The following is a 46,654-nucleotide window of genomic DNA, read 5'->3' as shown; positions in this document are numbered from 1 at the left end:
GTTTCTTCCGGCGGCAGCAACGGTTTGATCCGTTCCCATTGTTCTTTTGTTAATTCATATCGTTTCATGCCCTTAGCTTCGCATAACTTGCTTTATTGTGCAACTTTTATTTTTCAAACAAGCCCTAATATTTACTGAATAAACCGCCAAGCGGTTTATTCGTGCGGCCACTGCTGCATATTTCATCAAAGTGGGCTCTAAATGGCCCTTTTTGCGTATTTCCGTTGGAGCGCCGTATTGCTCCAACGGAAGATGCAAGGTTTTCTGGCTCATTTGACCGAAAGCCTTGCATTTGAACAAAGCCAATTGCCCTTGGAAGCCTTGGAATTTAAGGCTTTCGGTTTTGTTCAGTACGCATTACTTTATACTGCGGTACAGGAAGGCCATGATCTGGGCACGAGTGCAGTTGCTGGCGGGGGCAAACAGACCGCCGCCGATGCCGCTGCTACGCTGCTAATACCATTCAGCTTGGCCCAAGCAACCGCTTTTGCGTAATAAGCGTCAGCAACCACGCCCCTGAATGTATGCAAGCTTACGTTGGGAAAAGAAAAGCTAAAAACGAAAATGCAGAGGGAGCGTCTCCTGATCGATGGGTGTTCCTGCGTATTCGTCTCCCGCATGTTCCATCATATAGTTAATGACCGCCTGCATCGGATTGGAAATAATTGCGTTTTTGCGGTATGCGCACGCGAAAATGCGATAAGTGCTCCGTTTGTTTTTAATCCGGTAAAAAATGACATTCTCATTGTTACGGTCGGCGTACCAATAGGGAAGGATGGCCAAGCATTCTCCTTGGGCGACTAGGTTAAATCCGCGATCCCAGTTTTTGCAGACAAATATGACATTGGGCATCCAATCAAAGTAGCGGAACAGGTCATAAAAAAATACGGTGTATGCCTTTGCGTCAATTAAAAGAAAAGGCAGACCCTTTACATGACATAAATCCACGAAACCATCATCCATCTGTGTCTGTGCGAGAAGGGCATTTATTTCGTGTTTTTTCGGAACGCCCAAATAAAATTCCTCATGCCTCACAGTGACGTATTCCATGCTCGGATGAGCGTAAATGGCCGGTGTGAAAAGCAGGTCAATGTCTTTCTTAAGCAATGCGGATAAGAGAACTTCCACCGAATCCTCCAGTATGTGAGCATTTACAAGAAAATTGTTCTCCATGTAAGAAAACAATTTGGTGAAATACAAAAGGGTATATCCGGTGGGCCAGCCAATCCGAACATCCTTCACATTAGCGGCGGTCTTCATCTCTTCCAACATGCTTTCATAATTTTCCAGAAGTGCTTTTCCGTGTTCCAGCAGGACTGTGCCTGCAGCTGTTGGAATACAGCGTCCCCGATCACGCTCGTAAAGGGGAAATGTCAGCTCATCCTCGACCCTCTTGATGTATTGCGATAAGGCTGGCTGGCTGGTGTATAAGGCTTCCGCGGCGCTTTGGAAGCTCCCTTCACGGGCGATGGCACGCATATACATAATGGTCTTGATTTCGATAATCGGATGCATAACCTAAGTTTTCCTCCTGTAAAAATCCGGGACGAAATGAATCTTTCCGTTTCAAGCAAGAGCAGGAGGTACCGGTGTTGCGTATCCGCTACTCAAGCACCTCGGGATATTTGAGTCGGCAAACAGAAAGCAGAACCAATTAAGACTCTTTGATGGTTCTTAAAAACTGCCACCCAATATTGTTATATACCACAAAAAGGAGCTTGTGGCAATACGATTTTTTGAAAAACAGTATATAATATAATGTTATGCCTCTCCATTGATAATCCATATTTCACAAAAAACAAAAAATCAGTTATGCTTTTTTATGAAAAAAGGATGTGCAAAAAACATTTGTACACGTGCTAAAGAATAAAAACAAGGATACATCGAGGAGGATTGATGATGAAAAAAATTTACACGACAGCCTGCGGTACAGAGCCATATGACAAAAACTATGGCATCGGCTACAAGGTCGGCCACAGCTCCTGGACGCCCTATCCCCGCGTGGAACGTCTGATGAAGGCGTTCTTTGCAAAACCCTATGACATTGACCTGCAGCGTCTGCGGCTGGTTACTGAGGCTTACAAACAACATGAGGACTGCTCTCGAAAGCTCCAGTGCGCCTACGCGTTCGAGAACGTTCTGGAAAATGTCGATCTTGAGATCTATGACGATGACTTGATCATCGGCGAAATCGCCGCTCCCGGTAAGGCCGCTCCGATTTACCCGGAGTTTTCCGTCAAGTGGATCATCGATGAAGTTCTTCACTATCCCTTCGAGGAACGTCCTCATGATCAGTACTACATGAGAAGCGATGAAGACCGCAGGGAACTGGTGGAACTGTGCAAGTATTGGGAGGGCAAGACGGTATGTGATTATGTCGACTCCCGCTTGGACGAAGCCCAGCGCATCGGATCTCAGTCTGGCGAGAAGATCTTCCAGACCAATCTGTACCATTACGCAGGCGTGGGACACTACACCATAGACTATGTCCGCCTGATGAAGCTGGGATATCCCGGGATCATCCAAGAAGTGGATGAGGCTTATGCCAGACTTACCAAGAAGGACCCCGAGTACGATGAAAAGAGAGACGAGTACGAGGCCTCTTTGATGATGCTCAAGGCAAGCCAGAAATATCTTCTGCGCTATGCAGATCTGGCGGAGAAAAAGGCTAGGGCGGAGGACGACACCAAACGCAAGGGTGAGTTGAAGACGATTGCGGAAAACTGTAGGCAGATTTCTGCCGGTACGCCGCAGACATTCTGGCAGGCACTGCAGCTGTTCTCCGTTGCCACCTCTCTGCTCCAGATTGAGAGCAACGGACACTCCCTCTCCTATGGTCGCATGGATCAGTGGCTGTACCCCTTCTATGAGGCAGACATGAAAAATGGAACGATTACCAAGGATTTTGCCCAGGAGCTTCTGGAGGTCCAGTATGTCCGACTGAACAACCCCACTAAACTTAAGGACAGAGGTACCATCGTTGTGCGGAATGGCCGCAACTGGGGCGGCGAGTGCCTGACCATCGGCGGCGTTGACCGTGCCGGAAACGACGTTACCAACGATCTGACCTTTATGTTCCTGGAGGCTTCCGTTCATACCCGCATGGAGCGCCCCTGGCTGCTGGTGCGCATGCACGAGAAAACCCCGTATGAGCTAAAGGTAAAGACTGTCGAGTGTATCCGTGCCGGCTATGGCCATCCCAAACTCTTCAACGATAAATCGGCGATCCCCAGCATGATGCGGAAGGGCTGCTCCCTAGAAGAGGCCAGAGATTATGCGGTCGTGGGCTGTGTGGAACTTGCCGTGCCCGGTAAGGAATACGGCTGGCACGACGCCGCGTACATTAATACAGCGAAAATGTTGGAAATGGTCATCAACGGCGGCTGCACCTTGGACGGAAAACGCCTGGGTCCCGATACCGGCAGCCTGCTCACTTACAAAAACTTTGATGAGGTCATGGAGAGCGTCGATAAACAGTTTGACTATTGGCTGGATCAGGTGTGCAGCACCATGAATACCGAAGAGCGTGCCCACAGATACCGTAAACCTGTGCCTTATGCCTCCAGTCTGTTTTCCTCTTGTGTGGAGTCCGGCAAAGATCTGAATGAGGGCGGCGCTGTATACAACGGCACCGGGCCGCAGGCCAGCGGTCTGGGAACCTGCGCGGATATCCTCTGCACCATCAAGCAGTTGGTATTCGAAAAAAAGGTATGCGCTGGTGCCGAACTGCTCCAAGCTGTCAAAGATAATTGGGAAGGACATGAGAAACTCTATCAGCTGGTGAACAGTTCTAAAGTCCACCATTATGGAAACGATGACGATTATGCGGATGAGATTTTCAAGGAACTCTTTGAGCGCTTCTGCGAACGCGTTTCCGGACGGAAGAACGCCCGCGGTGGCGAGTTCAGACCGGGTGTCTATTCGGTCAACGCCAATGTCGGCATGGGTATGTTCATGAATGCCTCTCTGGATGGCCGAAAGAAGGGAGAAGCCATCTCGGACAACATGGGCGCTGTGCATACCGACGGCGGTTCTCATGATATCAAAGGCCCCACCGCGCTTGCCAACTCTGTGTGTAAAGTGGATCACAGCCTTGCCACCAACGGAACTCTGATGAATTTCCGCTTCCCCGAAGACGCAGTGGCCGGGGTGCAGGGCAGAGATAACCTGATTAACTTCATTGACGAGTACCTCGAAAGGGGCGGTATGCACATCCAATTTAACATCATGAGCTCCGAGACCATGCGGGCTGCACAGAAACACCCCGAGGACTACAAGGATATGCTGGTTCGAGTTGCCGGCTACAGCGCGTATTTTGTCGAACTGGGCAAACCACTGCAGAAAGACCTGATTCAGCGGACTGAACTGCATTTTTAACCCTCGGAACCGCCGGATTCCAGAACTTATGCTTCCAGGTCAGACGGATCATGAACCAGGTTGACTCAGACAATGTTAATATTTCATAGGAATTATTTGGGAGAAATCGGCCCCGTTTTTCAGAAATAGATGAGTTTACATAGATGGTAATGGCTGTTTATCAGGAAAAACGGGGCAATTCTCTCCGTAAGGCTTCAGCGGACAAAGCCAGCCGCCAGGTATCAGCTCCGGGTGTACACTTGCCGTTGAACGCCTTTATCTAAGGAGACGTGATTATCTATAAAAGGAACTGTTTTCAACATTCAGCGTTTTACTATAAATGATGGACCGGGTCTAAGAACGGAGTTGTTTTTAAAGGGGTGTCCACTCAAATGCAGGTGGTGCAGCAATCCGGAAGGGGCAATGCGTGTCATACAAACGGGGGTATATAGAACAAAATGTATTTCGCGCCGGAAATGTAATGCGTGCGAAGAAGTTTGCCCTCGGGAAGGCGCACTGTATTTTTACCGCGGGAAGATTGCCGCGATAGACCGCAGCAAATGTGTTAATTGTTTTGCCTGTGTAAAAGCGTGCCCCTCAGAGGCTATCAAGCAATGGGGCGTTTCGATGACTGTAGAGGAGTGTATGACGGAGATCCGAAAAGATCGCGGATATTATGACCGCTCCGGAGGCGGCGTTACGGTATCTGGCGGGGAGCCGCTTCTACAAAGCGACTTTGTGGCGGAATTGTTTAAGACCTGTAAGGACGAGGGAATCCAAACCTGTATTGAGTCCACGTTTTTTGCTCCGTGGGAAGAGGTTGAAAAAATACTCCCCTATACCGATGTCATTATTTCAGACCTTAAGCACATGGATACGCAGATCCACTGGAAGTATACAGGCGTGCACAATGAAACGATTTTACGCAATCTGAAACGGCTGACTGATGAAGGTCGAACGCTTATTCTGCGGATTCCTGTGATCCCGGAGGTAAACGATAATATGGAGAATATGGAGGCCACGGCGGAGTTCATCCTCCATGAGCTCCACAACCGAGTCAGCGTTCTTCAGCTTTTAAGTTATATGCGGCTGGGAGAAGAAAAGTATGCCTCGCTTGGAATACCCTACCCGATGGTGGATGTTAAGTTCAATAGAAAATCTTTTCAAAAGTGTGTGAGTGAATTTGCGGATTATTTTAATCGGCAGGGAATTCACTGCACAGTCGGCACAAATGCAAAAGATGAGACGCACGGGTAGACCGCAGCTTGACCGCACAGCCCATCTGTCCGGAAAAAGTATTCGCTGCCAGATGGGTTCGCGGGCGGCGTGGGAAATGCAAAACTATACACTATGCGAAGACAGCCGGATCTGATCCATACCGGCATCTGTTACAGAAAGGAATGTATTTGAGTGAGTGAGACTATGACAGTGGAAGAACTGATTGCCCGTTCCAAGGTGGCTCAGAAAAAATTCGAGTTTGCAACGCAGGAACAGGCTGATGCCGCCGCCCGCGCAGTTTGCAAGGCAGTTTATGACAATGCTGAGATGCTGGGTGCCCTGGCTGTGGAGGACTCCCGCATGGGCAATTTGAAAGATAAGATCGCCAAGTGCCGCAACAAGTCTGCCTTAATCTGGAATGATCTTAAGGACAAAAAGTCCGTGGGTATCATTAACCGCATGGAAGACCGCCGTATGTTGGAAATCGCGAAGCCGATGGGTGTTGTGGCCAGCCTGATTCCCTCCACCAACCCCGTTGTGACACCAATGAGTAATGCGGCATTTGCCCTCAAAACCCGAAACTCTGTGATCTTCTCTCCTCACCCTCGCGCCACCAAATGTGTCAAGTTGCTGACCGAAATGTTCAGGACAGAACTGGCGAAGCTGGATTTCCCTGAGGATTTGGTACTGTGCATTGAGAATGCTACCATTGAAAACAGCGCCAGCCTGATGAGCGGCGCGGATGTTACCGTTGCCACCGGTGGCATGGCCATGGTCAAGGCGGCCTATTCCAGCGGAAAGCCGGCGCTGGGTGTCGGCCAGGGCAATGTGCAGTGCATCGTGGACGACGACGTCGACCTGGCGGAGGCTGCCGAAAAGATCATTACCGGCCGCAGCTTTGACAACGGTCTAATCTGCTTGGGCGAACAGTGCGTTTTCGTGCCCAAGAACAAGTATACCGTCTTTGTTGAGGAAATGAAGAAGCAGGGTGCATTCTATATTGATGCCCCCGAGGCCGTGGATCAGTTGCGTAAGGGGCTGTTCCCGGACGGCGCTTTCAGCCGCGTTGTGGTCGGCCGCAATGCCGCCGGTGTGGCGGAAGGTGCTGGAATCAAGGACGTTCCTGCGGATGCCCGCGTACTGGTCGTGCCGGCAGCGGCTACAGGCTCCGGCGATGTGCTGTGCCGTGAAAAGTTGTGCCCTGTGGTTGCCATAATGGCTTATGACACTTTTGAGCAGGGCGTGGCCATGATGGTAGAGAACTTGGAGCACGAGGGGAAAGGGCACAGCATCTGCGTCCATTCCAATAATCCTGAGCATGTGCAGTATGCTGCGTTGCAGTGTAGCGTTTGCCGCGTGGTTGTCAATCAGCCCTCCGGAACAACCGGCGGCGGCAGCCCCAACAACGGATTTGTTCCCACCACCACTCTGGGATGCGGTTCCTGGGGCAACAACAGCTTCTCAGGCAATCTAAGCTATTTCCACCTGATGAACATCACCCGCGTCGGTTACCCCTGTGAGGAGTCTGTGATGCCCGATATGGATCAGGTCTGGCAGTAATAGTGTCCCGGGTACTGTGTCACGAACGAACGGACGGGATCACTGCCGGCAGCGTCCGGTTTAGATGACATAAATCATAAAAAAGGAATATGCACGATGGAAAGAGTTGCAGCATCTCTGAGAGAAAAGATTATGCCGGCGCAACAGGCGGCGCAGTTCATCAAAAGCCAGATGACTCTCGCAGTCAGTGGCTTTACCAACGTCAGTTACCCCAAGGCCGTCCCCACTGCACTGGTACAGTCCGGTCATGCCAGGGACTTGACACTGATCGTCGGTGCCGCGGTCGGCGATGAGATCGATGGTGCGCTGGTTCGCGCCGGCCTCCTGAAGCGTAGGTATGGCCATCAATCAAACCCGGATCTGCGAAATGCGATCAACGGCGGCTCAGTTTTGTTCAGCGATATCCATATCTCCGAGCTTCCCATGAACATGAATCAGAAAACCGGCCCCAGGATCGATGTCGCCATTGTCGAATGTACCGCAGTGACGGAGGACGGCCTGTATTTCGGTGCTTCTGCCGGTTCTGCCGATGCGGCAGTCAGAAACGCGGATAAGGTGATCGTAGAAGTCAATGAAACCCTTCCCATGGGATTGGTAGGAATGCACGATATCTTTGACGTGGGGTTGCCGCCACATGCAAAAATTATCCCAATTAACAAAGCCAGCGACCGGATTGGTACCCCATATATGCCGTGCTCTCCGGAGAAGATTGCTGCAATCGTCCTGACCAGAGAGCAGGAGCCCGCGCAGAAGTTTAAGGCAATTACCCCCGCCACCCGGAAAATCGGGGAGAATGTTGTCCAGTTTATTCAGAAGGAGATTGCAGAAGGGAGACTTCCCAAGAATCCTGGGCCAATCCAATCCGGTGTTGGTTCTGTCGGGAACGCCGTGCTGGCCAGCCTGGCCTCCAGCGGGTTCCGTGGGCTGAGTATGTACACCGAGGTCATGCAGGACGCGGCATTTGGTCTGCTGGAGACGGGAGTGCTCGATTTTGTCTCCACCAGTTCGGTGGCATTGTGCGAGGACAGTCGGAAGCGGTTTTATGATCATATAGAGGACTTCCGCAGCCGAATCGTCATTCGCCCCAACGAGGTCTCTAACCATCCGGAAGTCATCCGGCGTTTGGGTGTGATCGCGCTCAACACGCCCATCGAGGTGGATTTGTACGGCAATGTCAATTCCACCCACATCATGGGTACCAAGATGATGAATGGATTAGGAGGCAGCGGTGACTTTGCTCGCAGCGGAAGGATCAGCATTTTCGCTACGGAGTCCCTTGCCAAAAACGGCTTGATCTCCTGCATTGTACCTATAGTTTCCCATGTGGACCAGCCGGAGCATGACGTAGCGGTAGTCGTTACAGAACAAGGGATCGCCGACCTGCGCTGGAAGGCCCCGAGAGAGCGGGCGGAACTTCTGATCGAAAACTGTGCGCATCCCGATTATCGCCCCATGCTGCGAAACTATTATGAATGTGCGTGCAAGAATGCAGCGGATAAACACACGCCCCACGACCTGGCAAAGGCATTGTCTTGGCATCAAAGGTTTTTGGACACCGGAACCATGAAAGGTTAACTTTTACGAACATCTGATTAAGTATATGCCAAGCGACTTCCACTATAATAATCAAGGAGGTATGCGCAGTGAAGCGAAGCGCAAAAACAGCACTTCTGATTGCAGGACCAGCGGTTTTCATAGCGGCGACCCTGACCTTGTCCGCTGTGATAGGGCGTTCCGAGGCACAGGCGATCGGACTGCTGCTTTGGATGGTACTTTGGTGGATCACGCGCCCGGTCAATCTGGCAGTTACAGCATTACTTCCGTTTATTGTCAACGCACTGTGTGGAATCGTTCCGATGGAAGCGGTCGTAAAGAACTTTTTCTCTGAAGGTATCATACTTCTTTTTGGAGCCGGATTGGTAACTATGCCTTGGGCAAAAACCGGGCTGGACCGCCGTATTGCGCTGAAACTTCTCTCCATGATTGGATTATCAATGAAGGTTCAAATTGCTGTGTGGTTCGCCCTCAGTGCCCTGTTCTCTACAGTACTCCCCAATATTGTGGTCTGCATCCTGCTGACACAACTGGCGGTTTTGATGCTTCGAACTGTTGGCTGCGAAGATATCTCCAAAAGCAAGGAAGCTGTCCCAATACTTTTGTCCATTTGCTGGGGCGTAGCACTTGGCGGCGTACTTACACCGTTGGGGGGGGCACAGAATATTATTTCCCTTGATATTTATGAGGAGTTCTTTGGTACAGAATTTATGTATCTGGACTGGTTCATTGCTATACTTCCATACTATATCATTGCCTGTCTCTTCCTGCTGCTCTGTATCTATCTGATCCCATCACAGATAAAACGTCTGGATGGAAGCAAAGAGTATTTTCAGCGCAGCTATCAGGAACTTGGCCCTATCAAACGGGATGAAAAAATATGCGCCGTTTTGTTTCTCATCACAATAGTAGTCATATTTGCCCGGCCATGGCTGGCAAAATTATTACCTAGTATGACGCCCGCCTATTGTCTCCTGGCTCTGGGGTGCCTGAATTTTGTACTCCATTCGTCAGACGACCATACCCCATTCATTACATGGCAGGAAGTTCACTCGGGAACGAGTTGGGGGCTTCTGTGTCTGTGCGGTGGCGGTGCGGCTCTCGGCGTTACCATTGCCCAATCCGGAATCACAGATATCGTTTTGGACTGGGCCCAACATATTTCCCTGGATGGAGGTCTTACTACAATCGTTTTCTTGGTGGTCATAACCCGAGTTCTGGCAGAACTTGCAGATTCTCTGGCAGCAGCGGCTATCATGACGCCAATCGCCCTGCAATTTGCCGTAGACGCTGGGTTGAATCCAACTCCATACTTTTTCATTATTATCATGGCATACAGTGAGAACTTTATCCTGCCTCTCAGTCCACGCGCTGTATCGGTCGGATCCGGCCTGGATGCGAAGAAAATGATGTGCTACGGGATACCAATCAGCGCTGCAACTTCCGTTGTTGTGATTCTGATAGGCTATTTCTTGATGCAGTTCTGGCCGCCCTTCAGCTCTCTGCTTTACACAGGCTGAGGGACAAGCTATGCCGGATACATTCCTTCAATAGTGATTTTTGCGCGGAATAAAGGCTTATTTTCAGAAAAAGGAGGTAATGGATCGTCCACGGCATCTCCCCGCTTTTACGTACCAGAGATCGTGATATAGGTGTAAATAGCCCTGGTATGGGACAAATGGCCTTTATATATGCGCTTGAATCGGATAGTGTTGTTTATGTTCGAGTGAAGTAGATATTATATTAGGAGGGAAAAAAGTGGTTTTTGAAAGTAGTTTTATTCTTCTTGGTCTGGTACAGATAGTGGCCTACTTCATTTACGGGTGTGCTGGATTTGGAGCAGTCGTCGTTTCGGCACCATTTGCAACCAGCATTTTAGGGACCACAGTCGGTGTGCCCTTTGGTACACACCTTGTGCTGCCGTTCTCTTATACGATGACCCTCAGAAATATCCGCAGTGTGTCGTGGAAGGATCTGGCCAAAATTTTAATTGCTTGTGCTCCGGGCATCATTTTAGGCCAGTACCTGTTTTATGTCATTAGTCCAAATACGGCAAAGATTGCCATCGGAGCGGCCGTTGTTGTAATTGCTTTGATGCGAATTTACCAGCATATTTTTGTGCCTTATGTACTCAAGCGGACGGAAGAAACCGAGGACGGCACACCGGATACCATGACAAAGAAGATCATGCGTATCGTTTGCCTGGTCATCGGTGGTGTGGTTCATGGTGCATTTAATATTGGTGGGCCCCTGATTACCGTGTACACCCTGTCGGCAGTAAAGGATAAGACGAAGTTCCGCAACACGATGCTAGCTGTGTGGGCTTGCTTGGATACTTGGAATGCAGTTAACCAGTTTATAAATGGGGCCTGGACTCCCAAACTTTGGAGCGCACTGGTAGTCTGCTGGCCCTTCGCCTTGGTCGGTTTCCTTGTCGGTAATAAGCTCTTCAATAAAATTAACCGTGCGCAGTTCCTGAGGATTGTCGACGTAGTTCTGCTCGCAGTTGGTCTTAACACCCTTATCCGCGCTGTCGCGGCTGTGATTTGACCTCCATGATCGAGCTTGATATTTTGGAGACACAGGAAAATCAATTGCGCTTCCATCACTTTGATGGCGAGGAAGCATACCAATTAGGTACCTTCATGGCAGAATACGCAAAAGAGCATGGGATCACAATTGCATTCAGCATTCGGTTAGCCAATGGTTATGTGATTTTCCAGTACGGGCCGGACGGAACCAGTTTCAACAACCAACGGTGGATGGATCGGAAATTTCGCACCGTCTGCAACTGGCAAAAAAGCTCTCTCTACGTTACATATATGTTGGAAAGGAAAGGCCAGTCATTGGAGCACCACGGATTAGATAGCGAAACATATGCCTTATGCGGCGGCGGTTTTCCGATCCGGGTCAACAACTTTGAAGGAATCGTGGGCGTTATCCTTGCATCCCATCTTCACCCTGTTGCCGATCACGGTTTCATTGTCGACTGCCTGAAAGCATACCTTCAAAAACCTGATGTTCCTGGAATAGAAATGTAAGGGCACATATTATTTCAGGGCTTGTCTGAAAAAGGCAGAGATTGTGCTAAACCAACAAGATAGCAATGGAGGCAAGATACACAAAGGCCAGAAAGGAAGCATCCGACTTGTCATATCTGGTGGCGATTCTGCGAAACCACTTGATTTTCTGGAAAAACACTCCACCAGATGGCGTTCCTTATACAGGAACCAGTCTACCGGCCATGGATCGGAAACGTTGCTTTTGGGCGGAATCACATAGCTGGCCCTGTGATCCCAAATATATTCCCGAATCGTCCGGGCGCCATAGGCCCGGTCTGCCAGCACAGCACTCTCGCTAATTCTGACCTTTTTCAGCAGTTCAACAGCGTGAAGCGAATCGTGGGCATTTCCAGCGGAGAGAAGGAACTTTACCGGGTTTTCCAAACCGTCTACGACCGCGTGGAGTTTTGTGTTCCACCCGCCTTTGGTACGGCCAACCGCCTTATCCGCCGTTTTTTCCCCGCCATTTGGCGAATCGGGCGTACATAGACTGCCAGGGGCCATAGGCCTCCGGCAGCTCACGCCACTGAGCACCGCTCCGGACGATCCAGAGCATCCCGTTGAGCATGATCCGGTTATCCTTCCGGGGACGGCCCCGCTTCCCCGTTTCTTCCGGCGGCAGCAGCGGCTTGATTCGTTTCCATTATTCTTTTGTTAATTCATATCGTTTCATGCTCGTAGCTTCGCATAACTTGGTTTATTGTGCAACTTTTATTTTTCAAACAAGGCCTAATAAAAAGCAAAATTAGGAGGATTATTATGCTTAACAACAATTTCAATTTGCCCGGTAAGGTAGCGATCGTTACTGGCGGCGGCGGTGTGCTCAGCGGTGTCTTTGCCGAGGCTCTGGCCTCTAACGGCGCCAAAGTTGCCCTGTTCGATATCAACGAGGAAGCCGCCAACAAGGCCGCTCAGCGGCTGACCAACAATGGCTGCATCGCCAAGGGCTATAGGGCCGATGTTCTGGATGCGGATAGCATCTCTGCGGCTTATGAACAGGTGAAGCAGGATTTCGGCACCTGCGACATCCTGCTCAACTGCGCCGGCGTTCATCACCCCATGGCTACTACCGGTCATGAGCAGCTGACTCTGGAAAACATGAACGACGATACCCGGAGTTTCTTCGACCTGGATCTGGAGAAGGTCAACTGGGTGTACCGTCTGGACTTCATCGGTACCTTCATCCCCACTCAGATCATCAGCAAGGACATGGTCGGCAGGGAAGGCTGCTCTATCATCAATATTTCCTCCATGAACGCCATCAGCCCCACCACCACTGTGCCTATCTACTCCGCCGCCAAGGCCGGCATCAGCAACTTTACCGCATGGCTTGCCAACTATTTCGCCCTGGTCGGCATCCGCGTCAACGCTTTGGCCCCCGGCTTTTTCGTTACGAACCTCAACCGCAATATCATGTACCATGAGGACGGTACCCTCACCGGCCGTTCCGAGCGTATTCTGGCTGGTACTCCCGTGGGTCGTTTCGGCGATCCCCAGGAGTGCGCCGGCACCCTGCTGTATCTGGTGGATCCCGAGCTGTCCGGTTTCGTAACTGGTACTGTGATTCCCATCGACGGCGGCTTCAGCGCCTATTGCGGTGTGTAATTATTCCATATCAGGCCGGGGCAAAGGCTGGGCAAGCTTTCCCTTACAGATATGGAATGTGGTGGCTAGGGAATAGGCAAAAATACCGGAAAGCGCTTCGTTTATCCCGCAGAACAACTGCCGGTAAAGAGAGGATGCACTGCTGTGTATTATGTTGGAAACCTTGAAAATGCCCCTACCGTGGAAACAGCTGATCCGGAAAAACGAATTCGCCGCTGCCTCATTTCGCCGTTGCTGGATCCCTCAAATCGGGATATTGCGCTTGGCATGACAGAAATGCATCCCGGCGCTGAGTCAAATTTTGCCTGGCATCCCGAAGGAGAACTGTTTATCTGCACATCCGGCAGCGGCCATGTCCGAATCGAAGACGAGGTCATTGAGCTGAAAGAGAATTCTACGGTTTATGTGCCTAAGTTTGCAAAACATCAGCTTTTGGCAGATAGCGGGGATATCTTCACCGTATACTGGGTCCTGACACCTCCCTTCGGCGGCGACAAACAGATTATCGGCCTTGCCAGTAGAACAGAGGAACCTGACCAACCGCAGACAAAGGGTAGATAAGCCACGGTTCCGCCACGGAATTCCCTGATATTTCTTTCTAGAGAACAAGATAAACCGGAAAGCCACGGAGCTTACCGTTTCGGTACAACTCCGTGGCTTTTTCTATGTCAGGAAGGAAAACTATAACAAAGAAATATTTCTTGCTTGATTTGGAGTAACAACAAAACCAACTGGTAGTGTCAAGGATTTTTCGCTTACAAAAAATCCGGCGTCCCTATGCTGTATAGGACGCCGGATTTCCATTATGCCTTTGTCAGTAGCGCGAGCTTTCTATCGAACAGCAGCTCGTCGGTATCAGTCACGGAGCAGCCCTTTTCCGACGCCTCATCCCACACGGCGAACTCCGGGAATGTCGTACAGCAACCGTCTTTCCGCATCCGCTTCATCTGGGCGGCCCACAGGGGGACGCCTGCGTTGTGTTGTGGCCGCTGTTAGGCGGCTTTCCTCTTGGGTTTTGATTTTCCTCTTGTAAACAATTCAACCTTTATACTCTGTGGCTATTATAGAATAGCACAAAGTGCCCTGCACTTGGTGAACAATCTGTAAACCACTTCCATATCTTGCGGTTTTCTGCCGTTCCTGCCAGTAGCCCAGGCCGCTCCCACCGTCAATGGTCAAGATAAACGGCTTATGCCGCCATTGACAGCGGGAGCGGCCTGGGCTTGGAGGTAATCAAGGGGTGTACGCCAGTCTGTGGCGTACACCCCTATACCAACTCTCATTTATCTCCCGTTACTTGGCTGAAATGCCACAATCCAATAGTGCCCATCCGCTTTCTCCAATGTTAGAACACTGTGCTCGCTGTACAACCGCACGACATCGCCGGCCACCTCTCCCTGGATGCACTGAAACATACCGGGGCCGAAGTCGGAGGTGTAATTATAATAGGCATCGTATTCTTCCAAATAGGCCACGGCAGATGTATCCAAATCCGCTGTCGTAATACCAGCATATTCCATCAGCGCCGCATCCACAGCACTGCGAGAATATTTGTGAATGGGAACGGGCATATCGTCCTGCTCCTCCACTTCTTGGAAAGGCCAGCACTCCACGGTTTTCAGCGCCTCAAATTCCGCATCCGATACCGGGGTTTTATCACCATCACCGGGGAAATAGCGCATAAACTCCTCGAAGTTCAACGCGCTCACATCGTCATAATGTGAAGTAAAGAAACAACTGACTGGCCGCACCTGCGTGATGGTTTCATCTTCATCCCGGACGATAGATGCAAAATACGCATTCGCTTCTGCAATCTCCGCCTCGGTCAAAGCGGCGGCGGGCGGAGCGTACACATTGTATTTGTTGGAATGGACCGTATTCCACTGATGGTCGGGATTCAGCAAAACTGTCTTCCAAAAGCAGCTGTTCTCAGCATCCCAAATATAATCGTACATGGTAAAGCCCACACCGGTGGTCGCCATCACATAGATGTGGTGTTCCAAATCTTCCGCTTTCGGATTTTCTGCATCGTTTCCGTTTTGCTCAGAGACCCAGAACTGTACTTCCCCATACTGCACATATTCATTGTACAGCGGGAAAACCTGGTCTCCTTGCCGAACAAGCAACAGCCATGTGTCGCCGGAGTCCCATCCCATTTGCCCATCGGGGGCGATCTGCGCCGAAGTGTAGAGTTCAATGCTGGCGGTGTCCTCATTAGTCAATCGGTGTTCTGCTTGTTCCAATAAGGTCATAGATTCCGTTTCCAACTGCTCCACGGAGCAAATCTGCTCTCTATCGGCATCCAATGTGTCTTCTGTCTTACAGCCAGCAGTGAATAACAGGAGTACCACAATCATGATAGCTACGATTTTGCGATTCATAGAAATTCCTCCTTTGTCTGTCGTGACATGGCTGATTATCTTACTATTTTCACTAATCATATTATACGATTTTCCAATCTCTAGCACAAGATGGAGGGAGCCATTTTCCGCTCTGTTTGTCAGAAATCTTTCAAATCGTCCATCGTCCAAGGGATATAGCGGTTCTGCGTCATGTCCAGGTGGGCGCATATAAAAATACCCGGCACCCACAACAATCGTGAGTGCCGGGTATCTGTTACCCTATTATGCGCTTTTTTCGTGGCGTAAGTGTGGCGTAAATCCGCATTTTCCTGCGCCGGAATCGAGCTATTTCAAGGGTTTACGGGTACTGCTTAGTACATGCCGCCCATGTCGGGGGCAGCGGGTGCGGCGGGCGCGGGGGGCTGGGGCTTATCGGCGACGAGAGCCTCGGTGGTCAGCAGGGTGGCGGAGATGGACGCGGCGTTCTCCAGGGCGGAACGGGTCACCTTGGTGGGATCCACGATACCGGCGGAAATCATGTCCACATAAACCTCATTATAGGCGTCGAAGCCGTAGCCCGTCTTGCCGGACTCGCGGATCTTCTCCAGCACCACGGAGCCGTCGATGCCGGCGTTGGTGGCGATCTGCTTCACAGGCTCAGTCAGGGCCTTGGCAATGATGCGCACGCCGGTCTTCTCGTCGCCCTCGACCTCGCTCACCAGCTTCTCGACCGCGGCAACGGCGTTGACGTAGGCGGTGCCGCCGCCGGCCACGATGCCCTCTTCCACGGCGGCGCGGGTGGCGTTCAGCGCGTCCTCGATGCGCAGCTTCTTCTCCTTCATCTCCACCTCGGTGGCGGCGCCGACGCGGATGATGGCCACGCCGCCGGCCATCTTGGCCAGGCGCTCCTGCAGCTTCTCCTTGTCGTAATCGGAGGTGGTGGTCTCAATCTGATTCTTGATCTGGTTGACGCGGCCCTTGATGGCATCGGCGCTGCCGGCGCCGTCCACAATGATGGTGTTCTCCTTGGAGATCTTCACCTGGCGGGCCTTGCCCAGCATATCCATGGTGGCTTCCTTCAGCTCATAGCCCATGTCGGAGGAGATCACAGTTCCGCCGGTGAGGACGGCGATATCCTCCAGCATCTCCTTGCGGCGGTCGCCGAAGCCGGGGGCCTTGACGCAGACCACGTTCAGGGTGCCGCGCAGCTTGTTGACGATCAGGGTGGACAGGGCGTCGCCCTCCACATCCTCGGCAATGACCAGCAGCTTCTTGCCGGACTGCACCACCTGCTCCAGAACGGGCAGCAGCTCCTGGATATTGGAGATCTTCTTGTCGGTAATGAGGATCAGCGCGTCGTCCAGAACGGCCTCCATCTTCTCGGTGTCGGTGACCATATAGGGCGTGATATAGCCCCGGTCGAACTGCATGCCCTCGACGACCTCGGAATAGGTCTCGGCGGTCTTGGACTCCTCAACGGTGATGACGCCGTCGTGGGAGACCTTCTCCATGGCCTCGGCGATCAGCTTGCCGATGGTCTCGTCGCTGGAAGAGACGGCGCCGACGCGGGCGATGTCCTCCGTGCCGTTGACCTTCTTGGAATTGGCCTTGATGGCCTCCACGGCGGCAGAGGTGGCCTTGGCAATGCCCTTCTTCATGACCATGGGGTTGGCCCCGGCGGCCAGGTTCTTCAGGCCCTCGCGGATGATGGCCTGGGCCAGCAGAGTGGCGGTGGTGGTGCCGTCGCCGGCCACGTCGTTGGTCTTGGTGGCAACTTCCTTCACCAGCTGGGCGCCCATATTCTCAAAGGGGTCCTCCAGCTCGATCTCCTTGGCGATGGTCACGCCGTCGTTGGTGATGAGGGGCGCGCCGAACTTCTTGTCCAGCACGACATTGCGGCCCTTGGGGCCCATGGTGATCTTAACGGTATCGGCGAGCTGGTTGACGCCGCGCTCCAGCGCGTGACGGGCTTCCTCACCGTAGCAGAGAATCTTAGCCATAACGATTACCTCCAAGTAAATTCCGCCTCAGCGGAATCGAATTTTGAATGCTTCCGAAGCAGGACACATCCCAGGGCGCCTTCTCTTGTCCCTGCGGCCAATCCCTCCTGTGCGCCTGCGCAGAACGCCGTTGCCTGCTCCGCCACCGGCGGGCGGCCGCCTTTGCCGTGCAAAGGCATTGGGTGGGGAACCCGCTGTGCCGCCTTCCGCGGCATGGCGGACTCCGATCCGGGGAACGGAAACTCCCCCGGGCGGGTCTTACTCCACGACAGCCAGAATATCAGACTGACGGACGATGGTGTACTCCTCGCCGTCCACCTTGACCTGAGTGCCGGAATACTTGCTGGTGATGACCTTGTCGCCCTTCTTCACGGTCATGGTGACTTCCTTGCCGTCCACCATGCCGCCGGGGCCTACCTCGATGATTTCGGCCACTTCGGGCTTCTCCTTCGCGGCGCCGGTGAGGATGATGCCGCTCTTGGTGGTCTCCTCGGCCTCCACCATCTTAATGACCACGCGATCTGCAAGGGGTTTGAGCTTCATTTGGGGTTCCTCCTTCATGTATGTGTTATTTTCTTGTAAACTTGTTAAGCGTGTTAGCACTCATTTTACCGGAGTGCTAACACGCTTATTATAATACCCTCACTTGCTAATTTGCGCAAGTCCTAATTTTTTAATATTTTGTAAATTTTCCAACGTGCCATTCCGTTTTTTCAATTTATCTTCAAAATAGAGTTTGACTCTTTCTTTTTCTTCTATTATCTCGTTTTTTCTAAAACTCTTCCCCGCCGGGCCGGATCATAGTGGGTACCTTCCGGAAAAAAGAAATTCACTTTTTTAGCAGACAGCCGGATCGAGAGCTCAGACAGGTCGACCCGCTCCCCGTCCAGATTGACCATCTCCGGCTCCCGGCAGATGATCTTCAGTTCCCGGCCCCGGCGCAGGATGATCTGCGGGATCTCTTTTGCGCCGCCTTTGGCGTACGTTCCGATCAGGGCCAGGATGGTCAGGCGCGAGACCGCCTTGATAATGACAAAATCCAGCGCCCCGTCGTCGGGCAGCGCCGTGGTGGACGGGTTGAAGCCGCCGCCGTAATAGCGGCCGTTGCAGGCGCACAGGAGGGTAAACTCCTTGTGCGCCAGCACCTCGCCGTCCAGCTCCACCCGGTAGGGCCGGTGGATGCCCTGCAGAATGGTGCGCAGAGCGGAGAGCTGATAGGCCATGCTCCCGCTCACCAGGGGCAGCTTCTTGAAGTCCGCCGCCCCCAGACCGATGCGCGCGTCAAACCCCACGGAACAGACGTTGAGGGCCAAGTGCCCATTGCAATCGATCAGGTCCAGGCTCTCCTGGGGCGCATCCAGCAGGGCTTCCAGGTCATGGAACCGGCACGTGTCCGGCCCGAACATCCGGATAAAGTCGTTGCCGGAACCGGTGGGGTAATGGGTCACCGCCGCGTTCGGGGCGCCTGCCGCGCCCACGACGCATTCGTTGAGCGTACCGTCCCCGCCGCAGGCATAGACCCGCAGGGGTTCTCCCAGCTCCGCCGCCCGGCGGACCTCTTCCCGGCCGTGGCCCGCGTATTGGGTGACCAGGATCTCATAGTCTTTCCCCCGCCCTTCCATAACGCGCGCCACTTTCTCCCGGATCTCATGGCTGCGGTCGTATTTCCCGGCATGGGGGTTGATGATAAACAGGTGCTTCATCGGGTCAATCCTCCCTTGGAGAAGGTTCAGGGACTCGGGGCCTCCTCCGGCAGAGGGCCCGCCTCCTCGGAAGCGGCGCTCTCCGCAGGCAGGGCGTCCTGCGCCGCGGGACGGCTGAAAAAGCTCACGCTCCACAGGGTGATACGCTGTTCCGTGCGGGCCATGCGGGAGACGATGGCCGCCGCCTCGGCCCGGGTGAGGGCGCCGTCGGGCCGGAACGTCAGGTTGGCGTCCACCCCCGCCAGGACCCCTTTGGCATACAGACTGTAAATCTCCTCCGCGCAGGGCGTGCCCATGCCCACGTCGGGCACGGCGGCGCGGACACGCTCCAGGCTGTTGCGCGCGGGCATCCCCTTTGCCAGGCTGGTGTGTGCAAAGATACAGGCCATCTCCCAGCGTTTGACCGGTCTGGTATAGTCCGTCTCCCGGAACGCTCCGCTGGTGATGATGCCGCTGGCGATGCAGTAGTCCACCGCGGCGCTGTACCAGTCCTTCCCGGAACCGGGCCGCTGATGGAAGTCGTCCTCCCGGTAGCGGCTCTCCAGGGTAGCGGCCAGCTTGAGGGCCTCCGCCACGGTCAGGGTGCGGCCAGGCGCAAACTGATTGCCGCCCACGCCCTCCATCAGGCCCACATTATAGGCCACATCCACCCACAGGGCGTACCAGTCCCGGGGGGATACGTCGGAAAAGCCGGGGAGCTTGCCCCGGTTCAGCGGAAACTGGGCGGAGGGTGCCCCCTTCTGGGCCAGAATGCCGGGCAGCTCAAACAGCGGCACAATGGTCTTGACGCCCTTCCGGGTCAGCTCCAGCACCTGACTGCCCCCCTGCTCCACCACCTGGATGCTGTCGTAGGAAAGATCATAGAGCACCTGGGTCGCTCCGCCCTGCCCGTCGGAAAAGGGCAGGATGCTCACTACGCCCCACTTGATCCCCTTCTGCACGACATACAACCCGCAGTTGATGGGCATGAGGCTGTCATACTCGGGCCGGATGAGATAAGTACCGTCCTGCCGGATCACGCCCAGCTTGTCGCTGAGCTCCACGGCGGCCAGTCCCAGGGAGAAGGAGACGGCGCTGTCGTACTGGATGGGGATGACCACCTCCCGCCCGGCGTTTACGTAGCCCCATTTGCCGTCCAACTCGCACAGGGCCATCCCCTCGCTGAATCCCCAGACCGTGGAGCCCGCCGGAGCAGCCTGGGCGGACGGGTACAGGCACGCCGCGGCCAGGCACAGGCACAGGGCCGCGGCGGTCAGACGGATTGCGTTTCGATGCTTCATGGCAGTTCCCTTCCCGTTATCTTCCATACTGGAACAGATCGCATTTGATCATCCCGTTGTACAGCTTGCGCTTCTTGTCCGCCGTGCGCCCAAACGTCCGCTCGAACTCGGTGTGGGAGGAGAGCACGCTCACGCGCCACCCCTCCGGCAGACCACGTACTGCCCGGCCGAATGCGCGGTAAAGTTCCTCCGCCTCCCGCTTCTCCAGGATGCGTTCTCCATAGGGCGGATTGGTGACGACCCGGCCATAGGGCGTATCCCGCCGGAACCGGGCGGCATCCGCCGTCTCGAAGCGCACCAGATCCTCCACATCCGCCTTGACGGCGTTGGCCCGTGCGATCTCCACCGCCTTGGGGTCCACGTCGCCTCCCCAGATGTCATACGTCCCGCCGAATTCCCTGTCCATGGCCTCGTCTGCGGCATCCAGCCAGCTTTTGGCGTCCAGCCACCGCCACTTCTGGGCGGAGAAGGCCCGGGACAGCCCCGGGGCCCGGTTCTTGGCGATCAGCGCGGCTTCGATGGCGATGGTGCCCGAGCCGCAGAACGGGTCGCAGAAGGGGTCCCTGCCCCGGTAGCGGGACAGCAGCACCAGCGCGGCGGCCAGGGTCTCCCGCAGGGGTGCGGTCACGCCCACCGCCCGGTAGCCCCGCTTGTGCAGTCCCGGCCCCGAGGTATCCAGCATCAGGGTGGCCGTGTCCTTCATAATGGAAAACTGCACCTGGTAAAGGGCCCCGGTCTCGGGCAGCTGCTCCAATCCATACCGCTCCCCCAGCCGGGCGGCGATCGCCTTCTTCACGATGGCCTGACAGGCGGGCACCGCGTGGAGGGCGGAATTGAGGGCATGTCCCTTTACCGGGAAGCTCCCCTCCCGCGGAACAAACTCCTCCCAGGGCAGCGCGCGGGTCCCCTCAAACAGAGCGTCGAAGCTTCCGGCCGGGAAACTGCCCAGCACCAGCAGTACCCGTTCGCCGGTGCGCAGGTTCAGGTTGATCCGGGCAATATCCTCCGCCCGCGCCCGGCAGAGCACCCGCCCGTTTTCCGCCCGGACCTCAGGCAGCTCCAGCCGCCGCAGCTCCTCGGCACACAGGCCCTCCAGCCCAAACAGGGTGGGCACGGCCAATTGCAGCATTTCTTTCATCCGATCCGCTCCATCTCATACGCCTTCTGATTTCAGTCCAGTATAGTATACCTGATTTCCCTGTGCTTGGCAAATCCGGAACGCGAAATTACTTTCTTTTTTCCCTGCGCTGTGTTAGGATAGAACCAGAAACCGAAAAAGGAGGGGTGCCTGTGCCGGTTCCCAGTATCTTCTGGCTGGTCGCCATGGTGCTTTTATTCGCCGCCGAGGCAATTACCGTGGGGCTGACCTCAATTTGGTTCGGTGTGGGCGCGCTGTGTGCGCTCATTCTGTCCTTCTTCGTCTCCAACATCTGGCTTCAGATCGCGCTGTTCCTGGTGGTCTCGTTCCTGTGCCTGCTGGCCGTGCGGCCGCTGGCCCGAAAGTACGTCAACCCCGCCCGGGTAGCCACCAATGCAGACCGGGTCATCGGGGCGGAGGGGATCGTGACGCAGGACATCGACAACCTGAAGGCCCAGGGCCAGATCACCGTTCAGGGCGCGGTCTGGACCGCCCGGACGGAGCCGGATGCGGCCGCGATCCCCTCGGGCGCCAAGGTGCGGGTGCTGCGGATCGAAGGAGTCAAGGTTATCGTGACGCCGGCGGCGGAAGCCGCGCGGACGCCGCAGGTTTAAAAAGGAGGAACTGACATGCCGCCGATCATTCCCATCATCGTGATCATTCTCATCGTACTCGTCATTCTGGTGCTGGCCACCAACATTAAGGTCGTCCAGCAGTCCAAGGCCTATGTCATCGAACGGCTGGGCGCATTCCACTCCGTCTGGGGCGTCGGTATCCACTTCAAGGTCCCCTTTATTGAAAAAGTGGCCAAAGCCGTCTCTCTGAAGGAGCAGGTGGTGGACTTCGCTCCCCAGCCCGTCATCACCAAGGATAACGTCACCATGCAGATCGACACTGTGCTCTACTTCCAGATCACCGACCCCAAGCTGTATACCTACGGCGTGGAGCACCCCATGAGCGCCATTGAGAACCTCACCGCCACCACCCTGCGCAACATCATCGGCGATTTGGAGCTGGACCAGTCCCTGACCAGCCGCGACATCATCAACTCCAAGATGCGCGCCATCCTGGACGAGGCCACCGACCCCTGGGGCATCAAGGTCAACCGGGTGGAGCTGAAAAACATTATCCCGCCCCGGGAGATCCAGGACGCCATGGAAAAGCAGATGAAGGCCGAGCGGGAACGCCGGGAGGCCATCCTCCAGGCCGAGGGACAGAAGCAGAGTCAGATCCTGGTGGCGGAAGGCGAGAAGCAGTCCGTCATCCTCCGGGCCGACGCAGCCCGGCAGGCCGCCATTATGAAGGCCGAGGGCGAGGCGGAGGCCATCATGAAGGTCCAGCAGGCCACCGCCGAAGCGCTCAAGCTTCTCAACGAGGCCAACCCCAACGAGCAGGTGGTCAAGATCCGCGCCCTGGAGGCCTTCCAGGCCGCCGCCGACGGCAAGGCCACCAAGATCATCATTCCCAGCGAGATCCAGGGCCTGGCCGGCCTGTGCGCCAGTGCGAAAGCCGTCTTCGACGGGGTGGAGCCCAACAAGCCCAAGGCCCCTGCCCAAGACGACGCATCCAGGTAACTATGCGCTGTCTCGAGCAGGCCTGTTCCCGAAGGGGGGCAGCCCGCCGCAGCGCACGCGCCGCGCGCGCACGTTTGCGGGCTGAGCGGTGGTTTTTCTAAGGCGCGTGTTCTTAGAAAAGACGGATCTTCAGTCCCTTTCGCCGCTGCGGCGGCGAAAGCCCTGCACGGGGCGTTTCCCTTTCGCAGGAACGCTTTGTTTTCCTGCGTCGTCTCAGGGTCTTTCGATAAGCCGGGCGGCGCCGTCCAAAAGGACGGCGCCGCTTTTTGCATTCCGATCATTTTTCCTTTCCGGGGGGCGGCGGAACGGTGGGCGTATCATGCTCGAATGCGTCGAAGTAATCCTCGTCCTGAAGCTCCGGCTTGCGGTGACGGATGGCGGCGGTGATGATGGGGTAGAGCACGATTGCGATCAACCCGCCGGAAAAGCCGTTGTTGTACAGGTTGAGGCCGGACACCGGAGATCCCGCATAGAGCACCACCGCTGAGTGGAGAAAACCCGCCACGATCCCAAACGGCCATCCGAAATAGCCGGAGACGGGAGCCAGCGTCGTGCCGAAGAGCATGGCCAGCTGCATGGCGCCGGCGCCCAGATCCTGGTGGAGCAGCAATCCGCCCAGCACCACGCCCAGCATGACGGGCGTAATGTTCCGGGCATGTTTGCCGAAGGCGGAAAAGCCGATGATGGTCATGATCCCGCCGATGGTGGGCCCGTTCAGATCACCGCCGGTAACCAGGATAAACACGATGCCGATGAGCCCGTTGACGCCCATGTTGATCAGTACCGGGGCGGAGCCCAGCATGCGCAGGTAATCGCTGGGGGCGCGGCCGGTGGTCTGGAGCAGGCGTCGGTAGCCCGCCCAGGCCGCCCAAACCGGGCGCTTGCAGAAAAAGAGCCCTGCTGCGATAAACACGATACACATGCCGCCCATGGCCGCCCCCAAAGGGAGATTATAGCCGGTGGCCCAGTGGTAATTGGTGGACAGGTCGGCCCCCATGGAGCTCATCACCGGGGCCAGGATCAGGGCCAGCAGCCCGCAGGCAAAGCCCATGTTGTACAGATTCATTCCGTTTTGGATCTTATAGGTATAGGCCGAGAGGGGCGGCAGGATAAAGCCGATCAATATGCCCACCAAAACGCCTGCCGGCAGATTGCCCCAGCCGTTGTCCAGCGCCACATAGCTGACCACCGGCGAGAGCGCGGTAGCCAGCAGCGAGACCGACGCGTACGTATAAAAGGGCTCTCGCCGCAGCTTGGCATAAAGGAAGGTCCCGCCGATGATAGGCCAGATGTTGACGATATTCTTCCCAAACAGCGCAAACCCGGCCATCAATCCGATCTCTACCACCGTATAGCCGTTGATGGGGTCCTTGGCCAGATAGAGGATGCCGATGCTGATCAGGGTGACCAGGGCGGAATTGACAAAAGCCGCCCCCACCCCGGCGATCTCCATATAATCGGTGATCAGGGCGTCCTCGGTGATCATGATCTTCCACAGGCCCGGCAGAATATTGGACGGATCGTCCAATATCAGCCCGATCGCCGCCAAGAAGGCGGCAAAGCAAAGTGCGGCCGGGTACATTCTTCGATAGCGCATAGCAGTTCCCCTCTCAGGCAGATCGGCAATGTCGTGTCTTACATGGGCTTGCTCATATGCTTGCGTGTGCGGCCAGTGTCCGTAAAAGGACTTGGGCGCCGCGCAAGGCGTTTATCGTTCTTCCGTGCGCTTGAAATAGGCGCGGGTCTGTTCCGCGTTGCGCATGACCTCGCTGCGCAGCGCCTCCAGATTCGGGAACTTCCGCTCCCCCCGCAGGCGCTTGTAAAATTCCATGCGGATGGTCTGTCCGTACAGATCCCCGCTGAAGTCCAGGATAAATCCCTCCACGTTGACCCGGCCGCCGTCGTCCACCGTGGGGCGCACCCCTACGTTGGTCACCGCCGGACGGCTGTCCCCGTTTTCAAAAAAAACACGGGTGGCATACACGCCAAAGGCAGGCACCAGTACGCCCGGCTGAAAGCGCAGGTTTACCGTTGGAAATCCCAGTGTGCTGCCCAGCTTCTTGCCGTGGGAGACCCGATCGGTCAGCGTGTGGGGATGTCCCAAAAACTGATTGGCCCGCTCGATCTCCCCCTGGGCGATGAGCGTGCGGATATAGGTGGAAGAGACCGTGATGTGATCCCGTTCCACCTTGGGCACGATATCGCAGCCGATCCCCTGCGCTGCGCACAGCTGGGCCAGCCGCTCCGGGTTGCCCTCCCCCTTGTAGCCGAAGTGGAAATCGTGTCCCGCCACCAGATGGACCGCGCCGTTCTCTTTTACCAGATATTGAGTGACAAATTCCTGCCATGGCATGTGCATCATCCGCTCGTCGAAGTGGGTGACGATGACATCCCGGATGCCGTAATACCGGCGCATCAGCTCCGCCCGGTCCAGGGGCGAGGTAAGCAGGGGCATCGGCACGTTCAGGATCAGATTGGTGGGGTGGGTATCAAAGGTCACCGCCGCGGGGACGGCCCCCTTCTGCGCCGCGATGGCTCCCACCCGGCGCAGAAGCGCCCCGTGGCCCAGGTGCACTCCGTCAAAAAAGCCCAGGGCGACGACCCTTCTTACGTTCTCATTGGTATCCAAGCGACTACACCTCGAAAAAGCTTTTGATGGTCTTCATCTGTCCTCCCCTACAGCGGCCCAGCAGCAGGAAGGCCCCGTCCGGACCGTAGACCCGCCAGTCCCCGTCGGCTGCGGCACAGGGGAACGGATTGCCGTTTTTCGCCCGGGAAAGGGCCGCGTCCGGCACGGTGAGCGCGGGATACCGGGCAAAATAGGCGTCCACCGGCAGCAGCAGGGCCGCCGGATCCCCCGCCGCGCGCACCTGCTCCAGCGTCACCGCGCCCTCCAGGCCAAACCCTGCCGCACGGGTGCGCCGCAGGGCGGACAGCGTGCCGCCGCAGCCCAGGGCCTGTCCGATCTCATGGCAGAGCGTGCGCACATAGGTCCCCTTGGAACACGCCACCCGCAGAAACCAGGTATCCGGCTCCGGTTCAAACCCGCAGGGCGCATCCCTCCGCACATCCGCCTCTTCCAGCACTTCCAGGGCGCGGATGGTCACACGCCGGCTGGGACGCTCCACTTCGGTCCCCTTTCGGGCCAGCTCGTAAAGCTTCCTCCCGCCGATCTTGACCGCCGAATACATGGGGGGCACCTGCGCGATCTCCCCACGGAAGCGTTCCAGCACGGCCTCCAGCTCCTCCCGGCCCGCAGCGACCGGCCGCGTCTCCAGCACGCTCCCGGTGATATCCTGGGTATCCGTGATAACTCCAAGTCTTAACGCGGCGATATATTCCTTTTCGGATTCCGCCGCGAACTCTACCGCCCGGGTGGCCCGGCCCAGAAAAACCGGCAGCACCCCCGTGGCCATGGGGTCCAGGGTACCCGCGTGTCCCACCCGCCGCTCCTGAAAGAGACCCTTCAGCTTGGCGCAGACGTCCATACTCGTCCAACCCGACGGCTTATCGACGACCAGGATCCCGTTAGCCATCCCGCTGTACCGTCCGGATGGCGTTCAGGATGGCTTCCCTGGCGTCCGCCACGGAGCCCTTTACCGTACAGCCCGCGGCGGCGGCATGGCCCCCGCCCCCCAGCAGGGCGCACACGCGGGTGGCGTTGAGCCCGCCGCTGGTACGCACGCTCAGCTTGCACTCGCCCTCCGCCAGCTCCCGGATGGTCACGGAGGTCTCCACCCCCTCCGTCTGGCCCACAAAGGCGGCGATATCCTCCACGTCTTCTTCGTGGGCGCCCAGCGCGGCCATCATGGCCAGTGTCACGGCGGCGACGGCCGTCTTTCCCCCGTCGTACCGCTCCATCCCCTCCACGATCATGCTCTCGATACGCAGGCGCCGGAAGGACTTGGTGCGGAAATGGCGCTTGTTGAGGCTGGCGTAATCGATCCCGGCCTCCATCAGCGCGGCGGCCACCCGGTGGGTGGCCGGGGTGGTGTTGCCATACTGGAAGCAGCCGGTATCGGTGGACACCGCCACATAGAGCGGCTGGGCGATTTCCGCCGTCACAGGCCCCAGCTGGCGCACCACGTCGTAAATCAGCTCCCCGCAGGCCGCCCGGCCCGGGTCCACGCAGCACGCCGCTGCAAAGCCCTCGTAGGAAGGATGGTGGTCAAAGGCCAGGTCGATGCCCCGCGTCAGCCACACCTCCCCCTCAGGGGTAAACAGGCTGCGTCCGGCGATATCCACGCTTACCACGAAGGCGGGCCGGACCGCTTCGGGCGCCAGATAGCCCTCCAGATAGGGGGTAAACAGGCTGGTGGCGTCCCGGTTGGGCAGCACCCAGGCCTGTTTGCCCAGCTTCCGCAGTGCAGCGCACAGCCCTACGGCGCAGCCGATGGTGTCCCCATCGGGGCGCTTATGGGTCAGGATCAAAATAGCGTCTTGCTCCCGCAGCAGCGCCGCGGCTTCCCTGTAATCCAAATTCAATTCCCTTCTTCTCTGCGCTCGATATCCTTTAAAACCTCCAGGATGTGGGCGCCCTTGTCGATGGAGTCGTCCCGTTCGAACACCAGCTCCGGGGTATACCGCAGGGACAGCCTTGTCCCCAGTTCCCGCCGCAGATAGCCGCCGGCGGACTTGAGCCCGCGGACCACTTCGTTTACGTCGCTGCGGTCCAGCACGCTGACATAGACCTTGGCGTAGCGCAGGTCGGAGGTGGTGTCCACCGCGGTGATGGACACCAGTCCATGGACCCGCGGATCCTTCACCGTGCGGATCAGATTAGCCAGCTCCCGCTGGATCTCCTCGTTGATGCGTCCGATGCGATTACTTGCCATAACCTATCTCCTCAAGAAACGCAATACAGGCCCGCCCCTCCTCAAATGACTTGGGGACGGAACGGGCCTGTATCCGTTTTTAAATAAATGCGAAATTTGCGGCACACCTGCCCGTTCGCAACAGGCAGCGGTTCCATGGCCGGATGGAAGTCCTCCGGCACACCCCGGTATTTTCCCCGGGCAGGCGTGCGTCTACACCTCGATCTGCTCCATCAGGAAGGCCTCGATCCCATCGCCCACCCCACGGCGCCCTGCGCCGCGGGGTCCCCCAGGTTCCTTCACAGGCTCGGGCGGAGTAAATCCGGCCCTGCGCCAAGGTTTCCGCTTTGCGAAAACGCTTGTGCGGCGCAATGCACCGTCCCGCCTGCGGCGGGGCCCAAGGAGGGCGACCGGGGCAGTCTGGTGCTCGCCAAATCCTGACGGTCTACACCTCGATCTGCTCCATCAGGAAGGCCTCGATCACATCGCCCTCCTTGATATCCTGGAACTTTTCAAAGGTGATGCCGCACTCGTAGCCCTGGGCGACCTCCTTCACGCTGTCTTTGAAGCGCTGGAGGGATGCGATGGCGCCGTCGTAAATGACGATGTTGTCCCGTAGCAGGCGCATCTGGGCGCCCCGCTGCATCTTGCCGCCCGTGACGTAGCAGCCGGCCACCATACCCACGCCGGTGATCCGGAACACATTGCGCACTTCGGCCTGGCCCAGCTCCACTTCCTTGAACTTGGGGGAGAGCAGCCCTTTCATGGCGGTCTCGATCTCGTTGATGCAGTCGTAAATGACCCGGTACATCCGCATATCCACATGATTGCGGGCGGCGGTATCCTTGGCGTTGTTGTCGGGGCGGACGTTGAAGCCCACGATAATAGCGTTGGAGGTCGTGGCCAGCATCACATCGCTCTCGTTGACGGCGCCCACGGCGCAGTGAATGACCCGCACCCGCACCTCGTCGTTGGAGAGTTTCTCCAGGCTGGCCTTGACCGCTTCGGCGGAGCCCTGCACATCGGCCTTGACGATGATGTTCAGATCCTTCATCTCGCCCTGCTTGATCTGGCTGAACAGATCTTCCAGGCTCACCTTGCCCACCGGGCCGGAGGCAGCCATCTTCTGTTCGTGCTTGCGCTGCTCCACCAGCTCACGGGCCATCCGCTCGTCAGCCACGGCGTGGAAGTCGTCGCCCGCGCCGGGCACCTCGCCCATACCGATGATCTCCACCGGCACGGAGGGGCCCGCCTCGGCGACCTTCTCGCCCTTGGCGTTGGTCATGGCACGCACCCGGCCCACCGCCGTACCGGCAATGATCACATCGCCCTGATGGAGGGTGCCGTTCTGCACCAGCAGCGTGGCGACCGGGCCGCGGCCCTTGTCCAGCTTGGCCTCGATCACGGCGCCGTGGGCGGTGCGGTTGGGGTTGGCCTTGAGTTCCTTCATCTCGGCGGTCAGGGTGACCATCTCCAGCAGCTCGTCGATGCCCTGGCCGGTCTTCGCCGAAATGGGACAGATGATGGTCTCGCCGCCCCATTCCTCGGGCACCAGCTCGTAGGCGGTGAGCTGCTCCTTGATGCGGTCCGGGTTGGCGTCGGGCTTATCCATCTTGTTAATGGCCACGATGATGGGGATCTCGGCGGCCTTGGCGTGGTTGATGGACTCCACGGTCTGGGGCATAATGCCGTCGTCCGCGGCCACCACGAGGATGGCGATATCGGTGACCATGGCGCCCCGGGCGCGCATGGCGGTAAAGGCCTCGTGGCCGGGGGTATCCAGGAAGGTGATGGTCTTGCCGTTCACATCCACCTGGTAGGCGCCGATATGCTGGGTGATGCCGCCGGCCTCGCCGGAGACCACGTTGGCGGAGCGGATATAGTCCAGCAGGGAGGTCTTGCCGTGGTCCACGTGGCCCATGACCACCACCACGGGGGCCCGGGGCACCAGATCCTCCTCCTTGTCCTCCGCGGTGTCGATCAGGCGCTCCTCGATGGTAACGATGACCTCCTTCTCCACCTTACAGCCCAGCTCCTCGGCAATGATGGCTGCGGTATCAAAATCGATCACATCGCTGAGCGAGGCCATGACGCCGTTCTTCATCAGGGTCTTGACCACCTCGGCCCCGGTCTTCTTCATGCGGGAAGCCAGCTCGCCCACGCTGATCTCGTCGGGGATCTTGACCACCAGGGGGGTCTTTTTCGCGATCTCCATCTGGAGCCGGCGCATCTTCTCCTGTTCCTCCTGGCGGCGCTTGTTCCCCTGGAACGCGCCCCGGCGGTTGTTGTTGCGGCCCTGGAACTTCTGCTTGCCCGCCTGCATCTGATTGGTCTTTCCGGCGGCCAGCTTCTCCAGCCGCTCGTCGTATTTCTCCAGGTTGACGTTGCCGCCCTTGCGGGTATCCACCACCTTCTTTTCCGGTACCCGGGTGGCGGGGCGGTTTGCCGGCGGCTGGCCGCCGTTGTTCTGGGTCTGCGCGCCCGCCGCCCCGGCCGCCTTCTGGGCCTGGGGCTGGGCCTCCCGCCGGGGCTGCTGCTGGCCGCCGTTCTGGGCCGGGCGCTGGTTCGGCTGGGCCGGGCGGTTCCCCTGGTTCTGCTGCTGGGGCGCAGGAGCCTTGGCGCTCTGGGCGCTCTTGGGCTCCCGGTACACATCGGCGTAGATGCTCTCGATGCTCTCGACCTGATTGCGCTGGGTCAGGCTCTCAAAGATCAGCGACAGCTCGCGGTCATCCAGCACCTGCATGTGATTTTTGGGCGTCGTCGCGTATTGGGTCAGGATATCGGCAATCTCCTTGGAGTTCTTGCCAAAATCCTTGGCCACCTCATGGACTCGATACTTGTTCAGCAAATAAAGCCACCTCCAACTGGCAGGCTTGCACCAATAGGAAAACGCGGCGCCTGCGCTGCGCTTTCTTATTGGAACAAGCCCGGTTCATTCCAATGCTCACGTATGCCATTTCGTCTCATGGCGTCTTCTTCTTGACGGTCACCACGCCCCGGGGCAGGGAACGCTTGGGCTTGGGTGCGGGCGCTTCCGCCTTGGACGGCGGCGTCCCAGGCCTTGCGGCTTGGGCGCCGGCTCTGCGGCGGTGCTCCTCCGCCCTGCCGGGCGGGTGCGGCGCTTCCTTCGGCGGCGCGGCCCAGGGCTTCTTTTTGCCCGTTTGCAGGTTTTTCTCGTGGCGGCGCTGTTCCTTTTGGCACTGAAGGGTCTTTTCCGCCCGGACCGCCAGCTCCGCCGCCGCCGCGCCATACTGCTCCGGGTCCGCCCCGGCCAGCTTTCCGGCCAGCGCGGAAGCAAGCCCCACGTCGGTCAGGGCCAGCATGGCGCAGGACGCGCGCCCCACCATGCCCCCCAGCACGCTCTTGGGATAGGGCAGACGCAGCACGCAGGTCTTGCCCGCCTCGGCAAAGTGGGCGGCCCGCCGGGCGCTGTTCTCCGCCGCGTCGGCGGCCACCAGGATCAGCCTGGCCTGCCGCGCCCGCGCGGCGGCGCCCACCGGCTCTTCCCCGATCTCCAGGCGTCCCGCCTTCCTGGCGATGCCGATCAGGTGCAGCACACTATCCATCTCCGCCCTCCTTCATCTGCTCCTCCAGGGCGTCATACACCCCGTCGGGCATGGGGGCGGAAAAGGCCCGCTCCAGGGCCCTGGCTTTCCGCGCCCGCTTCAGGCACTCCAAATCGGGGCAGACATAGGCGCCCCGGCCCGGCTTTTTCCCTTTAAAATCCAGGGAGACTTCTCCCTCCGGGGACTTGACCACCCGGATCAGCTCCTTCTTCGGCTTCATCTCCCGGCAGCCGACGCACTGGCGCAGGGGTATCTTCTTGGGCACGGTACGCTCCTCCCTTCCCGCTGTTGCACTCGCTGAGGCGTTTGCGCGCTGATTCGCCGCGCGCCTTTTCCCCGCCCGCAGCGCCCCCGTCCCCCGGGGCTCCTGCGTGGGCTTTACGCCTCAGTCTCGTCTTCGTCCTCGAGCACCACGTCCTCCGGCTCTTCCCCGGCGGGGGCGGACGCGGGCTTAATGTCGATCTTCCAGCCCGTCAGCTTGGCGGCCAGCCGGGCGTTCTGCCCCTCCTTGCCGATGGCCAGGGAGAGCTGGTCGTCGGGCACCACTACCCGGCAGGTCTTGCCCTCCTCCTGGGTGGCGACGCTGATGACGTCCGCGGGGGAGAGGGCTGCGGCGATATAGGCGGCATGGTCCTCAGACCATTTGATGATATCCACCTTCTCGCCCTTGAGTTCGTCTACGATATTGTTGACCCGCTGGCCCTTCGGCCCCACGCAGGCGCCGATGGGGTCCACGTTGGGGTCGGCGGACCAGACGGCCAGCTTGGTGCGGCTGCCCGCCTCCCGGGCGATGGACTTGACCTCCACGGTACCGTCGTAGATCTCGGGTACCTCCAGCTCAAACAGGCGCTTGACCAGGCCCGGATGGGTGCGGGAGATGAGGACCTGGGGCCCCTTGGTGGAACGGCGGACCTCCACCACGTATACCTTCAGGCGCATGCCCTCCACGTAGCTTTCGCCGCGGACCTGCTCGCCGGGGGCGAGGAAGGCCTCGGTGGCCTCGCTGCCGGAGCCGATGCGCAGGCTCACCCCGCCGGAGCGGGGGTCCACGCGGGTGATCACGCCGGTGAGGATCTCATGCTCCTTGGAGCTGAACTCATCATATATCATGCCCCGCTCGGCCTCCCGCATGCCCTGGATGATGACCTGGCGGGCGGTCTGTGCGGCGATTCGGCCGAAGTCGCGGGTACGCACTTCAATGCGGATCACATCGCCCAGGCCGGCCTGAGGCAGCTTCTGACGGGCCTCCTCCAGGCTCATTTCCGTACAGGGATTGTCGACGGTCTCCACCACGTCCTTCTTCACGAACATGCGCACCGTGCCGGCGGCCTCGTTGGCCTCCACCACCACGTTGTCCCCCACGCCCTCGTGATCGCGCTTATAAGCGGAGACCAGGGCCTGGGTGATCTTCTCCAGCATATAGTCCTTGGGGATGCCCTTTTCCTTCTCGATCAGTCCGATGGCGGCAAAGAACTCCGCCCCGTCCAGTTCATTGGACTTCTGCGCTTTCGTATTCTTCTTCGGCATAGCTATTCTCCTTCACAATCACCACGCGGCGTCAGAACCGCACGCTCAATCTCACCCGGGCCACGTCCTTTTTGGGAAAGGTACGCTCCCCCTGCGGCGCGGCGATGGTCACGTCCCCGTCCTGATAGGCCAGCAGCGTCCCCACATGATCCTTCCGGCCGTCCGCCGGACGGTAGAGGCGCACCTCCACCTCCGCGCCTATAAACTGTTCAAAATGCTCCGGTTTTTTCAGGGGGCGGTCCGCCCCGGCGGAGGAGACCTCCAGCACATAGCTGCCCTCGATGGGGTCCGCCTGATCCAGCGCGTCGGACAGAGGGCGGGAGACTGCCTCGCAGTCATGGATGGAAACGCCCTCCGGCTTGTCGATATACACCCGCAGAAACCACTGCCCCGCCTCCCGGACGTACTCCACATCCCAGAGCGAACAGCCCTGCGCCGCCGCCATGGGCGCGGCAAGGCCCTGCACCAGCTCGGTCACTTTCGCCACGGGCTCACCTCCGTTTCAAGTCTTCCAGAAAATTGCTTCCCGGTTTTATTCAATAAGAAAGAGCGGGGCGAACCCCACTCTCACCATACTTCCACTACTATCCTGCCCAACTATACCACAAAAGCGCCCCCAGCGCAAGGGTTTGGCGCGATTTTTTGCTTCCGCCGCCGGAACTTCGGCAATGTGCGCTGCGTCTAAAGCTGCGGCTGCGGATTTGTAATCGTATTTTCGTTGACATAATGGTACGCTTTGATAAAATAGACCCTATGGATGAAACGAGACAAAGGAGACTGGCTTATGGAAGGCAACCGTGTGGCGCTGGCGATCCTGGAGCAGGTAAAAAAAGCCGTGGTCGGCAAGGACGAGGTGCTGGCCAAGGCGCTGCTGGCCATTCTGGCCCGGGGGCACATCCTGCTGGAGGATATCCCCGGCGTGGGCAAGACCACCATGGCCCTGGCCTTTTCCAAGGCCCTGGCCTTACAGTATAACCGGGTCCAGTTCACCCCGGATGTGATGCCCTCGGACATTACGGGCTTTTCTCTCTTCAACAAGCTCTCAGGCAAAATGGAGTATCAGCCGGGGGCGGTGCTGTGCAATCTCTTTTTGGCGGACGAGCTCAACCGGGCCACCAGCCGCACCCAGTCCGCCCTGCTGGAGGCCATGGAGGAGGGCCAGGTCACGGTGGACGGAACGGCGCACCCGGTGCCCCAGCCCTTTTTGGTCATCGCCACACAGAACCCCGCCGGCGCCTCGGGCACTCAGCTGCTGCCCGACTCCCAGCTGGACCGGTTCATGGTGCGCCTGTCCATCGGCTACCCCACTGCCTCGGACGAGGCCGATATGGTCCGCCGCAAACAAAGCGGCAATCCGCTGGAGCGCGTGGAACAGGTGCTGGACCTGGACGGCCTGAACGCCCTCCGGGCCCAGGCCGATGCGGTGCACGTGTCCGATCCGGTACTGGATTACATCGTCCGCCTGGTAGGCGCCACCCGGGAGCATCCCATGCTCCTTCAGGGGGCCAGCCCCCGGGCCACCCTCGCGGTGACCGCCATGGCCAAGGCCGCCGCCCTGGTCCTGGGACGTGATTATGTAAATCCGGAAGACGTGCGCACCGTCTTTTCCGATGTGGTCAGCCACCGGCTGATCCGCTCACCCCGGGCACAGCAGGACGGCAGATGCGATCCGGCGGGAGACGTGCTCAAAGTCGTGCCCGCGCCCCGCATCAAGTGAGGCCGCCATGCTGCACCGACGTGTCGCTTACGCCGCCGCCCTGGCTGCCGCCCTGCTGTTCCAGATCTTTTTCAAGGGCTGGTTCTCCGCGTTCCTGCTTGCCCTGGTGGTCCTTTTTCCTGTTCTGGCCCTGGCTTTGAGCCTGCCGGCCATTCTTTCCTGCGCCCTGGAGCTCTCTCCCTGCGTCCCGGCGGTGGAGCGGGGCGGCGCCGCCCGGTTCCAGGTCCGGCTGCGCAACCCCGCCGGGCTTCCCCTCTCCCTCCTGCGGGTCCGTTTGTCTTATGTCAACCAGCTGACCGGTCAGACCGAGACCCTCCGTCGGGAGGTGCGCGGCGCCTCCCGGGGCGCGGCCTTTTCCCTGGACGCGGACACCGCCCACTGCGGACGCCTGGTATGCACCGTGACGCGGCTGAGCATATGCGACCTGCTGGGGTTGTGCTCCCTTCCCCGCCCGGTCTCCGGTCAGGCGGAGCTGCTGGTGCTGCCTGTGCCCGCATCTCTTGAGATCCCTCCGGAGCTCACCGGGGAACAGGACCGCGGAAAGCGCCTGCGGCCCCGGCCCGGCGGCGGCCCCGGCGAAGACTATGACCTGCGCGCCTACCGCCCCGGCGACCCCATGAAGAGCGTCCACTGGAAGCTCTCCACCAAGCGGGACGAGCTGGTGGTACGGGAAGTGCTGGAGCCCTGCCGGGCGGAACTGATCCTGAGCTTCGATCATTTCGGTACGCCCGAGACCCTGGACGCCGTGCTGGACCGTCTGTGCGCCCTGTCCCGGGCCCTGCTGGAACGGGAACGCCCCCACCGCATCCAGTGGGCCGACCCCGTGAGCGGCGCAGTGGAGGACCATTCGGTGGAGGATGCGCAGGGCCTGCGCGCCGCCCTCGCCGCCGCCTGCTCCGCCCCCGCCCCGGAGACGGGCCGTTCCATTCTGGACGGAGCGCTCTGCGTCCAAAGCGCCGGAGGCCGCCACATCCACGTGACGGCCCACGGCCTGAAAGGGGGCGCAGCGGTATGAGGCGTCGCCGTGCCCGCACGCCCCGGCGGGGTCCTCTTGGCGTACTGGGGGACGGGGCGCTGCTCTTTCTGATTCTGACCGGGACGCTTTTTTCCTTTCTGACCGCCTTCGGCGCGGCGGTTCTGTCCCTGCCGCTGCTGCTGGGCTGCGCCGCCTGCGCCCTGCTTTTCCTGGGGGTCTTTTCCCTGCCCCGGCGCCGCCTGTCGCTCCTGCTGCTTCTGCTGCTCCTGCTGGGGCTGTGGCTCCTGGCCCTGTGGCGTCTCTGGGATACGCTGACGCTGGGCGAGATCGCCCTGCGCTGCGCCGTTCACAATTCCATTGCCGACAGTCTGGGCCGGAACAGCTACATTCACCCCATCGCCCAACTCCCGGAGCAGACCTGGCTCCGCGCCGCCACCGCGCTGGCGCTGTGTGCCGCGGCGGCGCTGGGCGCGCTGCTGGGCCTGTCCATCGTCCGGCTGCGCTCCGGTCTTCTGACGCTGCTCTTCTCCCTTCCCTTCCTGGCCGTTCCCCTGGCGTTCACCCTGACCCCGGCATGGCTGCCCCTGATGGCGGTACTGCTGGGCTGGGGCGTGCTTGTGCTCTGTTCGCTCACCGCCCGGTGGGACGGCGGGGGAAGCGCGCGGCTCTGTCTGGTCGCCCTGCCGGTGCTGGCACTCGTGCTGCTGCTGCTGAATGTGGCTCTGCCGCAGGAGTCCTACCGGCGCCCCGCCTGGGCGGACCAGGCCAACGAGGCGATCACCAACTGGGCCGTGCGCGTAAGCGACCGGCTCTTCCCCGGCCTGAAGCTGGGGGGCGGCGGCACCCTGTCCGGGGCCGACGCCAGCGTGGACCTGGCCGACGCGGGCCCCCTGCGCTATTCCGGGCGTACGGTGCTGGAGGTCAGCACCTCCCTGCGGGGCCGGCTCTACCTGCGCGGATTTTCCGGCGCGGTATACGACGGCGGCTCCTGGGCGCCCCTGGATGAGCAAAGCTACGAGAGCGAGCCCCTCTACAGCAGCACCTACCGCCCCGCCTGGACCCGGGACGACGTTCAGCCCATGAATTTTCCCGCCCTGGCCGACCGCGCCAGTGTTCCGGGCAAGGACTACGCCAGCGTCACCATCCGCAATCTGGGCGCCGATCCGGGCTATGTATACTATCCCTATCAGCTGCTCTCCACTCCGGAAGAGATCTCCGGCGGGCAGTTTGTACACGACGCTTATCTGGCCCGGGAGGAAGGCGTCTGGACGCATACGCTCTATGTGCAGCCCGACTGCGACCCGCTCTCCGGCGCCCAGCTGCCGGAGGAGCTCCGGGACGCCGAGCAGGAATACGCCCGCTTCGTCTATCAAAACTACACCGGCGTGCCGGACGCACTGAGCGACACGCTGTACCGCCACCTGATCTCCATGGTGGCCGAGCCGGAGGCCTGTCTGCCCGGCGGCGCGGAGAACGAGCACTATCAGGCGCTGATGTACGGCAGCTATGGGGGCAACGCCGCGTTTGCCCTGACCCTTTCCGCCCTGATCTCCGACTACCTGGGCCAGCTGGCCGTGTACGATCCGGCTACGCCCGCCGTCCCGGAGGGGGAGGATTACGTGCGCTGGTTCCTGGAGGAAAGCCGCCGGGGCTACTGCATGCATTTTGCCAGCGCCGCCGTCCTGCTGCTGCGTTATAACGGCGTCCCCGCCCGGTATGTGTCCGGCTACGTGGCCGACGTGGCCTCTTCCGGAACGGCCCGCGTGCCCGACTCCAACGCCCATGCCTGGGTGGAGATCTACCTGGACGGCTACGGGTGGCATCCCGTGGAGGTCACCCCCGCCTACGCCGGGGCGCAGCCCGGCCAGAGCGGCGCCCCGGCCGAAACGGCGCAGCCCACGCCCACCCCCAGCGCGGCTCCCGCGCCGTCCCGGGGCCCCAACGCCGCCGTGCCCACGCCCACGCCCACGCCTCAGGCCCAGGCGGCCCAGAGCGCGCCCTTCGATCTACGCCTGCTGCTCTTCCCGGCGGGGATGGGCCTGCTTCTGGCGCTGTTCGCCCTGCGGCGGCGGCTGGCGCTGAGGCGGCGGGAGCGCCGTTTCCGCCAGGCAGACGCCAACCGGGCCGTGATCGAGGCCTATCTCTACCTCCAGCGGCTGGAGCGCTGGGGCGGCGTGATGCCGGAGACGGCTGAAGCGCTCGCCAAAAAGGCCGCGTTCAGCCAGCACGCCATGACCCAGCCGGAGCGGGAAGCCGTTGTCTCCGCCGCCCGCGCCTGCGCCGCCCGCGTGGACGCCGCGCTCCCCCGCTGGAGACGGCTGCTCTTCCGGTATTGGTTCGGGCTGTAGACGCTCTGGAAGGGCGCAAGCAGGGAACGTCCCCCGGCGGTCCTGGCGGGACCGCCGGGGGACGCCACAGTCTGTCGAAAACGGCCCGCGTCATTCGGTCAGCGCAAATACGCCGGGAACCCGTTCGTCCTTGTCAAAAACGTTGTTGTACTGCAAAATCCGGTACTGCGTCAGCTGGTCCGCCAGCGTTTGAGGCAGGGCGTCCCGCTCTCCGTACCAGTTGCCCGCGCTGTCCCGGATCCCCACGGTGTTGATCACAGGGAGCTGCCGGCGGAGCCGGGACAAAAACGCCTGATACTGCGTCCTGGGCAAATTGGCGGCGTCCATCAGCAGGGCGGAGAGATAATTGAGCGAGAGCTCCACCCCCTCCTCCTCCGGGATATCGTAATTGGCCCAGAGCACAAAGGGCACCATCTGCTTTTTTTCCGCCCAGGCGGTGGCGGGGTCGGTTCCCAGCACCCGGTTATAAAAGCTGGTGGCCACCTGGGGCTGATGGTCGCCGAACAGCAGGATCATCGTCGGCTCCTCCACCTGGGCGAAATATTCCACCAGCTCCTCAAAGGCCCGGTCGCTCTCATGGATCAGGGAGAGGTACTGGTCCACGGTGGGGAATTTCCCCTCCATGGGCCCGGTCAGCCAGCTCGTCCGTTCCAGGCCGGTCCAGGGCATGTTGTAGCTGCTGTGATTCTGCATGGTCACGTTGAAGAAAAAGAGCTTTTCGCCCGCTTCCTTTTCCTCGTAGAGCCGGATGAGATGCTCATAGTTGGACCGGTCGGAGACATACCCCTCCCCGGCCTTGCCCCGCAGGTAGTCCCAGTCCTGGAAATCCCGCTGGAAATACGTCTCGTCAAAGCCGTAATCGGCGTATACGCTCACCCGGTTCCAGCCGGAGGTCAGATAGGGGTGCATCGCCACACAGCGGTAGCCCAGCGCCTTCATCTGTCCCACCAGGGAGGGGTCCCCGTCGGACACATAGAGCTGGTAGGCCACGGTGCTGGCCGGTAGAAAGGCCATGGTATTGCCGGTGAAAAATTCATATTCGGAATTCGCGGTGTTGCCCCCGAACACGGAGGAATAGGCATAGCCCTTGATCGTGTTTTCCGTCAGGGAGCGGAGGAAGGGCATCGCGTCCTGATTGGTCTGCACGCCCGGCAGCACCGACAGGTCGGAGAAGGACTCGTTCATGACGACGATCACGTTGACCGGCGTCTCCCCCTCGGCTTCGGCGCCGGCGGCCGCGCCGCCGGCCAGCGCCTGGGCGGCCTGGGGGGAGTAGCCCTCCGGCTGCTCGGTGCGCATGTACTTCATACAAACGGTAAAATTCAGCAGCAGGCCGTTGCCCCGGGTGGTCCACAGGGAGGGCTGCACGCCCAGGGCCTCCACGATCCCGGTCCCGAAGAAGAGCGCGAGGTACGCCGCCGTCACGCCCGCGGTGCACGCCAGCCGCCTCCAGGAGCGGGCGTGCCGCGCCTCCCGCGGCAGCAGCGACACCAGCAGCAGAACGGCCAGCATGATCAGGAAGGTGATCACCTGTTTGAAGTCGGGGGTATAGTCGTAATGGACGGCCACATTCGCGGCGGTACGCAGGGAGAGGAAGTCCGCCGGGAAGAGGGTGCGCCCCCGAAAGGCGATCAGGTAATGGCTGGCGCAGCCGAACGCCCAGGCCGTGCCCAGACCCCACTTCACCGCCGATGTCCGCCGCCGGAAGATCGTGTAAAACGCCAGCTCCCCCAGATAGTACCAGGCCAGGTTGAGCAGGATCTGCACCGCGGTGAAATCGGTCCAGGGGTTATTATAGTTGAGCGCCTCCACCAGCGTGAAGGAGAGCAGCGGGGTCAGCAGCAGCAGCAGGCGGGAGATCCGGGCCGCCTTGACCTCGTCCAGCGCCAGCTTGGGGTAGCGCAGCCGCCGCCGCAGTTCATTCCGTTGTTTGGGATAGGACACCTGGGAACTCATATTACGCCTCTTTTACCCTTTCATGACGGCTTTTTTACGTTTTGCATGGTCTGCATTATAGCAAGCAAAGCCCGAAAGCGCAACGCGCTTTCGGGCTTTTTAATGAAATCTTCATCTGTTTTTTTGCCGCAGGGGCGGGCCCTCCAGAGCGAGCACCCGGTCGCAGCGGGAGAGCACCGCCTCCTGATGGCTGGTCAGCAGCACCGGCGTTCCCAGGGCCCGGATACGCGCCAGGATGCGTCCGGCCCGCTGCGCGTCCACACCGGCAAACGGTTCGTCCAGCAAAAGCAGCGCGCCCCCGCAGGCCAGGCACCGGGCCAGCGCCAGCCGCCGGCCCATGCCGCCGGAGAGCTGGGCCGGATACCGCGCCTGCTCCCCCGCCAGCTCCACCAGTTCCAGCCAGCGGCCGGCCTCCCCCCGCCGGGCCTTCGGCAGCACATCGGTGATGTGCTGCCCCACCGTGCGCCAGGGCAGCAGCCGGTCCTCCTGAAAGAGCAGGCTCACCGGTCCGGGGAGGGACGCCGTCCCGGCCTGCGGCTTTTGCAGCCCCGCCAGTACCCGCAGCAGGGTGGTCTTGCCGCAGCCGGAGGGTCCGGACAGGGCGGTGATCCCCTGCTCCGGCACCGCCAGGGAAAATCCGTCCAAAACGGTCTTCTCTGCAAAACAGACGGTAATATTCGACACCGATATCACACCCGCGCCTCCTTTCCCCACCGCCGGAACAGGAAACCCAGGGCGTACTCCAGCACAAAGCTCAGGGCAATGACCGCCGCCGTCCAGGCGAAGAGGGCGGGCGTGTCCAGGGTGATCTTGGCGCGGTAAAGCTCCTTGCCGATGGCCAGGGCGGGCTGGCAGAGCACCTCCGCCGCCACCCCCGCTTTCCAGGCCAGGCCCAGGGCGGTGGCGCAGCCGCTGGCGACATACGGCAGGGCGCAGGGCACATAGATGAGACGCAGCTTCTTTCCGGGGGAAAAGCGGTAGGCCCCGGCGGCCTCCAGCAGCTTGGGATCGGTCTGGCCGATCCCTTTGCACACATTGCCCCACAGTACCGGCAGCACCATCAGCGCGGAAACCACGGCGGGCACCCGCCCTGTGGGCGCCCACAGGAGCACCAGCACGATGAAGGAGGCCACCGGGGTGGCCCGGATCACCTTCACCGCCGGGGCGATCAGCCGTCCGGCCCAGGGCTGGGCACAGGTGAGGGCGGCCAAAAGCGCCCCCAGGGCCGCGCCTGCGGCAAAGCCGCCGAAAATGCGCCCCAGGCTCATCAGAGCCGAGCGCCAGAAAACCGCCGTTCCCGCCAGCTCCCACAGCCGCGCCGCCACCGCCAGCGGACCGGGCAGCAGCAGCTGCTTGCCCACCCAAAGGGCCGCAAGCTGCCAAACCCCCAGCCAAAAGGCCAGGGGTATGACAACGTTTCGTATTCTTGCGCCTATCCGATTACGGGACGTAGTAGAAGGCGTCATCGGGGATGGCACCTCCGATCGAAGTGGGATCGGCCGCAAAGAGCACCTCATAGTAGCTGGAAACCTCCATCAGGTCCTCCCCGTCCACATAGACCAAATTGGCCTGGGGGATGGCAGCCTTGGCCACGGCGGCCTTGGGAACGATCTCATACTGCTCCATCAGGGCGGCGGCCTGCTCGGGTTCGGCGTTGGCGTATGCAATGGACGCCTTGTAGTCGGCCAGGATGCCGCTTACCAGCTCGCTGTTCTCCTCCAGCCACTCCGTGCGCCCCACCAGGCAGCCCATGGTGAACGTCCCCCGGGCGCCGGACCCGGCCCAGGCGTCGTTCAGGTCCACCGCGTCCCGCACGTCGGCGTTCTGGAGCATGACGCTGGTGGCCGCGGGTACCGGGAGCATGCACAGTTCGATCTCGCCGGAGGCCATGAGGGTGGTCAGCTCGTCGCTGGTCTTCCACTCAATGGTCACATCCCGGCCGGGGGTCAAGCCGTTCTGCTCCAGCAGATAATGGAGCACATACTCCGGATTGGCGCCCTGGCCGGTGGCGTAAAGGGTCTTGCCCGCCAGGTCGGCCATGCTGTGAACGCTCTCGCCGTTCTCCAGAATGTGGAGCACGCCCAGAGTATTCAGGGCCAGCAGCTTCACGCCGCCCTGGGTCTTGTTGTACAGGCTGGCGGCCAGATTGGTGGGCACGGCGGCCAGGTCCAGCTCGCCGTTGATGAGCTTGGGCACGATGTCGTTGGCCGGGTCGGCGCCCAGGGTCACCTCGTAGCGCAGCAGGGTGCCCTCATAGGTCCCGGCCTCCGCCTGGGCAAAGTCTGCGTCGTTGTCGGCCAGAAGCTTGGCGGCGCCCATACCGGTGGGGCCTTTCAGCAGGCCCAAGTTTACCGTAACATAAGGCGCCGCTGTTTCCGGGGCGGCGGTCTCGGGGGCCGCCGTCCCGGGCGGGGCCGTCTCCGGAGCGGCCGTTCCCGGGGCGGCGGTGGAGGCGCACCCGCCCAGCAGGCCGAAGGTCAGGGCCAAACTCAGCAGCAGCGCCGCAGTTTTGTTCCGTTTCATGATTTCCTCGTTCCTTTCCTCGTTTGGATCACAGCCCGTTCAGCCGCTCCTCATCCAGCAGGCGGATGCCCGCCGCCTCCCGCCGGATGGCGCCCGAGGCGGTCAGGGCATCCAGCGCGCGATAGAGGGAGGCCCGGCTCACACCCAGCCGTTTGGCCAGGCCTGTCGCCGAGCAGTCCCACTCCATCCAGCCCTCCCGGCTGTGCGTCAGCAGATACTGGGCCAGCTTGCCCTCGGCGCTTCCGGCGGCGAGGGCGTCGATCTTCTCATTCAAAAACCAGATGCGCTGGGACAGGTAGGCCACATAATTATACCCCACCGCCGGGAAGCGGGCCATCAGCTCCTCCACCAGTGCCTGTGGAAAAAAGAGCAGATCACACCGGGAACGGGCGGTCAGGGTGGTGGCGTAATCCGCCCGGTCGTTGAACAGCGCCGCCGCGCCGAACAGATCGCCCGGCTGCAGCACGCTCATGATGAGCTCCCCCTTGTTCACCTGCACCCGGCCCGCCAGCACCACCGCCAGGCAGCGGCGGAACCGGTGGGGCGCGTAGATGACCGTCCCCCGTTCCGCCCGCTCCCGCCGGCAGCGTCCGTCCGACAACGCAAACATGAGGGCCTGTTCCGGCGCGCCCCGAAACAGGAAGGTCCCCGCCAGCAGCGCCCTCAGTGTCTCCTCCACGGCCGCGCCCCATTTCTGTCTCAAATGATACAGTTTAGTTTATCACAAACTTTTAAAATGTCAACCGCTTCCATTCATTCTTTTTCCGAAAAGGGTCCCATATGCGTTCAAAAGCATAGTATGGGGAGAAAAAGGAGGGAACTCACCATGGTGAAACGCAATGACCAGCGGGCGCTGGAGCGGGCCAGGGCCCAAGCCGCCGCCCAGGCCATCATCGCCCAGGGCCGCCGGCTCCAGCCGGAGCAGGCGGCGGCGCCCGCGCTGGAGGAAGAACCGATGAACCGCTACCGAAACCCGCTCCAGGAGCGCCCGGCGGGTCCTGTTTTCCTGCCGCCCTATCCCTGTGGAAGCGACGCGCAGACACAGGCGTGCCTGGAACGGATCCTGGAGACCCTGGTGTGCCAAAACCAGCTTTTGGTGGATCTGCTGGGGGCCGTCAACTCTCTCACCGCCGCTACGCTGAGCGTCCGGGACCGGGGCTGAAAACAGGCTGAGCCCCCGCCCAAACGGCGGGGGCTCAGCGGCAGCCGGACAAAGCAGGTCTTTGTCCTCTTTAAAATTCGATCTCTTTCCGGGCCATAACGCCCCGGTCATAGGGGTGCTTTTCTTTCACCACGTGGGAAATATAGTCCGCCCGCTCGGCCAGCTGCGGGGGCAGGCTGTGACCGGTGATCGCGACCTCCATCCCCTCCGGACGCCCGTCCAGGAAAGCGCAGAGCTCCTCCATGGGCAAAAAGCCGTAGGTCGCGTCGATGACCTCGTCCAGCACCAGCAGGCGCGCCTGCTCCTGCCGGGCCAGCTCCACCGCCTGGCGGAACAGGCTCAGGCAGTTCTCCGCCGTCTCGGCCTTTTCGTCGTCGTTCATCTGGAAGGTGAACTTGTTTACGCCCTTCGTCCGCAGCAGCGTGATTTCGGGAAAGCGCTCCACAGCCTTCCCCTCGCCGCCGGCGCCGCTCTTCAAAAACTGAGCGACGACCACTCTGCGCCCCCAGCCCGCACACCGGAAGGCCAGGCCGAAGACCGCCGTGGTCTTCCCTTTTCCGTCCCCATAATAGAGCTGGACCAGCCCTTGCTCCTTTGCCAAACGGATCACCTCGCTATTTTATTTGGATCCCCCGGCGGACAGGCGGCAACCGCCTGTCCGCCGGGGCAGGATCAGTATAACAGGCTTTCCCGGCTTTTACAACTGCGTCCGGCCGCCGCACTTCTCGTGGTAGCGGCGCACCAGATCGGCCAGCGTCAGATGGTCCACCACGCCGTCCACGGCGGCCTGGATCTCGCGCCACACCTCTACGGTGACGCAGCGGTCGGCCCGCTCGCAGCAGCCCACGCCGTCGGCGCAGCTCACCGGGGCCAGACTGCCCTCCAGCACCCGCAGGATCTCGCCCACGGTATAGCCCTCCGGCGTCCGGGTCAGCAGATAGCCGCCTCCCGCGCCCCGCACGCTGCGCACCAGGCCCGCACGGGAGAGTTGGGTCACGATCTGTTCCAGATATTTGTCGGAGATTTCCTGCCGCTGGGCCACATCCCGCAGCGGGACGGCGCTCCCTTCACTGTGGATGGCCAGATCTAACATCAGGCGCAGGGCATAGCGCCCCTTGGTGGAAATTTTCATGTGGCATCCCTACCTTTTCTTATCCTTATAATACCACAGGTTCACTAGGAATTCAAGCCAAAAACTCCCCCTTGACTTTTGCGCCTAAAAGTGCTAAAGTACGCAGTAATAGGGAGCGTGGTTTTCTCATGTGGAAGCACACCGGTTATGGATACGGCTATTACCGCTATTATTATGGTAGCGGTTCTTCTGCCTGCCCATAACCGGCCTGTCTGGATGAGGCGTTCCCTGCATCGATCAGGACGCACCCGCCGCGGCGGCCCAGTTGGGCTGCCGCGGTTTTTGTGTTACAGGAAAGGAGCATACTGCAATGGTTGTCATTTTAAAACGAGAGCATACCCAGCAGCAGCTGGAGCAGGCCGTGCGCGCCATGGAGGCCGGCGGAGTCAAGGTCATGATATCCAAAGGGGCCGAGACCACTATTTTGGGCGCCGAGGGCAACGCGGAGGGCATCGACCAGGAGAAGGTCGCCCTTCTGCCGGGCGTAGAACGGGTCATGCGGGTCACCGAACCCTACAAGAAGGCCAACCGGAAATATCACCCGGACGACACGGCGATCGATCTGGGCAACGGTATCCTGGTGGGCGGCCAGCGTCTGGCCGTCATCGCCGGCCCCTGCTCGGTGGAGAGCGAGGCGCAGATCGTGGCGGTGGCGCAGGCCGTGAAGGGCGCCGGAGCGGCAGCCCTGCGGGGCGGCGCGTTCAAGCCGCGCACGTCCCCCTATTCCTTTCAGGGCCTGGAGTGCCAGGGGCTGGAGCTGCTGAAGGAGGCCCGCGAGGCCACCGGCCTGCCCATCGTCACCGAGATCATGGGCACCGAATACATCGACCTGTTCGAGGCGTGCGTGGACGTGATCCAGGTGGGCGCCCGGAATATGCAGAACTTCGACCTGCTGAAAAAACTGGGACGGCATACCACCAAGCCCATCCTGCTCAAACGGGGCCTCTCCAACACCATCGAGGAATGGCTCATGAGCGCGGAATACATTATGGCAGGCGGCAACGAAAAGGTCATTCTCTGTGAGCGCGGCATCCGCACCTTTGAGACCTACACCCGCAACACCCTGGACCTGTCCGCCGTACTGGCGGTGAAGCGGCTCTCCCATCTGCCGGTGGTGGTGGACCCCTCCCATGCCTGCGGCAAGGCCTGGATGGTGGAGCGAATGAGTCTGGCCGCCGCGGCCGCCGGAGCGGACGGTCTCATCGTGGAAGTCCACAACGACCCGCCCCATGCGCTGTGCGACGGGGCGCAGTCCATCACCCCGGAGCAGTTCGGCACGCTGATGGACAAGCTGGGCGCGCTGGGCGCCTGCATAGGGAGAACGGTATGAAACACACGATCGTCATCGTGGGCCTGGGTCTGATCGGAGGAAGCCTGGCCCTGGCCCTGAAGGGTTTCGAGGATTTTGAAGTGGTGGGCGTGGACGTATCCCAGCCCACCCTCCGCTACGCCCGGGAACACGCCGTGGCCGACCGGGTCTGCGAGGATGCGGCGGCGGTGTTGGGGCAGGCCGACGTGGTGGCGCTTGCCCTGCACCCCCA

At 59.7% G+C, this 46,654-nt stretch carries 42 protein-coding genes and 1 pseudogene (1 of these 43 running past the window's edge); 18 read left to right on the top strand and 25 right to left on the bottom strand.

Translation table 11 applies throughout. The features are described from left to right. Positions 1 to 201: 201 nt before the first annotated feature. On the top strand, positions 202 to 495 hold the full coding sequence (locus NE547_RS06975) for a hypothetical protein (RefSeq protein ID WP_256175158.1): 294 nt from the start codon (positions 202 to 204) through the stop codon (positions 493 to 495). Between the two features lie 57 nt (positions 496 to 552). Here the strand turns inward: NE547_RS06975 and NE547_RS06970 are convergent, their stop codons facing one another. Further along, positions 553 to 1,515: a LysR family transcriptional regulator gene (locus NE547_RS06970; protein ID WP_256175157.1), complete on the bottom strand. Its 963-nt coding sequence runs from the start codon at positions 1,513 to 1,515 to the stop codon at positions 553 to 555. A 384-nt stretch (positions 1,516 to 1,899) separates the two neighbouring features. On the opposite strand from NE547_RS06970, the gene NE547_RS06965 reads away from it, so the two are divergent. The 7 genes from NE547_RS06965 (at position 1,900) to NE547_RS06935 (ending at position 11,729) form a co-directional block, all read left to right on the top strand. Beyond that, entirely contained in the window at positions 1,900 to 4,377 is a 2,478-nt protein-coding gene (locus tag NE547_RS06965; RefSeq protein WP_256175156.1) for a formate C-acetyltransferase/glycerol dehydratase family glycyl radical enzyme, read from the top strand. Positions 4,378 to 4,656: 279 nt separating this feature from the next. After that, positions 4,657 to 5,613 carry a glycyl-radical enzyme activating protein gene (locus NE547_RS06960; protein WP_370866828.1) on the top strand — a complete coding sequence of 319 codons (957 nt, stop codon included), beginning with the start codon at positions 4,657 to 4,659 and terminating at the stop codon, positions 5,611 to 5,613. A gap of 165 nt (positions 5,614 to 5,778) precedes the next feature. Beyond that, positions 5,779 to 7,134 carry an aldehyde dehydrogenase family protein gene (locus tag NE547_RS06955; RefSeq protein ID WP_256175155.1) on the top strand — a complete coding sequence of 452 codons (1,356 nt, stop codon included), beginning with the start codon at positions 5,779 to 5,781 and terminating at the stop codon, positions 7,132 to 7,134. Positions 7,135 to 7,230: 96 nt separating this feature from the next. Further along, positions 7,231 to 8,709, top strand: a complete 1,479-nt coding sequence (locus NE547_RS06950; protein WP_256175154.1) for an acetyl-CoA hydrolase/transferase C-terminal domain-containing protein — start codon at positions 7,231 to 7,233, stop codon at positions 8,707 to 8,709. A gap of 68 nt (positions 8,710 to 8,777) precedes the next feature. Further along, positions 8,778 to 10,208, top strand: a complete 1,431-nt coding sequence (locus tag NE547_RS06945) for an SLC13 family permease (protein WP_256175153.1) — start codon at positions 8,778 to 8,780, stop codon at positions 10,206 to 10,208. A 238-nt stretch (positions 10,209 to 10,446) separates the two neighbouring features. Further along, positions 10,447 to 11,238: a sulfite exporter TauE/SafE family protein gene (locus NE547_RS06940; RefSeq protein WP_256175152.1), complete on the top strand. Its 792-nt coding sequence runs from the start codon at positions 10,447 to 10,449 to the stop codon at positions 11,236 to 11,238. A gap of 5 nt (positions 11,239 to 11,243) precedes the next feature. Then, positions 11,244 to 11,729 (top strand): heme-degrading domain-containing protein, encoded by a 486-nt coding sequence (locus NE547_RS06935; RefSeq protein ID WP_256175151.1) that lies wholly within the window; start codon positions 11,244 to 11,246, stop codon positions 11,727 to 11,729. 46 nt (positions 11,730 to 11,775) lie between these two features. On the opposite strand, the pseudogene NE547_RS06930 reads toward NE547_RS06935, so the two are convergent. Continuing rightward, a pseudogene (locus tag NE547_RS06930) lies at positions 11,776 to 12,384 on the bottom strand (IS5 family transposase). A gap of 122 nt (positions 12,385 to 12,506) precedes the next feature. Here NE547_RS06930 and NE547_RS06925 point away from each other — a divergent pair. Next, positions 12,507 to 13,355 carry an SDR family oxidoreductase gene (locus NE547_RS06925; protein WP_352408350.1) on the top strand — a complete coding sequence of 283 codons (849 nt, stop codon included), beginning with the start codon at positions 12,507 to 12,509 and terminating at the stop codon, positions 13,353 to 13,355. Between the two features lie 144 nt (positions 13,356 to 13,499). Continuing rightward, the gene (locus NE547_RS06920; protein WP_256175149.1) at positions 13,500 to 13,916 is read left to right on the top strand and encodes a cupin domain-containing protein; all 417 of its coding nucleotides are present in this window, start codon (positions 13,500 to 13,502) and stop codon (positions 13,914 to 13,916) included. Positions 13,917 to 14,638: 722 nt separating this feature from the next. Here NE547_RS06920 and NE547_RS06915 read toward each other — a convergent pair. The 6 genes from NE547_RS06915 to NE547_RS06890 form a co-directional block, all read right to left on the bottom strand. Continuing rightward, a complete protein-coding gene (locus tag NE547_RS06915) occupies positions 14,639 to 15,736 on the bottom strand; it encodes a hypothetical protein (protein WP_256175148.1) in 1,098 nt (365 codons plus the stop codon). Positions 15,737 to 16,068: 332 nt separating this feature from the next. Next, positions 16,069 to 17,697 carry a chaperonin GroEL gene (gene groL, locus NE547_RS06910; protein ID WP_186906890.1) on the bottom strand — a complete coding sequence of 543 codons (1,629 nt, stop codon included), beginning with the start codon at positions 17,695 to 17,697 and terminating at the stop codon, positions 16,069 to 16,071. A 258-nt stretch (positions 17,698 to 17,955) separates the two neighbouring features. Next, positions 17,956 to 18,240, bottom strand: coding sequence for a co-chaperone GroES (gene groES, locus NE547_RS06905; protein ID WP_186906891.1), 285 nt, complete (start codon positions 18,238 to 18,240; stop codon positions 17,956 to 17,958). A gap of 215 nt (positions 18,241 to 18,455) precedes the next feature. After that, a complete protein-coding gene (locus NE547_RS06900; protein ID WP_256175146.1) occupies positions 18,456 to 19,400 on the bottom strand; it encodes a diacylglycerol kinase family protein in 945 nt (314 codons plus the stop codon). Positions 19,401 to 19,426: 26 nt separating this feature from the next. Next, positions 19,427 to 20,680, bottom strand: coding sequence for a WG repeat-containing protein (locus NE547_RS06895; protein WP_256175145.1), 1,254 nt, complete (start codon positions 20,678 to 20,680; stop codon positions 19,427 to 19,429). 16 nt (positions 20,681 to 20,696) lie between these two features. After that, positions 20,697 to 21,818, bottom strand: coding sequence for a class I SAM-dependent RNA methyltransferase (locus NE547_RS06890; RefSeq protein ID WP_256175144.1), 1,122 nt, complete (start codon positions 21,816 to 21,818; stop codon positions 20,697 to 20,699). A 152-nt stretch (positions 21,819 to 21,970) separates the two neighbouring features. On the opposite strand from NE547_RS06890, the gene NE547_RS06885 reads away from it, so the two are divergent. Then, entirely contained in the window at positions 21,971 to 22,432 is a 462-nt protein-coding gene (locus NE547_RS06885) for an NfeD family protein (protein ID WP_186906895.1), read from the top strand. 15 nt (positions 22,433 to 22,447) lie between these two features. Continuing rightward, positions 22,448 to 23,392, top strand: coding sequence for an SPFH domain-containing protein (locus tag NE547_RS06880; protein ID WP_256175143.1), 945 nt, complete (start codon positions 22,448 to 22,450; stop codon positions 23,390 to 23,392). Positions 23,393 to 23,669: 277 nt separating this feature from the next. On the opposite strand, the gene NE547_RS06875 is transcribed toward NE547_RS06880, so the two are convergent. From NE547_RS06875 to rimP, 10 genes are all read right to left on the bottom strand, one after another. After that, entirely contained in the window at positions 23,670 to 24,989 is a 1,320-nt protein-coding gene (locus tag NE547_RS06875) for a DUF1576 domain-containing protein (RefSeq protein ID WP_186906897.1), read from the bottom strand. A 111-nt stretch (positions 24,990 to 25,100) separates the two neighbouring features. Then, complete coding sequence (gene ribF, locus NE547_RS06870) at positions 25,101 to 26,021, bottom strand: riboflavin biosynthesis protein RibF (RefSeq protein ID WP_186906898.1); 921 nt, start codon at positions 26,019 to 26,021, stop codon at positions 25,101 to 25,103. Between the two features lie 4 nt (positions 26,022 to 26,025). Continuing rightward, positions 26,026 to 26,928, bottom strand: a complete 903-nt coding sequence (truB, locus tag NE547_RS06865) for a tRNA pseudouridine(55) synthase TruB (RefSeq protein ID WP_186906899.1) — start codon at positions 26,926 to 26,928, stop codon at positions 26,026 to 26,028. After that, the gene (locus tag NE547_RS06860) at positions 26,921 to 27,871 is read right to left on the bottom strand and encodes a bifunctional oligoribonuclease/PAP phosphatase NrnA (protein ID WP_256175142.1); all 951 of its coding nucleotides are present in this window, start codon (positions 27,869 to 27,871) and stop codon (positions 26,921 to 26,923) included. The genes truB and NE547_RS06860 overlap by 8 nt, the downstream gene beginning before the upstream one ends. Positions 27,872 to 27,873: 2 nt before the next feature. Further along, positions 27,874 to 28,227 (bottom strand): 30S ribosome-binding factor RbfA, encoded by a 354-nt coding sequence (gene rbfA / locus NE547_RS06855; RefSeq protein WP_186906901.1) that lies wholly within the window; start codon positions 28,225 to 28,227, stop codon positions 27,874 to 27,876. Between the two features lie 424 nt (positions 28,228 to 28,651). Beyond that, the gene (gene infB, locus NE547_RS06850) at positions 28,652 to 31,054 is read right to left on the bottom strand and encodes a translation initiation factor IF-2 (protein ID WP_256175141.1); all 2,403 of its coding nucleotides are present in this window, start codon (positions 31,052 to 31,054) and stop codon (positions 28,652 to 28,654) included. A 115-nt stretch (positions 31,055 to 31,169) separates the two neighbouring features. Then, positions 31,170 to 31,772 (bottom strand): 50S ribosomal protein L7, encoded by a 603-nt coding sequence (locus NE547_RS06845; RefSeq protein ID WP_256175140.1) that lies wholly within the window; start codon positions 31,770 to 31,772, stop codon positions 31,170 to 31,172. Further along, positions 31,765 to 32,037, bottom strand: a complete 273-nt coding sequence (rnpM, locus tag NE547_RS06840) for an RNase P modulator RnpM (RefSeq protein WP_186906904.1) — start codon at positions 32,035 to 32,037, stop codon at positions 31,765 to 31,767. The genes NE547_RS06845 and rnpM overlap by 8 nt, the downstream gene beginning before the upstream one ends. 113 nt (positions 32,038 to 32,150) lie before the next feature. Next, positions 32,151 to 33,299: a transcription termination factor NusA gene (nusA, locus tag NE547_RS06835; protein ID WP_186906905.1), complete on the bottom strand. Its 1,149-nt coding sequence runs from the start codon at positions 33,297 to 33,299 to the stop codon at positions 32,151 to 32,153. A 31-nt stretch (positions 33,300 to 33,330) separates the two neighbouring features. Further along, complete coding sequence (rimP, locus tag NE547_RS06830) at positions 33,331 to 33,786, bottom strand: ribosome maturation factor RimP (RefSeq protein WP_186906906.1); 456 nt, start codon at positions 33,784 to 33,786, stop codon at positions 33,331 to 33,333. Between the two features lie 297 nt (positions 33,787 to 34,083). Between rimP and NE547_RS06825 the strand changes: the two genes are divergently transcribed. From NE547_RS06825 to NE547_RS06815, 3 genes are read left to right on the top strand one after another with little or no spacing between them, the layout of a single operon-like run. After that, positions 34,084 to 35,016: a MoxR family ATPase gene (locus NE547_RS06825; protein ID WP_256175139.1), complete on the top strand. Its 933-nt coding sequence runs from the start codon at positions 34,084 to 34,086 to the stop codon at positions 35,014 to 35,016. 7 nt (positions 35,017 to 35,023) lie between these two features. Next, positions 35,024 to 36,031 (top strand): DUF58 domain-containing protein, encoded by a 1,008-nt coding sequence (locus NE547_RS06820; RefSeq protein ID WP_256175138.1) that lies wholly within the window; start codon positions 35,024 to 35,026, stop codon positions 36,029 to 36,031. Then, on the top strand, positions 36,028 to 38,340 hold the full coding sequence (locus NE547_RS06815) for a transglutaminase family protein (protein WP_256175137.1): 2,313 nt from the start codon (positions 36,028 to 36,030) through the stop codon (positions 38,338 to 38,340). Before NE547_RS06820 ends, NE547_RS06815 begins: the two co-directional genes overlap by 4 nt. A 90-nt stretch (positions 38,341 to 38,430) precedes the next feature. On the opposite strand, the gene NE547_RS06810 is transcribed toward NE547_RS06815, so the two are convergent. The 5 genes from NE547_RS06810 to NE547_RS06790 form a co-directional block, all read right to left on the bottom strand. Then, positions 38,431 to 40,296 carry an LTA synthase family protein gene (locus NE547_RS06810; RefSeq protein WP_256175136.1) on the bottom strand — a complete coding sequence of 622 codons (1,866 nt, stop codon included), beginning with the start codon at positions 40,294 to 40,296 and terminating at the stop codon, positions 38,431 to 38,433. Positions 40,297 to 40,407: 111 nt separating this feature from the next. After that, on the bottom strand, positions 40,408 to 40,989 hold the full coding sequence (locus tag NE547_RS06805; protein ID WP_256175134.1) for an ATP-binding cassette domain-containing protein: 582 nt from the start codon (positions 40,987 to 40,989) through the stop codon (positions 40,408 to 40,410). Further along, on the bottom strand, positions 40,986 to 41,657 hold the full coding sequence (locus NE547_RS06800; protein WP_256175132.1) for an ABC transporter permease: 672 nt from the start codon (positions 41,655 to 41,657) through the stop codon (positions 40,986 to 40,988). Before NE547_RS06800 ends, NE547_RS06805 begins: the two co-directional genes overlap by 4 nt. Positions 41,658 to 41,736: 79 nt before the next feature. Next, entirely contained in the window at positions 41,737 to 42,819 is a 1,083-nt protein-coding gene (locus tag NE547_RS06795; protein ID WP_256175131.1) for an ABC transporter substrate-binding protein, read from the bottom strand. Between the two features lie 28 nt (positions 42,820 to 42,847). Then, the gene (locus tag NE547_RS06790) at positions 42,848 to 43,498 is read right to left on the bottom strand and encodes a Crp/Fnr family transcriptional regulator (RefSeq protein WP_256175129.1); all 651 of its coding nucleotides are present in this window, start codon (positions 43,496 to 43,498) and stop codon (positions 42,848 to 42,850) included. Between the two features lie 147 nt (positions 43,499 to 43,645). Here NE547_RS06790 and NE547_RS06785 point away from each other — a divergent pair, with 147 nt between their 5' ends. Beyond that, positions 43,646 to 43,981 carry a hypothetical protein gene (locus tag NE547_RS06785; RefSeq protein ID WP_186906914.1) on the top strand — a complete coding sequence of 112 codons (336 nt, stop codon included), beginning with the start codon at positions 43,646 to 43,648 and terminating at the stop codon, positions 43,979 to 43,981. 70 nt (positions 43,982 to 44,051) lie between these two features. Here the strand turns inward: NE547_RS06785 and NE547_RS06780 are convergent, their stop codons facing one another. Next, entirely contained in the window at positions 44,052 to 44,591 is a 540-nt protein-coding gene (locus NE547_RS06780; RefSeq protein ID WP_256175127.1) for a cob(I)yrinic acid a,c-diamide adenosyltransferase, read from the bottom strand. An 87-nt stretch (positions 44,592 to 44,678) separates the two neighbouring features. Then, positions 44,679 to 45,113, bottom strand: a complete 435-nt coding sequence (locus NE547_RS06775) for an Rrf2 family transcriptional regulator (RefSeq protein ID WP_256175125.1) — start codon at positions 45,111 to 45,113, stop codon at positions 44,679 to 44,681. A 310-nt stretch (positions 45,114 to 45,423) separates the two neighbouring features. Here NE547_RS06775 and aroF point away from each other — a divergent pair, with 310 nt between their 5' ends. Both aroF and NE547_RS06765 read left to right on the top strand, forming a co-directional pair. Next, a complete protein-coding gene (gene aroF, locus NE547_RS06770) occupies positions 45,424 to 46,443 on the top strand; it encodes a 3-deoxy-7-phosphoheptulonate synthase (RefSeq protein ID WP_186906917.1) in 1,020 nt (339 codons plus the stop codon). Then, positions 46,440 to 46,654, top strand: partial view of a prephenate dehydrogenase/arogenate dehydrogenase family protein gene (locus NE547_RS06765; RefSeq protein WP_256175122.1) — the beginning only. It continues 652 nt past the right edge of the window; only the first 215 of its 867 coding nucleotides appear in the window; the start codon lies at positions 46,440 to 46,442; its stop codon lies off the right edge, out of view. The genes aroF and NE547_RS06765 overlap by 4 nt, the downstream gene beginning before the upstream one ends.

It is taken from the genome of Flavonifractor sp. DFI.6.63 (assembly GCF_024462255.1).
GTDB classification, from domain to species: Bacteria; Bacillota; Clostridia; order Oscillospirales; family Oscillospiraceae; genus Lawsonibacter_A; species Lawsonibacter_A hominis.
The sequence above is the reverse complement of the archived record's forward strand: the minus strand, read 5'-3'. Positions and strand labels throughout refer to the sequence as shown.

Excerpts from the sequence above, each read along its gene's own strand:
- NE547_RS06890 (WP_256175144.1), bottom strand. The coding sequence starts at position 21,818 with ATGAAAGAAATGCTGCAATTGGCCGTGCCCACCCTGTTTGGGCTGGAG.
- NE547_RS06775 (WP_256175125.1), bottom strand. The coding sequence starts at position 45,113 with ATGAAAATTTCCACCAAGGGGCGCTATGCCCTGCGCCTGATGTTAGAT.
- NE547_RS06970 (WP_256175157.1), bottom strand. The coding sequence starts at position 1,515 with ATGCATCCGATTATCGAAATCAAGACCATTATGTATATGCGTGCCATC.
- truB (WP_186906899.1), bottom strand. The coding sequence starts at position 26,928 with ATGGCTAACGGGATCCTGGTCGTCGATAAGCCGTCGGGTTGGACGAGT.
- NE547_RS06915 (WP_256175148.1), bottom strand. The coding sequence starts at position 15,736 with ATGAATCGCAAAATCGTAGCTATCATGATTGTGGTACTCCTGTTATTC.
- NE547_RS06785 (WP_186906914.1), top strand. The coding sequence starts at position 43,646 with ATGGTGAAACGCAATGACCAGCGGGCGCTGGAGCGGGCCAGGGCCCAA.
- NE547_RS06975 (WP_256175158.1), top strand. The coding sequence starts at position 202 with ATGGCCCTTTTTGCGTATTTCCGTTGGAGCGCCGTATTGCTCCAACGG.
- NE547_RS06825 (WP_256175139.1), top strand. The coding sequence starts at position 34,084 with ATGGAAGGCAACCGTGTGGCGCTGGCGATCCTGGAGCAGGTAAAAAAA.
- aroF (WP_186906917.1), top strand. The coding sequence starts at position 45,424 with ATGGTTGTCATTTTAAAACGAGAGCATACCCAGCAGCAGCTGGAGCAG.
- NE547_RS06955 (WP_256175155.1), top strand. The coding sequence starts at position 5,779 with ATGACAGTGGAAGAACTGATTGCCCGTTCCAAGGTGGCTCAGAAAAAA.
- groES (WP_186906891.1), bottom strand. The coding sequence starts at position 18,240 with ATGAAGCTCAAACCCCTTGCAGATCGCGTGGTCATTAAGATGGTGGAG.
- NE547_RS06795 (WP_256175131.1), bottom strand. The coding sequence starts at position 42,819 with ATGAAACGGAACAAAACTGCGGCGCTGCTGCTGAGTTTGGCCCTGACC.
- NE547_RS06950 (WP_256175154.1), top strand. The coding sequence starts at position 7,231 with ATGGAAAGAGTTGCAGCATCTCTGAGAGAAAAGATTATGCCGGCGCAA.
- NE547_RS06935 (WP_256175151.1), top strand. The coding sequence starts at position 11,244 with ATGATCGAGCTTGATATTTTGGAGACACAGGAAAATCAATTGCGCTTC.
- NE547_RS06880 (WP_256175143.1), top strand. The coding sequence starts at position 22,448 with ATGCCGCCGATCATTCCCATCATCGTGATCATTCTCATCGTACTCGTC.
- NE547_RS06820 (WP_256175138.1), top strand. The coding sequence starts at position 35,024 with ATGCTGCACCGACGTGTCGCTTACGCCGCCGCCCTGGCTGCCGCCCTG.
- NE547_RS06875 (WP_186906897.1), bottom strand. The coding sequence starts at position 24,989 with ATGCGCTATCGAAGAATGTACCCGGCCGCACTTTGCTTTGCCGCCTTC.
- NE547_RS06845 (WP_256175140.1), bottom strand. The coding sequence starts at position 31,772 with ATGGATAGTGTGCTGCACCTGATCGGCATCGCCAGGAAGGCGGGACGC.
- groL (WP_186906890.1), bottom strand. The coding sequence starts at position 17,697 with ATGGCTAAGATTCTCTGCTACGGTGAGGAAGCCCGTCACGCGCTGGAG.
- NE547_RS06810 (WP_256175136.1), bottom strand. The coding sequence starts at position 40,296 with ATGAGTTCCCAGGTGTCCTATCCCAAACAACGGAATGAACTGCGGCGG.
- nusA (WP_186906905.1), bottom strand. The coding sequence starts at position 33,299 with ATGCCGAAGAAGAATACGAAAGCGCAGAAGTCCAATGAACTGGACGGG.
- NE547_RS06900 (WP_256175146.1), bottom strand. The coding sequence starts at position 19,400 with ATGAAGCACCTGTTTATCATCAACCCCCATGCCGGGAAATACGACCGC.
- NE547_RS06895 (WP_256175145.1), bottom strand. The coding sequence starts at position 20,680 with ATGAAGCATCGAAACGCAATCCGTCTGACCGCCGCGGCCCTGTGCCTG.
- NE547_RS06815 (WP_256175137.1), top strand. The coding sequence starts at position 36,028 with ATGAGGCGTCGCCGTGCCCGCACGCCCCGGCGGGGTCCTCTTGGCGTA.
- NE547_RS06965 (WP_256175156.1), top strand. The coding sequence starts at position 1,900 with ATGAAAAAAATTTACACGACAGCCTGCGGTACAGAGCCATATGACAAA.
- rbfA (WP_186906901.1), bottom strand. The coding sequence starts at position 28,227 with ATGGCAAGTAATCGCATCGGACGCATCAACGAGGAGATCCAGCGGGAG.